Consider the following 57,671-nt stretch of genomic DNA (forward strand, 5'->3'; position numbering starts at 1 on the left):
ATTCAGATATCTACTTCCAATATATTAAAAAGGCTGAGATAACTAACGATATCCCAACCTCAAATCTAAATATATTAAATTATAATTATTTTGATTGTTTAAAGACGTCTCTACCTTTATAAAAATACTCAATACCAGAAAGAATAGTAAAGAATACACCAATATATAATAAAGTAACGCCTAATGGGAAATGAATAAAGTGTACAAGTGGATCACCTAATAATATCCAGATGATTGCAACCATTGTTACAGCAGTTTTAATCTTCCCTAATTGACCTGCAGCACTTACAAATCCTTGTTCAATTTGTAACAAACGTAGTCCTGTCACAGCAAATTCACGTGCAATAATAATGATTGCAACTACTGAGTTTGTAAAACCTAATTGAACCATTACTATCAACGCACTTGCAACAAGTAATTTATCTGCAAGAGGGTCTAAAAATTTCCCCATATTCGTTACAAGTTGCCACTTACGTGCTAAATAACCATCCGCAAAATCACTCAATGAAGCAATAATAAAGATGATCGCACTGATTAAAATTTCAATTCTAATATGATAACCGCCAAGGAAGGAAACTTGTCCAAATCCGAAGTCTACTAACGCAAATAGAATAAAAACGGGTATCAATATAACTCTAAATACCGTAATCTGATTCGGTATATTCATTTTAAATCCTCATTTCTAAAACTTTATTTATTTACAAAATTAATACTGCAAGTATCCAAATAATTAAAGATACAATAACAATCATACCTATTAACATGACAAGTTGAATGGTTTCTTTCGACTTGCTGCGATAAGAAGGTACTTGACCATTAGAAAAAGTTGTCATCAATTGATCCATTTGATGCTGATTGCTAGGTATTTCATCTCGATGTGCTTCAATCAGTTGATTAGGTTCAATATTAACAACATTGGCATATTTTCTAATTAATCCCTCTGTGTAATCTTTTTTGGCTAATAGGTCAAAATCATTATTTTCAATATGTATCAAAGTCTGACGCTTAAGCTGAGTTCGTTGCTCTAATTCATTTAACGTCATACCCAATCTTTCACGTCTACCTTTTAATGCTTCACCAACCGTTTTCACACAAAGTCCTCCTCACACTTATTCAAAGAAACCAAATCCCCCACCGAATGGGTCTCCAAATTCTAAACTATTTTTACTTTGAACCGTTTGTTTCTTCATTTCATCATAATGTATTTCTTGGTTCTCATTTTCTCTCAATTCTATAATATAGTCAAAATCATCCATACTGTAGTTACATGCTTCAACGAATAAATCCGGATGCTCTACGACCTTGATGGATGGCAATGTCATCACTTCTCTAACTAGGTCCTGATGTTTAGGGTTAGACTCACGAGCTGTCACAGCTCCATCAATAATATAGACATGGTTTGACTCATATTCACCCTTGATAAGTGAACTCCTTACCGTCTGTTTAATTAAAGTAGAACTTATGAATAACCATCTTTTATGTGCACAAACGCTTCCTGCTACAATAGATTCTGTTTTACCAACTCGAGGCATGCCTCGAATACCTATTAATTTGTGACCTTCCTCTTTGAAAAGTTCAGCCAAAAAGTCTACAAGTAATCCTAGATCTTCTCTTTCAAATTTAAATGTTTTCTTGTCATCTGCATCTTGCTCTATGTATCTACCATGTCTAACCGCAAGTCGATCTCTAAGTTCAGGAATTCTTAATTTAGTAATATCAATTTCATTGATTTCTTTGACAATCTGTTCAAAACGTTCAACTTTCTCAAGTTTATCGGTTTTGATAAGTAGACCCCTTTTACCTTGATCAACACCATTGATTGTTACAATACTAATTCCTAGCATACCTAGTAAACTTGAAATATCACCGAGTAATCCAGCTCGATTGATAGTAATTTCATATTCTAAGTACCACTCTTTTCTTTCTGCAACTGCCACGATTCGACCACCCCTTGTTTACAATCACGCACTTGAAAGCTATTCAAAGTTTGATTTAATCACATTATAACATCGTTTATGAGAATCGCACTTAATAATTGTATTAATTTTCTTATAAAAATAAACAAGAATGATTAATCAAAGACAATAAATAGAAAGCTTCTATGCCGTAAGAGTAGCTAACTTATAAATACCAACCGCCATTAACTTTTTGAACGGTACCTGTAATGCTTCTAGACATTGGATGGCACAAATACGCACAAACGTGAGCAACTTCGTATGGTTCAATCATTCTGTTTTGAGGCAATTCTGCTACAATAGATTCCATTTCTTCTTTAGACCACGCCTTGCTCATGTTACCAGAGACAAAGCCAGGTGCAATTGCATTTACTGTCACTGAAGTGAGTGCCAATTCTTGGCTAAGTGCTTTAACGAAACCAATCTGAGCACTCTTCATTGCAGAATAAATTGATTCCATACTAGCACCTGTTTCTCCCCATATTGAAGAAATCACAATGATACGTCCATGATTACTTTTTCTTAAAGTATCAACAAAATATCTAGATAAACGAATAAATTGTCTTACATGAAGGGCATAACTATAGTCTATGTCTTCATCACTCATATCTTGCAACATACCATATAAGGCAGTTCCACTCGTATATATGAGGCAGTCTAGATCATTGAGATGCCCGAAATATTCCGATAATGTTATATCTTGAGCTAAATCACATTGGATAAATTCTACATTATTATTTTTATACTTTTCTTTTAATGAAGTTAAATCCGCAGTGTTGTAATGAATAATCACTTCATAACCTTCATCTAATAAGCGGTCTACAATTGCAGTGCCGAGACTACCTGAACCACCAATTACTAGCGCTTTCATTACTCTTTCAGCTCCAAACGACTATCAACAAGATGATCAAAGTCAAGGAATAGCTTAGATGTTTCATTTACACTTTCTAAAGTAATATTTTCAACAATCTCTAACATATCAAAGACACTCACGCCTTCGAAATATAACTTTGCATATTGATTCGCAATATACTCAGGGGAGTTTAAACTAGAAATAAATTCGCCGATAAATTGTTTTTTCAATAAATCAAACGCTTCTTGATCCGCTAAATGTCCTCTGTATTTCTTAAGTTCATTAATTAATAATTCTTTCAACTCGTCGGGGTGTTGTGTCGCACTCGTAATAATAGAAAAACTGTAACTTGGTTCTAATACAAATTGGTAACCAAACGTTTCATCGATAAGATCTTTGTTTAACAAATCTTGATAAAAATCTGTTTCCTCGCCGAAAATCAACTCATAGAAAAATGTCATTTCTAGATCTCTTTGAACGTATTTTTCTGAGCTTTCATTGAGTGGTTGATTTTTAAATCCTAGCATGAGTCGTGGGGATTGTAATTTCATCATTTCAGTTACAGTATGTGTATTGACTTCTTCCGGTTCTTTAATTTGTGCACGCTCTATCTGAGGTTGATTAGTCTTGTTGCGTTGCTTTTCATGATTATCGACTAAATCAACGATACTTTGAGGATCAACATCGCCTACGACGAAGAGAACCATATTGGATGGATGGTAAAACGTTTCGTAACATAAATATAAATCGTCTTTAGTTATGTCATAAATACTGTCTACACTTCCAGCAATATCAACTCGGATAGGATGTTTAGAGTACATAGCTCTTAGTGTATTGAACATCAATTTATAACCAGGTTGCTCTTGATACATCTTAATTTCTTCAGCGATAATGCCTTTTTCTTTATTCACTGTTTCTTCAGTAAAATACGGTGTTTCAACCATGGTTAATAAACGCTTAATATTACTTTCGATGTGATTTGTAGCACTAAATAAGTAACTTGTACGGTCAAAACTAGTGAAAGCATTCGCCTGGGCATTTTCTTCAGCAAATGCTGTAAATAAATCTTCTTCTTCTTTTTCAAAAAGTTTATGTTCTAAAAAATGAGCTACGCCGTCTGGAACCTTTACAAACTCATCACTACCAAGAGGTTTAAAGTGATTATCTAACGAACCAAATTGTGTTGTATAAGTTACAAATGTTTTTTGAAATCCTGGCTTAGGTATAATAAACAGTTTTAGTCCATTATCAAGTTCATGTTCAAAAACCTTTTCATCAATAAGTTCATAATTATGTACTTTCATTATTCCCTTTGACCTCCCTTCGTTAAAACATAAATGGTATCAAGGACAGCTTCGTTAGCTAACTCAATTACATCTTCTTTTGTAACCTGATTAATTGCTTTAATAAAGTCTTCATCAGATTGATATTCGTCTAATAATAGTTGATTATGTAGCAATTCAATCATGCTTTTAGGTCTATCAGTAGATTCATGTCTATGTGAAATAATAATTTTTTTAGCTAATTCTAATTTAGTTTCATCAAATTCACCATTTTTTAATTTATCGAATTCTTCTAAAATAGTATCTTTCGCGCGTTCATATTTATCAGCAGATACGCCACTTAAGACAAATAAGAATCCATTTTTACCATCAATTTGAGAATGGATCGAATAAGCTAAACTTTGCTTTTCACGAACTTCGTTGAACAATACTGAAGAGGGATCTCCACCAAACATCATATTAAACACGACAAACGCATAATAATTTTGTTTACCATAGTAGGTTGGGAATCGATAACCAAGATTAAGTTTTGCTTGGTCCACTTCATCTTCTTCAATAATAACCTTCGGCGAACCAATATGATTTATTTGTGTTAATGGTGAACCCTTTTCTAACTCAAACGGTTTGATTTCAAAGTTATTTTGGATTAAATTTCTCGTTTCTTGTTCGTTAACATTTCCTACTACGTAAATTGCACATTCATCATTATGTATCATGGATTTATATGTATCATACAAGTTTTGAGCAGTCACTTGTGGTATTTGTTCCAATTGACCCGTAGCAATATATTTATAAGGTTCATCTTTAAACATATAATTCATTAATTTTAAAAATGAGTATTGCGCCTTATTATCTGTCATTGCTTCAATTTTCTTAGTAAGGAGAGATTTCTCTTGAGCCACATATTTTTCATTGAATTGTTCATCTTCAATTAAAGGGTTCCATATTAACTCTTTCAGCATTTCTAATCCCTTTTCAAATAGAGGCGTAGAATCCTTCAAGTAACGCTCATTCACAATTTCTAGAGAAATAGTAATGACATGTTTATCTTTAAATTTAGTTACAAAACTATTGATATAAGCCCCATATAAGTTTGACAAATGTCTATTTAACGCTTTGTCGTTAGGCCATTTTTGAGTAGCACGTACTAATACTTTACTTAGAATGGAACGAGATGTAATCGTTTCATAATCTAATGGTGCCATGAATTTAAATGTCACCATCGTTGTTTTAAATTTTTCAGTTGGTAAAACATTGATATGTATATTTGAATGGTCATGGTTCATTGTCTCCAAATGCCATACCTCCCTTTTCTGTAAAAACATTTACTATTTAATTTTTATTAACTTTAAACTTAACTAAACTACTTTTAAGATAGTTTAAAGAGTATAAGATGGGTTGTCCATTTTCATCATAATGTACAACTTTCAATAACATTAAACCTTCGTGTGGCGACGCGTTGAGCACTTCAGAAATGTGTGGTTCGTAACTAATCGCTTCTAAGTCCATTTCAGCATGAGTCACTTCGTGTCCTGTCGCATCTTTAATGGCTCTTAACATTGATCCGTTACTTTTCTGATAATCTAAACAAGTTAAGTATTGTTTCGCAATTTTATCTAAACAATAAACGACAGGTTTATGGTCAGCAGTTCTCAATCTCTCAATGATAGTGACTGGTTGCTTGGTTTCTATTCCTAAATGTTCTGCATCTAAGATTGTTGCTGGTTGTTCATCAAAATTTAGATACTCTATACCTGCTTTATACCCAGCTTCTTCAATCATAGTACTAATACTTATTAATTTGTCTAATGGATAAAAGAAAGGGGGTTGTGCTTTAACGCTTGTCCCCTCTTCAAAATTATCCGTGACTATTTGTTCTGTGATTAATTCACCAATGCCGTCATAAACATCATCAGTTTTAACATTTAATGCACGTGCAATTGATAAATTACTAGGTAACTTACCACCGTTTTCTAGCTCACCATTTTTAATCATATTTAAAATATATTGTTTCACTCTATATATAGCATTCATTTCCGACATTTTTACACCTCATCATTATCTAAATCAACTAGAATTTGTCTAGGCTTGCTCCCTTTTTGTGGGCCTATGACCTGATTACGTTCTAAATCGTCCATTAATCTTGAAGCACGATTATACCCAATTCTAAATTGTCTTTGTAATAAAGATGTACTAGCCTTCTGTTGTTCTATAACAAATAAATAGGCTTCATCGTATAAAGAATCTTCACTTTTCATCTCTGATTTATCGACTGGTGCATCTGGTTCCATTTCTTTCACATAATTCGCTTGTTGTTGTTCTACAACATAATTGACTACGTCTTGAACTTCTTTGTCACTCAAGAAAGCACCTTGAATACGTGTTTGCGTAGACTCTCCGTTACCTATATATAACATGTCACCTTTACCTAGTAATTTTTCAGCACCGCCAGAACCAATAATTGTTCTAGAGTCTGTTTGTGAACTTACCGCAAAGGCAATTCTTGATGGGATATTATTCTTGATAATACCTGTAATGACATCAACTGATGGTCTTTGAGTGGCTACAATTAAATGAATTCCAGCAGCTCGGGCCATTTGAGTAATACGTTGAATCGCATTTTCAACTTCTTTTCCTGCAACCATCATTAAATCTGCTAACTCATCTACAATTACAACAATGTAAGGTAATTCGGATTGTTTCTCTTCAAGTTCTTCATTTTGTTTACGAATATATTGGTTATAACCTTCAATATTACGTGTAGAAGAATGTTGGAAAAGATCGTAACGACGTTCCATTTCAGCAACTACTTTTTCTAGAGCCTGAGATGCTTTATGTGGGTTCGTAACAACTGGTATAAGTAAATGTGGTATACCATTATATACGTTTAATTCTACCATTTTAGGGTCAATTAACATAAGTTTTACTTCATGAGGCTTTGCGTTAAGTAAAATACTTGTGATGATACCGTTAATACAAACTGATTTACCACTACCTGTTGAACCTGCAACAAGTAAGTGTGGCATTTCATTTAATTGGATAGATACAGGTTCACCAGAAATATCTCGGCCTAAGCCGACTTCTAACTTATGTTGTGAAGGGAATTTCTCTTCTAACACTTCTTTTAAAGATACTAATGAAATCTTATCATTTGGTACTTCGATCCCCACTGCAGAACGACCGGGTATAGGCGCTTCAATACGTACATCTTTAGCAGCTAATGCTAAAGCAATGTCGTTGTGTAAGTTAACGATTTTACTTACTTTAACACCTTGGGCTGGTTGGATTTCATATTGAGTTACTGCAGGACCGATTTTAATTTGTGTGACTTTCGCATTGACACCAAAGTTTTTCATCGTTGACTCTAATACTTGACCTTTGCGCTGAACTTCAGCTTTAGAAGTTGATTGTTGTTTCGCAGGTTGATTCAGTAAAGTTAAAGGTGGCACAGTATATTCGACATTAGCCACTTCTCCGGCTTCTGAAATAGAACTTTCCCCGTCGTTGTTATTATTGATTTCCTGTTCTAAATTCGTCGAAACATCTTTTTTATGATTATTTTCTTGTGAATTTGATGTTGTTTCGCTGCTTTTAGCTTCATTGTCAAAGATTCGTTTTTTACGCTTATTCGGTTGACTATTGACTTGACCCTCTTGTTCGTTATGTCCATATATAGGTATATCATTCGTTTGTCCTACTTCTGGTAAATCACTTACATCTTTAACTTGTTCGTGTTGTAATCTCTCTTGATTTTTAGCACGTTTCTTTTCTTCAGCACGTTCAGCTTTTAATTGTGCGCGTTCTTCTTTTTTAGCTTTATTTTGTTCCCTTTTTTCTTTAAAAGACTCTGAAGCATTTTCACTTGAAGACTTCATATTTTCAAATAAATTTTTAGTCACATCTCTATGTCTTAAGTTCATTAAAAGAATAATACTTGATGCCACTAATAAAATCGTAATAATAATAACTCCTACAATAGAGATGAGCGGAATAAACAACTTAAGTAAGTAAAAACCAATGAGTCCTCCACCAAAATTTGGAAAATGCGTATGTTCATATGATCGATATACATATGATAGTACTGGTTCTCTTTCAGATGAGATACCTTTTGTAAAATGATAATAAAGTTGAGCTATAAATAATAAAGCTAATTGTAAGATAATTGCCCCAACACTACGACGCGTTTTAGGAATCTTTTTAGAGTATGTAATAAAAACTGTTGCTAGGATTACTAAAATATATGTTAAAAATCTACTCATTCCAAATAAATAATTAAAGAAACTATCAATCATTCGACCAACTATGCCTAATTGAAAAGCTCCTAAAACGACAAGAATGACAATGGCAATAGCAATTAAATAGCGTAACGGACTTTCATTTTGTTTTCTTCTCTTAGAGTTTTTACGCGTAGCATTACTTTTCTTTCTAGTCGTTGTTTTTTTCTTTGCTTGTGGCAAGATTTTACACCTTCTTTTTTAATCTTTCACAGTTCTCCATTAGGTTTTATGACACCTATTTCTTATGTATATATTTAATAAGATGAAAGAGGCAGGAACAATTTAAATGTTTAAAGTTAATTTTAATCGTCCATATCTTTTGTTTCGATATAAAGTGAACAAAATTAAAATAACCTAAATGTAGAACATCATCATCTTTATGTTACAAAGTGATTGTGTTTTACTAAATTGTCCCAACCTCTTTAAAATATTTTTTATTTGGATTATATCTCAGAAATAACTGGAATAATCATTGGACGTCGTTTCGTACTTTCGAATAATAGTTTACTAATTTGATCTCGCATATTTTGCTTTATTTCAGACCATTCAATACGTTTTTCTTGTAAACCTGCTTCTACAATTGTACGCACTTTTTCTTCCGCTTCATTTAATAATTCTTCGCTTTCTCTAACATAAACAAAGCCTCTTGATTGTATTTCAGGACCTGCTGCAATTCGTCTGTTTTTAGGATCTAACGTTACCACAGCAATGAATATTCCATCTTCTGCTAATAAATGACGGTCTCTTAATACGATGTTACCTACGTCGCCAACACCAATACCATCAATAAGTACATTTCCTGAATTTACTTTTTCATTTAGAATCATATCTTTACCGTCATAATTAATAACGTCGCCTTTTTCTACTAAAAAGATTTTTTCAGGAGCAACACCTGACTCAGCAGCTAATTTAGCGTGTGCAATTTGCATTTTAAATTCACCTTGCACAGGGATAAAGTATTCCGGTTTCATAATATTTAACATCATTTTTAATTCTTCCATACAACCGTGACTTGAAGCATGAATCTTCTTATTGTTTGGAATGATGTGAGCACCGGCACGTACCAATTCATTTAAAGTATCCGCAATGATGACTTCCATATTCGCTGAAGCAGTAATTGCTAAGAAGACAGAATCGCCATCTTCGATATTCATAATTTTATGTTTCTTTTGAGCCATTTGACTTAAAGCTTCGACAGGTTCTCCTTGCATGCCTGTGGCAATGATAATGACTTCATTCTTAGGATAATTATCAACTTCATTAATAGGTATTAATAAGTCTTTAGGTATATCGAAATATCCCATCTTGCGGGCGATATTAAATGAACTTTCAAGTGAACGACCTAAGAATGATACTTTACGATTCAATTGACTCGCAATATTTAATACTTGTTGGATACGTATAAAATTAGACGCATAGCAAGAGACGATAAGTCTTCCTTTTACTTTAGCAAATGCATCGTACATATGGTGTTCGATGACATTTTCAGGTGTATTGTAGCCAGGCTTTTCAGCTTCAGTAGAATCACTGATTAATGCAAACACTCCTTCATAACCAATTTCAGCCATTCGTTTCATATCAGGAGCATACTGACCATGTAAACTTTGATCAAATTTAAATTCACCTGTATATACGATAGAACCATATGATGTGTGAATACAAATGCCTAAGCTATCAGGAATGCTATGTGTAGTATTAAAGAAACTCACATTTACATTTTTAAATCTCATTACTGAATCATGATTAACTGTATAGTAACGCACCTTCTTTTTAATATTACGGGCCTTCATGTTTTCTTTAATAAGTGCGATTGTCAACTTAGAACCATACACTGGTGCATCAATTTGTTCTAACACATAACTCACTGCACCAATCGCGTGTTCATGACCATGAGAAAGGAAAATGCCTTTTAACTTATCTTTATTTTCAATGACATATTGAATGTCAGGAATAACAATATCTACGCCTAGCATTTCATCTTCGGGGAACATTAATCCCGCATCTAACATAAACATTTCATCGTCTACTTCAACGATGTACATATTTTTAGCGATTTCGCCTACACCACCGAGTGGTATGATGCGAATATCTTTATTTTTTTTCTTTATTAAACTCAAAATGTTACCTCCTATAAATAGTGACCCGTCCATATATAAACTCATCATTTATTATAAGTTAAAATAGGCGTGATGTACACTATTAAAGCACGGTTGACCATCTTGAAGATTTAAATTTTATTTTTCTTATACGCTTAATCAACCTTTGTAAATTGGCACGATTCATTTTTAACAGCCCAAAATATGTAAAATAAAAAGATTGAGTACTCCATTAAGAATACTCAATCTTAACCATTCACTTTATTCTTGTGTTAAAGCTTTATGAGAAGCATTTACTCTGCCTTGTTTATCTATTTCAGTAATTTTAACTTCAATCGTATCACCAATATTTAATACATCTTCAACTTTATTGATTCTATCTTTAGAAATTTGAGATATGTGAAGTAACGCATCTTTACCTGGGAATAACTCTACGAAAGCACCATATTTTTCGATACGTTTAACTTTAGCATGATATACTTGGCCAACTTCAGCTTCACGTGTAATTTCTTCGATAATTTCTTTCGCACGATCAATCATTTCTTGGTCTACAGCACCGATAAAGATTGTTCCATCTTGCTCGATATCAAGTTTAACGCCTGTTTCATCAATAATTTCATTGATTTTTTTGCCGCCAGGTCCAATGACATCTCTGATTTTATCAGGTTTGATATGCATTGTAACAACTTTTGGAGCATAAGCACTTAATTCTTTACGCGGTGCATCGATTGTTTGAAGCATGTGCTCCATAATAGCTAAGCGTCCTTGACGAGCTTGTTCAAGTGCTTCTTCAATTACTTCTCTTGTTAAACCATCAATTTTGATATCCATTTGAATAGCAGTAATACCATCTTTAGTACCCGCTACTTTAAAGTCCATGTCACCAAGTGCATCTTCCATACCTTGAATGTCAGTTAAAATTGTATAGCTATCATCACGTGTAACGAGACCCATGGCTATACCTGCTACAGGTGCTTTAATTGGTACACCAGCATCCATTAACGCAAGTGTAGAACCACAAATTGATGCTTGTGAAGAAGAACCGTTTGATTCTAATACTTCACTTACAATACGGATTGTATATGGAAAATCAGCTGTATCAGGGATGATATAGCGTAAAGCTCTTTCACCTAATGCACCGTGACCAATTTCACGACGTCCAGGCGCACGTACAGGGCCTGTTTCCCCAACAGAGAAGTTAGGGAAATTATAATGATGCATAAAGCGTTTTTCTACTTCTGGTCCTAGACCATCGATGAGTTGATAATCTCCTAATGCGCCTAATGTTAAAACAGATAGTGCTTGTGTTTGTCCACGTGTAAATAATCCTGAACCATGAGCTCTCGGTAACAGTCCAACTTCTGAGTCAAGTGGACGTATTTCATCTACTTTACGACCATCCGGACGAATTTTTTCATCAGCAATTAAGCGTCTTACTTCTTCTTTTACGAGATCATTCAAGATTGAGTACACTTCATTGATAAGAGATTCATTGTCTGGATCTTCTTCATCTATAAAATGTTCTACGACTTCTTCTTTAAGTGCATCTAAATTTTCATCACGTTGTTGTTTATCAAATGTTAATACTGTATCTTTTAAACCTTTTTCTTCAGTTAATGCTTTCACTTTTTCAACTAGCGCTTCGTCACGTTCAACAGGAATAAATTCTTGTTTTACTGGTTGAATATGATCAATAATTTCTTGTTGGAATGCAACTAAACGTTTAATTTCTTCATGTCCGAAGAAGATTGCCTCAAGCATTTCGCTTTCAGTGATTTCACTAGCCCCTGCTTCTACCATGTTTACAGCATCTTTATGACCAGCCACTTCTAAGTCTAATCTAGAAACTTCCTTTTCAGAAACTGAAGGGTTGATGACATAATTACCGTCAACATAACCTACATTGACACCTGCAATAGGTCCTTGGAAAGGAATGTCTGACACACTTAAAGCCATTGAAGAACCAATCATTGCAGCCATTTCAGGTGAAGAATCTGGGTCAGCACTTAGAACAATGTTCATAATTTGAACATCATGTCTGTAACCTTTTGGGAATAATGGACGAATAGGTCTGTCGATTAATCGTGCAGTTAGTGTAGCTTCATCTCCAGGACGTCCTTCTCTTTTTTTGAATCCACCAGGAATTTTACCTGCCGCATACATTTTTTCTTCATAATTGACTGTTAATGGGAAAAAGTCACCATCTCTAGGTTCCTTTGAAGCAGTAGCAGTTGATAACACAACTGTATCTCCATAACGTACTAAAACAGCACCATTAGCTTGCTTTGCTAATTGACCTGTCTCAATAGTTAAAGAACGACCAGCCCATTCAGTTTTGAAAACTTTCTTCTCTTGAGACATTATGAATCTCCTCTCTTAATTCTATTATTTACATCATATCATTTATTTACTCAATTTTATATTTTTTATTATGTGTGATAATAAAAAAAGGAAAGTACCATCCAACTGGTGCTTTCCTCTGACTGTAGACAAACCCTTTCACTCTTTGTCGTCTTATGCATGCCTAGCTCATTTACTATTAGTAAAATCCCGTCGTTATGCATTTCGACTCCTCGATTGAAAAGGGCTTTCTATCAGTCATCTTAATTAAATTTATTTTGCCGTAAAATATACAAAAGTACCATCTAACTGGTGCTTTCCTAATTCTATATTAAGATTAACGACGGATACCTAATGATTTAATTAATTCACGGTAACGTTGAATATCTTTACTACGTAAGTAGTTTAATAAGTGTCTACGACGACCTACCATTTTTAATAATCCACGACGAGAATGGTGGTCTTTTTTGTGTTCACGTAAGTGTTCGTTTAACGCAGCGATTTCTGCAGTTAAAACAGCGATTTGTACTTCTGGTGAACCAGTATCTGTTTCGTGTACACGGTATTCTTTAATTAATTCATCTTTACGTTCTTGTGAAATTGCCATAATCAATTTCCTCCTTAAAATTTTTTACTCCTTAATCTGAGTTAGGCGTCGGAGACTCGACCTACTAAGAAAAAGGTATTTTAGAAGTGAGCTCGGGACAAAAGTGTTTAAGGTTTAAGCAGAACCGAACGATGAGCAAAATTGTTTCTCAAATTTTGCCGGGTTGTGAAAGTTACTGCCGAAAATCCTGCTTTTGGGACGCCGTTAATCGGTTTCCCAGAGCATAAACTTTAAATTCCCTACTCTTTTCTTCCTCAACTTTAAATATTATACGATATATCATCACCGAAATCAACAGATAATAAATATTTCGCTTTAGCTTTATCTTCATTCATCTGTTCAACTAATGGATCTATGCCCTCAAATTTAACTTCTGGTCTTAAGAAGTGATGCCAATAAACTGTAACCCTTTCACCATAAATATTTTCATCAAAGTCAAAAATATTTACTTCAATCATTACTTCAGCTTTAGCTGGATCATGGAATGTAGGTTTTACTCCCACATTGGCTACCCCTCTATACAATTTACTCTCTGGACCTATCTCCATACTCACGGCATAGACACCTTTTTTAGGTAGCACGTAATCATCGCTCGGTTGTACATTAGCTGTAGGGAAACCAATCGTTCTGCCACGTTTTTCTCCTTGCACAACTGTGCCTTTAATTCTATATAAGTAACCTAACGCTTCATTTGCTTTTCTTAAATTACCTTCAGTTAATGCCTCTCTAATAGCTGTTGTAGATATCTTTTCAGAACCCATTTCTTGCTTACCTACAATGGTAGTATTGAATTCTTCAGATTCTTGTAAAACAGTCATATTCCCTTTACCAAATTTACCAAAAGTAAAGTCGAAACCTGCAATCACTTCTTTAACATGATTATTAATCACATATTCTTGAATAAATGCTTCGGAAGTTACACTTGCAAATCTTGAAGAAAAGTTAATGACAATACAATAATCAATATCATGTTGCGCAATCATTTCCAATTTATCTGAAAGTGGTGTTAAATATGTTGTACGTTTACGCTCGGGATTTAGCACTACTGATGGATGAGGGTCAAACGTCATTACAGCTTTTTTCAAATTACTTTCTTTGGCTTTATGGTCTAAAGTTTGAAAAACTTTGTCATGACCTCTATGCATACCATCAAAGAAACCAAACGCCATCGCTACATCTTCATTGATTAACTGTTCCTTTTGAATAGGATGGGTTACTTCTATCACTTTCATAAATAAATTGCTCCTTTAGTTAAAAACTTTTTTCGGTTTAATTTCGTGCGCTTTTTCCGGATGAATCATGTATATAGCAAGCGCTTTATTTGTGTGGTTATCGATAAACACAAATTGCTCCTCAAATTCATACTGAAATTCATGACTATTAAATTTCTGACCATTTAAGATTCGCTTCTTGAATTCATCATCACTAACTTCAATGTGTTGTAATCCTTTCAAACCATATTCTATAGAAAACAACTTTTCTTGTAATGAATCATGCTCATGCAATACTTTAATTTGATCAAGTGTTAAACTGGCCTCTTGATTAAAACCGCCTGAAGCGATGCGAGTTAAAAGTGACATATGCGCAGGGAAGCCAAGACTGGCACCAATATCAGTAGCTAAAGTTCTAATATACGTACCCTTACCACATGTAACTTCAATATCGAAATGGCACTGTTCACCTTCGAAGGTTAGTTCAGAAATTCTTTGAATAGATTTGATATAGACGTGCCTGATTGGTCTTTCTACTTCCTCATTATTTCGAGCATATTCGTATAGCTTTTTACCTTTAACTTTCACTGAAGAATACATAGGGGGAATTTGTTTTATAAGTCCTAAAAATTGCTCAAGCGTATGATCTATGTCTTGTTCTGAAACATCTTCTGCTTTAATACGCTTAGTTTCTAATATATCCCCCGTTTGGTCTTCAGTAGTCGTACTCATGCCTAGTGTGACAGTTGCTTTATACGTTTTACCCATATCCATCACGTAATCACTGACCCTCGTAGCATGACCTAAACAAATTGGAAGTACACCATTTACTTCAGGATCAAGTGTACCCGTATGTCCAATTTTCTTCATTTTTAAAATCTTTCTTAGTTTAAAAACAACATCGTGGCTTGTTAAACCTCTTTCTTTAAATACAGGTAATATACCGTTATACATTTTGTCACACCTTTTACTCAACGTTACTTTAACCTTAATTATTATAACATCTCTTAAACTCTATTTGACTGAAAATAATACATAAAAATAGTAGGTAGTCATTCAACAATTTCTTTTGTGAATACGCGTACCTACTTTCATAAATGATTATTTATCTTCTTTGTGTAAATCTTGAATCATACGTTCAATTTTATTACCGTATTCGATTGATTCATCATATTCAAATGTTAAATCAGGAATAATTCTTAAACGCATTCTTGAACCTAACTCGGATTTAATAAAGCCTTTTGCTTTTTCAAGTGCCTTAAATGTATTATCGACTTCTTTTTCGTTTCCTAATACAGTTAAATAAACTTTTGCTTGCGATAGGTCATTCGTTAATTCAACATCTGTAATCGTAAGAAATCCAACTCTAGGATCTTTTACTTTAGTGTTTACAATATCCATAATTTCTTGCTTCATTTGTTCGCCAACACGTTCAGCTCTCATATTACTCATCTTCATTTCACCTCTTTTAATATATTTATTTTTTAAAATTATCCACGCTCAAGTAGATTATATTTTATTAAATAATGCGCTTTTTAGCAATGTGATTGATTCAAAAATCTCCTCCCTATTTGTGTTTCATAGCGAGGAGATTGGAATGATATTCTAATTCATTATCTTTGGATTTCAACCATTTCAAATGCTTCGATAATGTCGCCTTCTTTAAGGTCGTTATATTTTTCGATGGTAATACCACATTCATAACCTTGAGCTACTTCTTTAGCGTCATCTTTGAAACGTTTAAGTGTATCTAACTCACCTTCGAATAAGACAATACCATCTCTTATAACACGTACACCTGCGTTACGTGTGATTTTACCTTCTGTTACATAACTACCTGCAATTGTACCAACTTTAGATACTTTGAATGTTTGACGTACCTCTGCTTGTCCGATAACTTGTTCTTCGTATTCTGGGTCAAGTAAACCTTTCATAGCAGATTCGATTTCTTCGATAACATTATAGATAACACGGTGTAATCTCATATCAACATTTTCCGCTTCAGCAGCACGTTTTGCACCTGCATCTGGACGAACGTTAAATCCGATAATAATACCGTTAGAAGCATTTGCCAATGTCACGTCAGATTCATTGATTGCACCGACAGCTGTATGAATAATGCGTACATTAACGCCTTCAACATCAATTTTCATTAATGAAGCTGCTAATGCTTCTACAGAACCTTGAACGTCACCTTTGATAATTACGTTAAGGTCTTTCATTTCACCTTGTTTCATTTGTTCAAATAAGTTATCTAATGAAACATTTTTACTTTCTTGACGTTGCTGAATTACACTTGCTTCATGACGCGCTTCACCGATACGGCGTGCTTGTTTTTCATCACTAAATACGACGAAACGATCACCCGCAAGTGGCACATCATTGATACCAGTAATCTCGACTGGTGTAGATGGACCAGCTGATTTAATACGTTTACCTAAGTCATTTACCATAGCACGAATACGACCATACGTATTACCGACTACAATTGAATCTCCAACATTTAAAGTACCATTTTGTACTAATAATGATGCAGCAGGCCCACGTGATTTATCAAGTTCTGCTTCAATAACCGTACCGACAGCACGTTTTTCAGGATTTGCTTTTAATTCTTGAACTTCTGCTACTAAGCCAATCATTTCAAGTAAATCTTCAATGCCGTCTCCACTTAAAGCTGAAAGTGGTACGAAAATTGTATCGCCACCCCAGTCTTCAGGGATTAAACCGTATTCAGTTAATTCTTGCATAACACGATCTGGGTTAGCTGTCGGTTTATCAATTTTATTTACCGCAACAATTGTTGGTACTTCTGCTTCTTTCGCGTGATTAATCGCTTCGATAGTTTGTGGCATCACGCCATCATCTGCTGCTACAACTAGAATAGTAATATCAGTGACTTGTGCCCCACGTGCACGCATTGTTGTAAATGCAGCGTGTCCTGGAGTATCTAAGAAAGTAATTTTCTTACCAGCATTTTCAATTTGATAAGCACCGATATGTTGAGTAATACCGCCTGCTTCTCCTTCAGTTACTTTCGTATGACGAATAGAATCTAATAATGTTGTTTTACCGTGGTCAACGTGCCCCATGATTGTAACTACAGCTGGTCTTTCAATTGCATCTGGGTCTTCGCTTTCATCATCGAAATAAATCGATAAATCTTCTTCATCAATGACAACTTCTTGTTCGATTTCTACACCATAGTCTTCAGCAATTAATTCTAATGTTTCTTCATCTAATGATTGGTTAATATTAGCCATGATACCTAGTAAGAATAATTTCTTAATAATGCCTGAAGATTCAACATTTAATTTTTCAGCTAATTCACCAACTGTAATTCCTTCTTGGTAAGTGATTTTAGAAGGCATTTCTTTTGGTTCTGAAGTTTGGTTTTGTTGTTTATTATTTTTGTTGTTCTTATTATTTTTATTGTTTTTATTATTCTTGTTTTGTTGCTTGCCTTTGTTGTTTTGTCCGTTTTTCTTGTTTTGATTAGATTGTTGGTTACCTTTTTGTTGTTGGTTATTTTTGTTTTGTTGTTTGCCTTTATTGTTTTGATTTTGTTTGCTATTAGATTTTTGGTGATTATCTTGAGTATTTTGTTTGTTGTCATTATTTTGTTCTTTTTTGAACTTTTTGTCTAAAGCTTTAATTTGGTCGTCTTCTAAAGCTTGCATATGGTTAGACACTTCAACATTCATACTTTTTAACTCATCTATAATCTCTTTACTCTTTAGATTCAATTCTTTCGCATATTCGTAAATTCTTTTTTTACTCATATAATCACTCCTTACGATATTCATCTATCATTGATAACAATTTTTTTGCAAAACCAATATCGGTTACACCAATATTTACTCTCTCGCCTTTACCAAGTGCTATCCCTAATTCAACTCTCGTTCCAAAGCTTCTTAGTGGAATTTGATTGCTCTCGCTCTTATTTTTCATAACTTTTAATGTGTTATCAGAGGCATCAGTTGCAACAATGACGAGTTTAATTTTATTAGTTTTAATGTCGCTTAGAATTACAGATTCTCCACTTTTTATTTTGCCTGCTCTCATTGCTAAACCAAGAAAATTAAATATTTGATCTTTCGTCATTTAGGAATCTCTTCTCTATAAATTAAACGAATAATTTCTTTATATACTGGTTCAAGTGTTTCTTTAGAAGCATTGAAATATTTTTCAAGCAATTCTTTTTGTTGTGCCTTTTCAACTAAAGGAACATCTTTAGAAACATATGCGCCACGACCTTGTTTCTTACCAGTCGCATCGGCAAATATTTCACCTTCTTTATTGATGACTACACGAATCATATCTTTCTTAGGATGCATTTCGTTAGATATAATACATTTTCTCATTGGAATTTTTTTCTTCTTCATAAGTAGTCACTCCAATCTATTCTTCTGTATTCTTATCTTCTTCTGTTTCTTCATCCGTTTCTGCAGCTAATTCAGCTGTAGTTAAGTTAGATTCTTCTAAATTAACATCATCAAATTCTACATCTTCATCGCCAGTGTTAACAATTTCATCTGCTACTTCTTCTGACTCAATGATTGGGTAAATACCTGCTTCACGTGCATCTGTTTCAGATTTAATATCAATCTTCCAGCCTGTTAACTTAGCAGCTAAACGAGCATTTTGACCACGTTTACCAATTGCTAAAGATAATTGATAATCTGGAACTACAACAACTGTTGATTGATTGTCTTCGTCTACAATCACTTCTAAAACTTGTGATGGACTTAAAGCATTTCTTACGAATACTTTTGGATCTTCATTCCATTGCACAATGTCAATTTTCTCTCCACCAAGTTCTTCTACTACCGCTTCAACACGTGCACCTTTAGAACCTACACATGCGCCTACAGCATCAATGTCAGGATTTTCCGAATAAACACTGATTTTAGAACGGTCACCTGCTTCACGAGCAACAGATTTAACAATCACTGTTCCATCATAAATTTCTGGAACTTCTTGTTCGAATAAACGTTTTAATAAACCTGGATGGCTTCTTGAAACATAAATTTGAGGACCTTTAGTCGTTTGTTCAACTTTGTTTACATAAACTTTAATTCGTTCATTAGGAATATAACTTTCATTAGGGCTTCTTTCCGCTTCTGATAATACCGCTTCAATACGACCTAAGTTTACGTATACATAACGGTGGTCAACACGGTCAATCACACCTGTTAAGATATCTTCCTCTTTATCAATAAATTCATCGTATAAGATTTCTCTTTCAGCATCTCTTAATCTTTGCATCACGGCCTGTTTAGCTGCTTGCGCACCTACACGACCAAAGTCTTTAGGTGTAACATCTTCTTCGTAAATATCTCCAACTTCATAAGCAGGATTTTTTACTAAAGCTGTACTTAAGTCTACTTCTTCTCTATCATCAAAAACTTCTTCTACTACTTCTTTACGTGCAATAACTCTAAATGAACCTTCGTCCATATTTAATTCAACTCTAACATTTCTTGCACTGTCGTAATTTTTCTTATAAGCAGTAATTAATGCTGCTTCAATTGCATCGATAAGTACTTCTCTAGGAATTTTCTTTTCCTTTTCCAAATATTCAGTAGCTAATAATAATTCATTACTTGACACAGTTTTTCCTCCTCATCACGTTAAATCATAACAGCGTGACGTGCTTTTGCTATTTTATTTCTTGGTATTTCAATTTGTTTAGTTTTAGATTTCTCTTTTACTTCCATAACAATATTGTCATCATCAACAGATTGTAAAATGCCTAACCATTCTTTCTCACCTTCAATTGGAGCATAAAGTGAGATAAACACCGGTTGAGTTACCGCATTGTGAAAGTCTTTATCTTTTTTAATAGGTCTTTCTGCTCCTGGAGAAGCCACATCAAGATAATACATTTCAGGGATAGGGTCATTTTCATCCATAGCTTCACTAATTTTTTCAGAAGCTAGCGTACAATCGTTTAAATCCACACCGCCTTCTTTATCAATAGAAATTCTTAGAAAACGGTCTTTACCTTCTTTAACATATTCAATTTCAACAAGTTCAAATTTTAAGTCGTCTAAGATAGGTTGAATGATTGATTCTACTTGTTCAGTAACTTTACTCATACAGGCCTCCTTTTTTGGCAAATAGAAAAGAGCGGGTATATGCCCACTCTTCTGCCTGAGTTTAATCATTTTTTACGCAATTTAAGTATATCATAACTATTGATACTAAACAAATTTCATCAGATGTAGATAGATGTGTTGTGATTTATTTGTATTTGAAAAAATCATTTCCATTAAATCATTACATATCAAAGATTGAAAGTTGTGCTTTATCTGGTAAGTCAGGTAATGAGCCCATTTCATCTAAGTAATCAATAACTTTTTGAGATAAACCGGCCTTCTTATTTAAATCTTCTTTAGATAAGAATGGTCCTTCCTCACGTGCTTCTACAATTCGTTTGGCAACATTTTCACCTAGTCCTGGAACTGCCACGAATGGTGGGATAAGCGTATCTCCTTCAATAATGAAGTCAAATGCCTGACTTTTTTCTAGACTGATGGGTTGCATACGATAACCACGATGTGCCATCTCATTCATTATCTCAAGTACAGTTAACACGTCTTTTTCTTTTTTACCTAAATCCATATATCTTGAATACATGTCTTTAACTGTATTACGAATACTTGTTTTATCTTTAATCATAGTAATGAGATCAAAGTCAGAGGCTCTAATCGTAAAGTATGCTGCATAGTAATATAGTGGATGATGAACTTTGAAATAAGCAATTCTAACCGCCATAAGTACATATGCAGCCGCGTGTGCTTTCGGGAACATGTATTTAATCTTACGACAAGAATCTAAATACCAGTCTGGCACTTCATTTGCCTTCATCGCTTCAACCATTTCATCAGTTAAACCACGACCTTTACGCACAAATTCCATCGTTTTAAATGCCATTGATGGCTCTAAACCAGCATACATAAGATAAACCATGATATCGTCACGACAGCCTATAACGCTTGATAAGTCACAAATACCTTGTCTTATTAACTCTTGCGCATTTCCAAGCCATACGTCAGTACCGTGAGATAATCCTGAAATTTGAACAAGTTCTGAAAATGTCGTTGGCTTTGTATCTTCCAACATTTGTCTAACAAACCCTGTACCAAATTCAGGAACGCCAAATGTTCCTGTCTTACATAAAATTTCATCTTCCGTAACACCTAAACTTTCAGGGCCACTGAAAATTTGCATCGTGTCTTTATCATCAACTGGAATTGTTTTAGGATCTATGCCAGACAAGTCTTGAAGCATACGAATCATCGTTGGATCATCGTGTCCAAGTATGTCGAGTTTAAGTACATTATCATGGATTGAGTGGAAGTCAAAGTGTGTTGTCATCCAAGCCGCACTTTGGTCATCAGCTGGGAATTGAATCGGTGTGAAATCATAAATATCCATGTAATCTGGTACAACGATAATCCCTCCTGGATGCTGACCTGTTGTCCGTTTTACGCCTGTACATCCTTTGACTAATCTATCAATTTCTGCACCACGCTTATGAATGCCTTGATCGTTTAAGTAGCCTTTGACGAATCCGAATGCTGTTTTTTCTGCTACTGTACCTATCGTTCCAGCACGGAATACTTTGTCTTCACCAAATAGTACTTTCGTATAGTTATGTGCATTCGGTTGATATTCACCACTAAAGTTTAAGTCAATATCAGGTACTTTGTCCCCTTTGAATCCTAAGAATGTCTCGAAGGGAATATCCTGTCCTTCCTTAATTAAATCATTTCCACATGTTGGACATTTTTTATCGGGAAGGTCAAACCCTGAACCTACGGAACCATCATCGAAGAACTCACTTGTCTTACAATGAGAACAGATATAGTGCGGTGGCAATGGATTAACCTCAGTGATTTCAGTCATCGTTGCTACGAAACTTGAACCTACGGAACCACGAGAGCCTACTAAATATCCATCATCGAGTGATTTCTTAACCAAACGTTGGGAAATTAAATAGATAACTGAGAATCCGTTACCGATAATACTTGCCAATTCCTTCTCTAATCTATCTATAACAATTTGTGGTAAGTCTTCACCATATAATTTTTTAGCATTAGAATAGCTTAACTCACGAATTTCATCATTCGCGCCTTCCATTCTCGGAGTGAACAATTTATCTTTAATTGGCACGACTCTCTCAATACGATCAGCTAACTCGTTTGTATTTTTTACAACAATCTCGTGCGCTTTTTCCTCTCCTAAAAAGTGAAACTCATCTAACATTTCATCAGTTGTTCTAAAATGAGCTTCTGGTAATGTAGAACGATTCAATGGATTACCTGGTTGAGAAGCGATTAATATTTTTCTCGCTATCGCATCATGTTCATATAAATAATGCGCATTACCTGTTGCAATAACTGGGATGTTGGCACTTTCGCCAGCTTCAATTAATCGCTTATAAATCTCAATCAATGTTTCTTTATCTCTAATCAATTCTCTATCCATTAAATCTTGATAAAGGGCTGGCGGTTGAACTTCGATAAAGTCATAATACTTTGCAATTTTTTCAACTTCTGATTGATCTTTCTGCATTACTGCAGTAAATAACTCACCTTCGTCACATGCGGTTCCCACTAATATTCCTTCTCTATATTCATTTAAAAGAGAACGCGGAATTCGTGGAGTACGATAATAATATTGAACTAAAGAGGCACTAACAATCTTAAATAAGTTTTTAAGTCCTTCTTGGTTTTGAACGATTAATGTGACATGTGATGGTCGAGCTCTTTTATATGCATCTTCATTCGTAAGTTTTTTATTAATTTCGTTATGGTTGTTAACACCTAGCTCCTTCATTTGTTGAACCATTTTAATGAAAATGTAGGCCGTAGCCTCTGTATCATAAATGGCTCTATGGTGTTGTGTGAGTTCGACGCCATACTTTTTAGCAAGGAAATTCAAACCATGTTTACCATACTCTGTATTAATCGTACGAGAAAGTTCGAGTGTATCAATAACACCGTTTGTTGATGGACCGAAACCTAAACGTTCATAACCTGTATCGATGAAGCCCATATCGAATGACGCATTATGCGCTACAAAAATGGCGTCTCCAACCCATTCTTTAAATTCAGTTAATACTTCTTCAATTTCCGGCGCATCTGTCAGCATATCATCAGTAATATGCGTCAAATTAATGATTGTTTCTGACAAACGTTCGTGTGGATTACTAAAACGTTCAAATTTATCAATAATTTCACCATCATGTACTTTAACTGCTGCTAATTCAATAATTTTATCGTACTGATTGGATAGACCCGTTGTTTCAACGTCGAACACAACATACGTCGCATCTTTTAAATGACGATCTGTTGGTTTGTATGCAATAGGAACGCCATCATCAACAAGCATGCCTTCCATACCATAAATCATTTTCAAGCCGTGTTTCTCAGCAGCATTATGCGCATCTGGAAAGGCTTGTACAACATTATGATCCGTGACAGCAATCGCAGAATGTCCCCATTCCGCAGCTTGTTCTACATATGAACTTATATGTGGAATACCATCCATTTGACTCATCGCTGTATGTAAATGAAATTCAACACGTTTTTCGTCTGCTTTATCTCTTTTCGGAGTTTTCTTGATTTCCTCAATGTCAGACATCATCATCACTAAATCACGAACGAATGAATCTTCTTCAATTCGACCTTGAGCTCTTACCCATTTACCTACACTAAGTGCTTTGAAATGATCTAAATCATCTTTATTTTTACGTGTAAACATTTTTAAAACTAGAGAATCCGTATAGTCTGTAACTTTGAGTTCTACAATATGACGTCCGCTTTTTAATTCTTTTAAGTTAATATCGAAGATAACGCCCTCAATGGCTACTTTAAATTCTTCTTCAATGATAGACTCAATTGAACGCAGATTTTCAACTTGGATAGGCTTACCAATTTGACATTTATCAACAGTACTTTCGTTGTTGTCCTGTTGTTTAGCTTTTTCAGCTTTCATTTTTTCTAATTTCTCAGTTGCTTCTCTAGCGCTTTGTTCATCTTCTTGTTGAATATGCGCTTCTAAAGACGCTAAATCGTCATCATGGTTTGACGTATCCGTCTCAAATACAACTTTATCGATATTGAAACCGCATTTTTGGAATGCTTTTACTAAGCTGCCGTTACACGCTTTATCGAAGTGATTACGTTCAATATCATTAGAAACTAAAACTTTGATGACGTTGCCAGACATAATCAACTTCTTCTGTTTAAGTTGACCTTTCACTTTAGGTGATAATCCAGTTTGATCAATACAATGGGCAAAATATTTTAATGCGTGTTCATCTTGGTTATGCGTGTCTTTAATTGAGAAATGTATTGTAACCGTGGCTATTTCTTTGAATTCTTCTTCAATTGCATGAGTAAATAATAGATAATCTTCATGAGAGAGAAAGCGTGGTAATGAAATTTGAAATTCCCATGTTCTGTTTTTGTTGGAAACATCAATGCGAGTCAGCTCTCCTTCTTGAAGAATGTCAGACTCTAATTGATTTGATATTTTAATTTGATCGGCAAGTACTTTGAATTTTTCTTGATTTGTCATTGCCAAAATAATAACCACCTTAAATATTTAATACTTTTACTAAAAATAATTTAACGTATGCTTTGTTTGGAAATATTTCGATTTTTATGCAAAAGTGTTAAAGCAAATTTGATTCATATTATACTACTCATTGAGTTAATTTTCATGAGAAATTGATTGAAATTTAAACAATAAAGAAGAGCAGGTTAGAGTCCTTATTTAAGAATTCGTCATCCTGCCCTATTTAAGTTATTACAATTATTTCCTCATTGCTTATTTTAAGTTTTCATATAAACCTTTTAAATAGTTTTCTAAATCATCAATATGAACGTCTTCACTTTCACCGTTTAAGCGTTGTTTAACTTCCACGATGCCTTCTCCAGCTCTTTTACCGACAACAACACGTAGTGGTAGACCAATTAGATCGGCATCATTGAATTTTACGCCTGCTCTTTCTTGTCTGTCATCATAAAGAACATCATATCGTCCATTCAGTTGAGAATAGAGTTGATCACCTAATTCACGTTGCTCATCCTTTTTAGGATTAATCGTAATAAGGTGTAATTCAAAAGGCGTCACTGATTTAGGCCAAATAATACCATTCTCATCGTTATTTTGTTCAACAATTGCACTAAGTGTTCTAGAGATACCAATACCATAACACCCCATAATTAATGGTTGCGCTTTACCTTGGTTGTCTAAGAAAGTCGCATTCATAGCTTCTGAATATTTTGTTCCTAATTTGAACACTTGCCCTACTTCAATTCCTTCGGCAAATTGAGCTTCTCCAGAACCATCACTTAGCATTTCGCCTTCTAAAATAAATCTAAAATCACCATATTGATCAATGTCAAAATCTCTTCCAACATTCGCATTCACATAATGATAACCGTCTTCATTAGCACCTACGACAAGATTATTTAAGTCTTGAACATAATTGTCTGCATAAATTTTAATTTCTTTATTATGGATAGGGCCAAGAGAGCCTGGGTTTGCGCCTACAAGATTTACAATTTCATCTTGAGTAGCCATTTCTACATGGTCTGTTCCAAAATATGATTTTAATTTAACATCATTTAATTCATGATGGCCTCTAATAAGAACCATGATGAATTCGCCATCCACTTTGAATATCATTGTCTTAACAATTTCATCTAACGGACGATTTAAGAAATCTGCTAATTCTTGTGCAGTTTTAACATGAGGTGTTTCAATTTTTGTTAGTTCTGCTGTTTCGGTATGTTTTTTAGAAGGATGATAAACGACTTCTGCCTTTTCAATATTAGCAGCGTATTCACTTTCATTACTATAAACAATCGTATCTTCACCGATTTCACTTAATGCCATAAATTCATGTGTGTGATTCCCACCAATCGCTCCGGAATCAGCAACGACTGGACGTGCATTAATACCAACACGTTTAAAGATCCTGCTATACGCATTATACATGTCTTGATAAGTCGCATCTAAAGAAGCTTCATCTGCGTGGAAAGAATAAGCATCTTTCATAATGAACTCACGACCTCTAAGCAAACCAAAACGTGGTCTCTTTTCATCACGGAATTTAGATTGGATTTGGAATAATGTAAGAGGTAATCGTTTATAAGATTTTAACTCATCTCTAACTAGAGATGTTACAACTTCTTCATGTGTAGGTCCTAATGCGAATTCTCGTCCATTTCTATCTTTTAAGCGCATCAATTCAGGACCGTATGCTCCCCAACGTCCAGATTCTTCCCATAATTCTGCTTGTTGTAATGCAGGCATTAGTATCTCTACCGCGTCTATACTTTCCATTTCTTCACGCACAATTTTAGAAATATTATTTAAAACGCGTGTTGCAAGTGGTAAATAACTATATATTCCACTTGTACTTTGTTTAATTAACCCTGCTTTAAGCAATAATCTATGGCTTAATGCTTCAGCTTCAGCAGGAACTTCTCTCATCGTTGGTATAAATACTTTAGATTGCTTCATTCTCTATTTTCCTCCCTAATTATAAGAAATACCGTTGTATGTCATTCCACGTCACTATTATCATAATGATAACTACAAATAGTGCACCTGTTGCAATAATTGCAGTTTCAGCTTTTTTATTTATTGGCTTTCTGAAAATGGCCTCATATAATACAAATAAGATTCGACCACCGTCTAACGCTGGTATAGGTAATAAATTCATGATACCTAGGTTTACACTCAATAGAGCTGTATAGCCTATTAAGTTTATAATACCAGACTTAACTACTGAGTCCACGTTATGGTAAATACCTACAGGTCCATTGAGCATGTCGAATGAGAATCCACCTGTAAAGATGCTCGCAATCATACCAACAACCGCTGTAAAAATTAATTTACCTTTATCAAAGAAATTATAAATTCCATAGCTAATTGGCTTGAATATGCTATGTTCCGTCTTAGGTGCAAAACCAATTTGATAGCTCGTTTGACTCTTATTCTTGCTGATTTTTGTATTTACTTTTTTAGGTTCCAGTTGCATTGTTTTTGTATGATGATCTCTTTGAACTTTAATTGTTGTTTTAGATGTTTTGTTTTCATCTAAAACTTTTTTGATTTCACTAAAATCTTTAATTTTATGGCTACCGATTTGAACTATTTTATCACCTTTATGTAGTCCAGCTTCATCGGCAGGTGAATGCTTCACTACTTCTCCAATTGTATTCGTAGGCGTCCCTTGATAATATGCTAAACCTATAAATAGAACCAATGCTAAGATAAAGTTGAATAGCGGTCCTGCAAATAATGTTAAAAACTTAGGGAGTGGTTTCTTATGTGCAAATTGTCTATCTCGTGGTGCAATTTGAATAAGACTACCATTCTCTACGAAATATGCTTTTTTAGCTATAGGATAGTGATGTCTTTCATCGTCGTACGACGTAATTCCTTCTATATATAAATCATCTTTGAAGTCACATTTTTTAACTTCTATTGCTTCGATTTGTTGGAATTTATGTTGGTCATCTAAGATGATATGCGTAATTTCATCATTATCGTTTAATTTTATCTTCACGTTCATACCTGGTTGAACGGGTGGTTCTTCTAGACCATCACCAGCCATTCTGACATAACCACCTACAGGTAATAATCGTATCGTATATAATGTTTCATCTTTTCTAAAACTAAAAATTTTAGGCCCCATGCCGATAGCAAATTCGGGACACATGATACCTGCTCTCTTCGCAAAGAACATATGACCGTATTCGTGTACAGTTACGAGCACGCCAAATACGATGATAAATGCAACTACTGTTATTAAAATGCTCATGCGCTACACCTCTATTGATATTGTGTTTTAATTTTTAAAAATAATCTAAGCATTGTAATAAATTGGCAATATAAAACATTATAATACGCTTAGATTCATTCTCAAATTGATATGTATAGTTGTCGTTTGAAATTTAAAAATGTGGTAGTGATTAAAAGGAGTTAAGAAATATTGATTATGTCTCAATATCTCAATAACTCCTTTATTATAACATCTATTTTATTTTATAGACTGTGCGATTTAAATTTGAATTAATAAAATATTTAACAGTGGTAAAACAAACATGAAACTATCAAATCTGTCTAGAATACCACCATGCCCTGGAAGAATACGACCTGAATCTTTCACACCAAAATGACGTTTAAATCCAGATTCAACTAAATCACCTAATTGGCCAAACATACTCAATATGACTGTGATAAGTAATAAAAGCCAAATATTTAATTGGAAATTAACGAAGAATTGCATAATTAAAGGGACTAGCAAACTACAAATAATTCCTCCGATAAATCCTTCGATTGTTTTGTTCGGACTAATGACTGGCCAAAGTTTATGTTTACCCATTAAACGACCAAAAATATATGCCCCTGTGTCAGTTAACCAAACGATTAAGAATGCAAATAATATGTAATGTAAACCTTCTGAACGAGTTTCATAGAAATACATAAATCCAATACCTACATATGCTACTGACATTAAACAAAATGCTGAATCCATGAAACTAAATCTATTTTTAGATAATACAGTATAACTTAACAGTATAAAACTCATAGCAATTAAACTTTTGAGTTGAATCGTTTGAACCCATTCTCCCGCATCTTGAGGTAACATAATAATAATCAATGCGAGTGCACTGATCAGTCCTGGTATAGATAAGAATTTGATCATATTCATGTTTAATAATTCTTTTAAAGCAATTAATGCTAACAAGTAAGCAAATAGCATTAATACCATGCCACCTTTAAGAAGGATAGGCAAGAATATTAATAAGGCTATAATTGCAGTTAATGTTCTTACTTTCATACTCTACTCCTCACTTAATCCCCCAAAACGTCTTTGGCGTGATTGATAAATTTTTATACATTCTTTCAATTCATTCTCATCGAAATCTGGCCATAACTTCTCATTGAATATAAATTCACTGTATGAAGCTTGCCAAATTAAAAAGTTACTAATTCTCTGCTCACCAGAGGTACGAATTAATAATTCTGGATCAGGATAATTGTGAGTCATTAAATGCTTATTAAATAATTCTTCATCTATAGCATTAGCACTTTGATTATTGGTTTGTAATTCTTCATAAATCTCTTTCATACTCTGAATAATTTCTGCACGTCCACCATAATTTATAGCAAAAACAAGTGTTAGGCCTGTATTATGTTTTGTCTTGTCTTTGGCATAATCAATTGCTTCAATTGTGGATTTAGGCAATCCATTATTAAACCCAATCGTTTCGACTTTAACATTTTTCTCGATTAATTCTGGTAAAAATGTCTTAAGGAAATTAACAGGCAAATTCATAATATAATTAACTTCGCTTTCAGGTCTAGACCAATTCTCAGTAGAGAAAGCATAAAGCGTTAAGTACTTAATACCAATATTACTCGCTTCTCGAGTGATTTTCTTGATTGTTTGCATCCCTTCATAATGGCCTTTAATACGTGGCATTTTACGTTTTTTAGCCCATCGACCATTTCCATCCATAATGATAGCAACATGTTCAGGTATATTATGTAAATCTAAATCATTGTCTAGATTATTCTCAGTTTTATTTTTATTTTTTAGCTTTTTAAACATGGTCTTTCCTCCGAGCCTGATCATCTCTGTTTTATTCTATACGTTAATTAAACAATCATCTATCATTTTATCATACTCATTTATTCCATTGAATAAGCAAATAAAAAAACTGTACCAAAGTCCTACTCGGTACAGTTTAGACTAAAAAGATTATTGGTGTCTAGAGGAATAGTTATAAAAACAACTATACATTTAAATCAATTGATATGATTTTATTATTATGACCATATAAGGTGTCCTATGACATCAATATCTTAAATATTTTATTTTTGAAATTATGTGATTAAACAGACATAATATCTTTTTCTTTGTCATCTACTAATTGGTCAATTTCTTTAATTGAATTATCAGTAGCTTTTTGAACATCATCAGTTTGACTTCTTAAATCATCTTCAGTGATGTCTCCATTTTTCTCTTGTTTTTTAAGATGATCATTGATGTCGCGACGAATGTTTCTAATTGAAACTTTTGCATCCTCACCAATTTTTTTAACATCTTTAACTAATTCTTTACGTCTTTCTTCAGTAAGAGCAGGAACTGAAATACGAATTACTTCGCCATCACTAGTTGGATTTACACCTAAATTTGCAGCGATAATCGCTTTTTCGATGTCATCTACAGAAGTTTTATCGTATGGTGAAATCACTAACAAACGTGCTTCTGGCACACTAATACTTGCTAGTTGTTGAACAGGCGTTGGCGCGCCATAGTAATCAACAGTTACACCGTTTAATAAGTTTGAATTTGCTCTACCTGCACTAATATTAGCTAATTCACGTGATAAGTTGTCGATAGATTTTTGCATTCTAGCTTTTGTATCTTTAATTATGTCACTCATTTTTTACACCTCTAGATTATTTTGTAATCAACGTTCCGATTTTTTCACCCATTACGGCACGTTTAATATTTCCTTCTTCCATAATTGAGAATACATTTAATGGAATATTATTGTCCATACAGAATGATGAAGCTGTTGAATCCATTACTTGTAATCCTTCTTGTAACATTTGAATATGTGTTAAATGTTCATATTTAACGGCATTTTCATCAACTTTAGGATCTGCTGAATATACGCCATCTACATTATTTTTACCCATTAAAATTACATCTGCTTCTACTTCAGCCGCACGTAAAGCTGCTGTTGTATCTGTTGAGAAGTAAGGGTTGCCAATACCAGCTGCAAAGATAACAACGCGTTTTTTCTCTAAGTGTCGAATTGCACGACGACGAATATATGGTTCAGCAACTTGTTTCATTTCAATAGAAGTTAAAACACGTGTATCACAATCTAACTGTTCTAAGCTATCTTGTAAAGCTAAAGCATTCATCACAGTCGCTAACATACCCATATAGTCAGCTGTACCGCGATCCATACCTAAGTCACTACCTGTTTTACCTCTCCAAATATTTCCGCCACCAACGATGACTGCGATTTCACAGTCCATTTTAGCAACTTCAGCAACTTGTTTTGCTACACTTTTAATGATGATTGGATTAATACCAAATCCTTTATCACCTGCTAATGCTTCACCACTCAATTTCAAGACTACACGTTTATATTTAGAAGTTTGAGCCATTTTCTTATCCTCTCTATAGTAAAAATATGTAAAAATATATAAGTAAAGAAGACACGGATGGCTTCTTTCTATAGCTATGCAACTAATAGAAAGGAAACGTAATAGGTGTCTTCTTCCTTGTTAAACTTTATGACAGATTATTTCATTTGTCCTTTAACTTCTTCAGCGAAGTTTTCTTCGCGTTTTTCCATTCCTTCGCCTACTTCATAGCGAACGAAGTCAGCAAGTTGACCACCTTTTGATTTTAAGAATGCTTCAACTGTTTCATCTGGGTTTTTAACGAAGTTTTGATCTACAGCACAAATTTCTTGTAAATATTTACGTAAACGACCTTCAACCATTTTTTCAACGATATTTTCTGGTTTACCTTCGTTTAATGCTTGTTGTTTTAATACTTCTCTTTCGTGGTTGATTTCTTCTTCGCTTACTTGATCAGAAGAAACATATTTAGGGTTGATTGCAGCAATGTGCATAGCTACATCTTTAGCAGCTTCTTCATCAGTAGAACCTTCAACAACAGTTAATACACCGATGCGTCCACCCATGTGTAAGTATGCACCAAATGCATCATTGTCAGTTTTAGTTCTGATAGCAAAACGACGAATGCTTAATTTTTCACCAATTGTAGAGATAGCTTCTTTCATTCTTTCATCAACAGTTTTACCATTAGATAATTTAGTTTCCATTAAAGCATCAACTGTTTCAGCTTTACTATCAAGAATTTGGTTAGCAATTTCTTTAACTAATTCTTGGAAACCTTCATTACGAGCAACGAAGTCAGTTTCAGAGTTGATTTCAACGATTGCTGCTTCGTTTCCTTTAACTTCTACGTGTACAAGACCTTCAGCTGCGATACGGTCAGCTTTTTTAGCTGCTTTAGCAATACCTTTTTCACGTAAGTAGTCGATTGCTTTATCGATGTCTCCATCAGTTTCAGTTAGCGCTTTTTTACAATCCATCATACCTGCGCCTGTTTTTTCACGTAATTCTTTAACAAGTTTTGCTGAAATTGCCATTAATTATTCCTCCAATGTATATAATTGTATTTATTGATATACCCAAATTTTACCATTATTTTAGGTTATATTTCCAATACTCTATAATTATTTATTTTACTTTTAAAAAAAGGTGATAAGCATTAGTATCTTATCACCCATTTAAACTATATCTTAGTTTGATTCAACAGAAGTGTTGTCTTCAGTTGTTTCTGCTTGTTCAGATTCTTCTTTTTCATCTAAATTGATGTTTTGTTCTGCAGCTACTTCTTCATTAGATACACCTTGTTGACCTTCTAAGATAGCATCTGCCATTTTACCAGTTAATAATTTAACGGCACGGATAGCATCATCGTTTGCTGGGATAACGTAATCGATTTCATCTGGATCACAGTTAGTGTCAACAATACCTACGATAGGAATATTTAATTTACGTGCTTCAGCAATAGCGTTGCGCTCTTTACGAGGGTCAACAACGAATAATGCTTGAGGCATTGATTTCATATCACGAATACCGCCTAAGAATTTAATTAAACGGTCATATTCTTTTTTAAGTTCAACAACTTCTTTTTTAGGTAATACTTCGAATAAACCGTCTTCTTCCATTTTCTCGATTTCAGAAATACGTTTAATTCGTTTAGAGATTGTTTTGTAGTTAGTTAAGATTCCACCTAACCATCTTTGGTTAACGTAGAATTGACCAGCACGTTCTGCTTCAGCTTTAACTGATTCTTGTGCTTGTTTTTTAGTACCTACGAATAAGACTTTACCGCCATCTTCAGATACTTGTTTGATGAAGTTATAAGCTTCTTCAACTTTTTTCACTGTTTTTTGTAAATCAATGATATAGATACCATTTCTTTCAGTGAAGATATATTTTTTCATTTTTGGGTTCCAACGGCGTGTTTGGTGACCGAAGTGAACACCGGCTTCTAGTAATTGTTTCATTGAAATTACTGCCATTTTAAAATTCCTCCTATTGGTTATTTACCTCCATAACTAACTCATATAAAGACAAATAGATTTATTTGCACCCTCTATATTTTAATTAATTATGTGTGTATTGGCTTTATAGCCGTCATTTAATATATCATAACTCACCTTGAAACGCAATGACTTTCTAACAAGATCATCACAATGAATTTATGAACAAATTAAAAGAGTATCGCTTTTCAATTGCTGACACTCTTTTAAACTTCTCATATCTAATTCGCTTATTTTGTTCTTTCTAATTCATCAAGGAATTTTTCTTTTTTAACTTTAATGAAAGTACCTTTCATACCTAGTGAGCGTGATTCGATGACGCCGGCACTTTCTAATTTACGTAATGCATTGACAATAACAGATCTAGTGATTCCAACACGATCAGCTACTTTAGATGCAATAAGCAATCCTTCATTTCCACCTAATTCTTCAAAGATATGTTCGATTGCTTCTTTCTCAGAATAAGAAAGCGAATTAATCGCCATTGTGATTGCAGCTTTATCACGAGCTTCTTTTTCAACTTCATTATGTTTCTCACGTAAGATTTCCATACCTATTACAGTTGCAGCGTATTCACCTAAAACTAGGTCGTTCTCATTAAAATCGTCTTGAACGCGACCTAAAACTAATGTTCCAAGTCTTTCTCCCCCACCTAAAATTGGGAAAATCGTTGTTCTACTATTTTCAAATACGTCTCTATTTTCAGGAGGGAAAACAGTTAACACATTATCAATATCAATGTTAGATTGCGTTTGTTTTACGTCCATAAGTTGTTCAGTATATTCAGTTGGAATATGTCTTTCTTCTAACATATTTATGATTCGGTCACTCTTTAATAATTCGTTAAGACTCGACCCTAAAATTTTACCTCTTCTCGAAACGATAAATACATTTGTTACGGTAACACTACTAATAGTTTGGGCAACATCCTTGAAATCTACTGCAATGCCTTTATGTTTTTGTAATAACGTGTTTAATTCTCTAGTTTTAGATAATAAGCTCATAATTTTTCTCCTTCTATTTATATTATAAAATAAATGCACTTAAATCCTTATTCGTTGAGATTGTTTTTAGTTTATCGTCAACATATTGTGGTGTTATGTCTACAACAGCATGTGGCATGTTTGGTGCTTCAAATGATAAATCTTCAAGCATTTTCTCTAAAATTGTGTGTAATCTACGCGCACCGATGTTGTCAGTATCCTGATTGACTTGGTACGCAATTTCAGCTAAGCGTTTAACAGCTTCTTCAGAGAAGTTGACTGTCACTTCTTCTGTTTGAAGCAATGCTTCATACTGCTTGATTAAAGACAATTTAGGTTCAGTTAGAATTCGAACAAAGTCATCAACTGAAAGGCTTTCCAGTTCCACTCTAATTGGGAAACGACCTTGCAATTCTGGAATCAAATCACTAGGTTTTGATACGTGGAATGCACCAGCGCCAATAAATAGCATGTGTTCAGTATTTACAGTACCATACTTCGTTTGTATCATGCTACCTTCAAGAATTGGTAAAATATCACGTTGAACCCCTTGTCTAGAAACATCTTGACCACTATTTTGATTATTTGTCGCAACTTTATCGATTTCATCAATAAAAATGATACCCATTTGTTCTGCAAGCTCTAGTGCCTCTTGATTTGCAGTTTCTTGATCAATAAGTTCGTCAGCATAGTCATCAGCAAGTATTTTTCTAGCAGTTTCAACTGAAACTTCACGTTCTACCTTTTTCTTAGGCATCAATTGGTTCATCATATCTTGCATTTGTTGATTTTGATTCGTGCCTAACATGCCCATAGCTGCTGGATCTTGTTCTACTTTAATTCTTACTTTTTCTTTTTCAAGTTTACCTTCATCTAATTGCTTTTTAATTTCAGAACGTTTAGTTTTAATCTCTTCAGTAGGTGGTTCTTCCTCTTCTTCATTATTTTGTCCGAAGTTTGGAATCGCACCTCCAAAAAGATTCTCTAGAGGGTTATTACCTTGAGAAGCTTTTTTCTTCATGCTTGGAACTAACAATTTAACAAGTTTGTCGTTAGCTTTTGAAATAGCTTCGTCTTTAACTAAAGCTTTCTTCTCCTCTTTAACCAAGCGCACGGCTACGTCTACTAAATCTCTGACCATACTTTCAACATCTCGACCTACATAGCCTACTTCAGTAAATTTAGTGGCTTCAACTTTGATGAATGGTGCACCAACAATTTTCGCCATACGACGAGCAATTTCGGTTTTACCTACACCTGTTGGCCCTATCATCAGAATATTTTTAGGAGCAATTTCTTGTTTAGCTTCTTCGTCTAATAAACTTCTTCTATAACGATTTCTTAACGCAATTGCTACTTTTCTTTTAGCATCATCTTGTCCTACTATATATTCATTTAATTTAGATACGATATCTTTTGGAGTTAATTTAATTCCATTAGTATCCATGTTTTACATTCCTCCATCTTGCTACATTGTATCAGTCATTCATTTCCATTATTTCTTAAAATTAAACTACAACATTAACCGATACTACAACGTTTCAACAATAATGTTATCATTCGTAAACACGCAAATGTCGGCTGCGACTTTTAAACTTTCATAAGCCATTTCCTTAGCAGAAAGTTGTGACGCATGACGTTTAAGTGCACGGCCTGCACTCAACGCATAATTACCTCCTGAACCGATTGCGATTAAGTCATCATCTGGTGCAATCACTTCGCCTGTACCACTTACAACGAGAATAGCGTCTTTATTCATTACGATAAGCATCGCTTCTAATTGACGTAATTGTTTATCTCCACGCCATTCTTGTGCTAATTCAACTGCTGCTCTTTCAAGATTACCGCTAAATTGTTGAAGTTTTGTTTCAAACTTTTCGAAAAGCGTAAATGCATCAGCAACGCTTCCAGCAAAGCCAGCTAACACTTTACCTTCATAAAGGCGTCTCACCTTTCTAGCAGTTTGTTTCATAATAACTTGCTGACCTAATGTGACTTGACCATCACCTGCCATAGCCGCTTCACCATTATGACGGACAGCATATATTGTTGTTGCATGTAAAGAATTACTCATAAATTACTCTCCTTTTTTTGCTCGAGGATGTGCGTTTAAATATACCTTACGAAGTTGTTGGTTTGAAACATGGGTATAACGTCCAGTTGTTGATAAATTTACGTGTCCTAAGAGGGATTGTACTGTTCTTAAATCAGCACCTTGATTTAACAAATGCGTCGCGAATGTGTGTCTAAGCTTATGTGGATGAATATCAGTCACTCCCGCTGTACGTTTGACAACATCGTTGAGTACGTATCTCACACCACGTTCAGTTATCGGTTCGCCTTTCATATTAACAATTAAATATTCATGATCTACCGCTTTTCGTGGCTGAAATTCATCTAAGTATCTTTCAATACTTTGCTTACAAAATTCGCCAAATGGGATAAAACGTTCTTTATTGCCTTTACCTAATACCTTGACACCAGGCAAATTCATATCTATATCTTTAATTTTTATATTAACTAATTCAGACACACGTATTCCTGTTGCATATAACAACTCGATAATAACCCTGTCTCGCATGCCCTTAGTACGATCTTGCTCTACAGTTCGAAATAGTGCTTCCATTTCCTCTTCGTAAAAGAATTGAGGAAGATACTGTTCTTTCTTAGGGTGTACAAGTTGAACAAAGGGGTTTACTACAGATTCATCTTGAGTCATCCAATATTCATAGAAAGTACGTAATGTTGAAATTTTTCTTGAAACAGTAGTCCTTTTTAAATTATTTGAATATAAATAAGACAAATAATTTCTAGCATCTTTATATTCAAAAGTAGTTAACTCTAAATGTTCACTATTTAAAAATTCATTAAACTGAACTAAATCATCATGATATGATTTCAAAGTATATTCAGAAAAATTTCTTTCTACCTTTAACATATATAAAAATGTTTTTTGGATTTCATTCAATATAATTCCCCTCCATCATATTGCATTGTAGCATATGAATGATAGGGCATACAGTAATTTGATAACCAATTCAAAATCTTTAGAGAATTAATGTCAAAAATTTTATAAATCTTTCAAATATACAGTAAAATAGCATTATTTATTTTTTTGATAAAAACCTATGCTTTTTCGACAAAACAACAAAAAAACTAGGTAGCAAATTTAATCTACTACCCAGTCTGTTTATTCTACTTTTAAAGTGTTTGCTTATAGTTGTCGAGATATTCTAAAGCTCTGTTCGCTTGAGCCTCATATCTTTCCTTTTTGTCTTTAATACGTTTTTCTAATGATGGTAATAAACCGAAGTTTGCATTCATTGGTTGGAAGTTTTTCTCATTTTTAGCATGAGAAATATAATAAGCCATACTACCTATCATTGTTTCTCTTGGGAAAATGACTTCACCTTTACCTGCAAGTTTGTGAGCAAGGTTAATCCCAGCAACTAAACCGCTTGCGGCACTCTCTACATAACCTTCTACACCAGTCATTTGACCTGCAAAGTACAAGTTTTCATGTCCTTCAAGTTCGTATTTTTCATTTAATACATCCGGTGAGTTAATAAATGTATTACGATGCATTACACCATATCTAACTATATCCACATTCTCTAATCCCGGGATAAGGCGAATAACTTCTTTTTGAGCTCCCCATTTTAAATGTGTTTGAAAGCCAACAATATTATAAAGTGTGCCAGCTGCATCATCTTGTCTTAATTGTACAACTGCATAAGGACGTTTACCTGTTTTAGGATCTTCTAATCCAACCGGTTTCATTGGACCAAATAACAACGTTTTACGCCCTCTTTCTGCCATAACTTCAAATGGCATACATCCTTCAAAATATTTTTCTTTTTCAAACTCATTGACTGGTGCTACTTCTGCTTCTAAAACAGCATCATAAAATCTATTAAATTCTTCTTCAGTCATAGGACAGTTTAAATATGCCGCTTCACCTTTGTCATAACGAGATTTAAGATACACTTTATTCATATCAATTGTTTCTTTTTCAACAATTGGAGCAGCAGCATCATAAAAATAAAGTTGATCTTTACCAGTAATATCAACAATTTCTTGCGCTAAATGTTCTGTAGTGAGTGGACCCGTAGCAATAATAGTATAACCTTCAGGTATACTATTAACCTCTACATTTAAAACAGTAACATTCGGATGATTTCTGAGTGTATCAGTTATATAACCAGCAAAATCATGTCTATCTACTGCTAAAGCTCCTCCAGCAGGAACACGCGCCTTGTCTGCAGCTTGTATAATTAGAGAGTCTAGACGTCTCATTTCTTCTTTAAGTACACCAACCGCATTTGTAAGAGAATTCCCTCTCAATGAGTTTGAACATACAAGCTCAGCAAATTTATCAGTATGGTGTGCAGGTGTTTGTTTAACTGGTCGCATTTCAATTAAGTTAACTTTTATTCCACGTTGCGCTAATTGATACGCAGCTTCCGAACCAGCTAAACCAGCCCCAACGACATTAACCGTTTGAGTCATCATTTTCCTCCTAATTTTAAATTTATCTATTTTTGAACTTCTTCTTGATAGTCACAATTTGAACATACAACTTGACTACTTCTACCTTTTTTCTTATCAACTAAGTAATGGTTACATTTTGGACAATCTCTGCCAACTGGTTTGTCCCAAGAAATAAAGTCACAATCAGGATATCTGGAACAACCATAAAAGACTCTGTTCTTTTTGGATTTACGTTCTACAACGTCTCCCTCATTACATTTCGGACATTTCACACCTATAGATTTAACAATAGCCTTTGTATTTCGGCAATCAGGGAAATTCGAACAAGCCATAAATTTACCATAGCGCCCCATTTTGATTACCATCGGAGCGCCACATACTTCACAATCTTCTCCAGCAGGCTCATCTTTAATTTCTATTTTCTCCATTTCTTCTTCAGCGCGCTCAACATCTTGTTTGAAACTATTGTAGAAATCACCAACAACCTTACGCCAATTCATGTCGCCTTCCGCAATTTTATCTAGTAATGTTTCCATATTAACTGTAAACTCTACATCAATAATTTCTGGGAAGTATTCTTTCACTTGCTCATAAACGATTTCTCCTAACTCGGTAGGAACAAAACGTTTACTTTCTAATTTAACGTAATTTCGTTTTTGAATGGTATCTATTGTTGGTGCATAAGTAGAAGGTCTACCAATTTTCAACTCTTCTAAAGTTTTAACTAAACGTGCTTCAGTATAACGAGGAGGTGGTTGAGTAAAGTGTTGAGCAGGTTCGATTTGAGTAGCTGTAACTTTATCTCCTTCCTCAAGTTTCGGAAGTTTGTTCTCTTTCTCATTATCTTTGTCATCTTTAGCTTCCACGTACAACGTCATGAAACCTTTAAATTTAATAGTTTGTCCATTAGCTCTGAATTTAATGTCATTCTGAGTGACGTCTAACGCGATAGTATCTAGTATAGCTGGAGCCATTTGACTTGCTACAAATCGTTCCCATATCAATTTATACAAACGATGTTGATCTCTAGTTAAATATGGTTTCATATCATCTGGTGTTCTTAAAGCACTTGTAGGTCTAATTGCTTCGTGAGCATCTTGATCACCTTGTTTACCAGTTGCCTTACGTTTTGAAATATACTCTTTACCGTATTTATCAGTAATATAATTCTTCGCCTCAGCTTTTGCTGAGTCAGAAATACGAGTAGAATCCGTACGCATATAAGTGATTAAACCAATAGTACCTTGACGTTTTAAATCAATACCTTCATATAATTGTTGTGCTAACATCATTGTTTTACGTGCTTTAAAGTTTAATTTACGTGCAGCTTCTTGTTGAAGCGTTGATGTGGTAAATGGATTTGCTGGATTACGTGTTTTTTCTTTCTTATTTACATTCGTAATTTCGAATTGATCTCCATCCAGTGCTGCAGTAATCTTTTCAACATCTTCTTTTTTATTTAATTTATATGGCTTATTTTTATAATGAAGGAATTTGGCATTAAATTTAGATTTTTTATATCTGAATTCGCCTTCAATTGTCCAATATTCTTCAGGTTTGAAATTTCTAATTTCATTTTCTCGATCGATAACCAAACGAAGTGCTACTGATTGGACACGTCCTGCAGATAATCCCTTCTTCACTTTCTTCCATAGAACAGGAGAAATATTATAGCCTACTAATCTATCTAAAATACGACGGGCTTGTTGTGCATCCACGAGTTCCATTTCAATTTCTCTCGGATGTTTAAAACTATCTTTAACCGCATCTTTAGTAATTTCATTAAATACGACTCTGTTTTCTTTTGAATCTTCTAATTCTAAGATTTTTGATAAATGCCAGGCAATCGCTTCACCTTCACGGTCAGGGTCACTTGCAAGAAAAACTTTTTTTGCCTTCTTCGCATGTTTCTTTAAATCTTTGACGACCGGCCCTTTACCGCGAATTGTAATATATTTTGGTTCATAGTTATCTTCAGTGTCCACACCCATTTGACTTCTAGGTAAGTCACGAACGTGTCCCATTGAAGCAATAACTTTATATCTTTTTCCTAAATATTTTTCAATGGTTTTAGCTTTTGCAGGCGATTCAACTATGACTAAATTATCTGCCAAAGTGATTTCCCCCTTGCAAATTGAATTACTAAAGATAAATGATAAACGCTTAATTTTGTGTTTGTCAACGTTTTAATTTTTAATTTCCAATTTTGTTTGAAATATTATTAATTTTGTCACATAAATCTTTAACTAATTTAATACATGTCTACACTGATTAATCGCAAGTAACTCAATGTCTGTTTAGAATGTATAGTCTGATAAAATGCTGCTTTCATCTAATACGACTTGAGCACCTTCTTCTAATCTAAGTAAATTTCCCTTTGTCATTTGATTAAACATAGATCCAGGTAACACATACACATTTCGATTTTGTTCTAAGGCACAATCAACAGTAATTTGACTGCCACTTTTTTCTTCAGCTTCCGTAATAAGTAAGCCACGTGAAAGCCCACTTATCAATCTATTTCTTTCTGGAAATTTATACTTACTAATTGATGAATGAGGAGGATATTCACTTAATACTAATCCACTTTTTTCAATCTTATCTCTTAATTGATATGTGGATTGAGGATAGTGATAATCATGACCGAATCCCAGAACTCCTATGGTTGGCAAATGGTGTTTGAGAGCGACTTGATGCGCTACACTATCTGCACCATATGCTAAACCCGAAATTATAGTCATTTGAATTTGTTGAAAAGAAGAAAAGAGATACTCTAAAGCTTGTGTCGTATATGAAGTAGATTTACGAGAGCCGATTACAGCTAATGTATGAGGTTGATTAAATAATTGTTTGTTTCCTTTATAAAAAATAACATAAGGAAAATGATAGATTTCTTTGAGAAGTAAAGGATAATCTTTGTCAAAGTAAGTCACATATTTTAGTTTTATACGTTTCATATAGTTGTATAAATACTCAGTTTTTAGCATTTTAAATTGATCAAGTTTTCTTTGCAATGCGTGGGAATTTTGTTTTAAAACCCAATCTTTTATAATATCCATTCTTGTTTGTTCATTTTCCAAGGAAAAGTCAGGATAGAAATCAATGATTTGATGTACTTGCGTTGTAGTGAAATTAGCCCAATAAAGTTTTAATAAAGTGTGTTGAATCAATGGCATTACTCCTTTAAGAGTATTATAGCTGATGATTCAAGAACATGTTGTTACTGTTTAAATACATTTAGCTCTTGTTATTTAATGGAATTGTAAAGAGTAATTTTCAAATATGTTAATTTCTAATCAAATGACTTAAATTCTAGATGATAAAACGAGTTTCTACTATTATATATAGTCCTTATAACTTTTAAGATATGCCCATATAACTTAAAAAGCCCGAACCCTAATAAGAGTTCGAGCTATCAATCATAACTTTTTAGTTATTTATCAACTGTTAATAATTCATCATAAATTCCAGCTTTTTTAGCTGCTTCAATTAATGTTGTACCAATTTCTGATGGAGTATCTGCAGTTTCTACACCACAATCATTAAGTGTTTTAATTTTTTCATCTGCAGTACCTTTACCGCCAGAAATAATCGCACCAGCATGACCCATACGTTTACCCGGAGGTGCTGTTTGACCACCGATGAAGCCTACAACTGGTTTATTCATGTTTTCTTTAATCCATTGTGCAGCTTCTTCTTCAGCAGTACCGCCGATTTCACCAATCATAACTACTGCTTTAGTTTCAGGATCTTCATTAAATTCTTTTAATACATCGATAAAGTTAGTACCGTTAACTGGGTCACCACCGATACCAACAGCTGTTGTTTGACCGATACCTTCTTCAGTTAATTGATGTACTGCTTCATAAGTTAATGTACCTGAACGAGATACAACGCCTACGTGACCTTTTTTGTGGATGTAACCAGGCATGATACCGATTTTACATTCATCTGCTGTGATAACACCTGGGCAGTTTGGTCCTACTAGACGTGTTTTACGACCTTGTAAGTAACGTTTAACTTTAACCATGTCTACAACAGGAATATGTTCAGTAATACAAATTACCATATCTAAATCAGCTTCAGCCGCTTCTAAAATAGAGTCAGCAGCGAATGGTGCTGGAACATATACTACAGATACGTTAGCGCCAGTTTCATTTTTAGCTTCTTGAACTGTATTATATACTGGAACACCTTCTACAACTTGTCCACCTTTACCAGGTGTTACCCCTGCGACAATTTGTGTTCCATAATCAAGCATTTGTTTTGTATGGAAAAGGGCAGTAGACCCTGTGATACCTTGTACCATTACTTTCGTATTTTTATCAATAAATACACTCATCTTAGTGCTCCCATCCTTTCCTTACGCTTCTTTGACAAGTTTAACAATTTTTTGTGCGCCTTCAGCCATTGTAGCTGCTGGTTCGATTGCTAAACCTGAATCGTTTAAGATTTCTTTACCACGTTCAACATTTGTTCCTTCTAAACGTACTACTAAAGGTAAAGTTAATTCTACTTCTTTAACTGCTGCTACGATACCTTCTGCGATAACGTCACATTTCATGATTCCACCAAAGATATTTACAAAGATACCTTTAACATTGTCATCACCTAAGATGATTTTAAATGCTTCAGTAACTTTTTCTTTAGTAGCACCGCCACCAACGTCTAAGAAGTTAGCTGGATTTCCACCAAAATGATTAATAGTATCCATTGTTGCCATAGCTAAACCTGCACCGTTAACCATACAACCAATGTCGCCATCTAAAGCGATATATGATAAATCATATTTAGATGCTTCAATTTCTTTTGGATCTTCTTCTTCTAAATCACGTAATTCAACGATATCTTTATGTCTGAATAAAGCGTTGTCGTCGAAGTTTAATTTAGCGTCTAGAGCTAATACTTGTCCATCACCAGTAGTTACTAGTGGGTTAATTTCTACGATAGAGCAATCTTTTTCGATGAACACATTGTATAGTGCAAGTAAGAATTTAGTTGCTTTACCAATAGATTCTTTAGGAATATTAATGTTGAAAGCAATACGACGTGCTTGATAAGGTGATAAACCTACAACTGGGTCGATTGTTTCTTTGAAGATTTTTTCAGGTGTGTTAGCTGCAACCTCTTCGATTTCAGTTCCACCTTCTTCAGATGCCATTAATGTAACTTTGTCTGTTGCACGATCAATTACAAAACCAACGTAATATTCTTTTTGAATATCGCAACCTTGTTCGATATATAAGCGTTTAACTTCTTTACCTTCAGGTCCTGTTTGGTGAGTAACTAATTGTTTCCCTAATAATTCGTTAGCGTAAGTTTCAACTTCAGATAGTGATTTAGCAATTTTTACACCGCCTGCTTTACCTCTACCCCCAGCGTGTATTTGTGCTTTAACCACATATACATCTGAATCTAATTCTTTCGCTTTTTCCACCGCTTCTTCAGCAGTGAATGCTACTCGTCCTTCTGGAACTGCTACGCCCATAGAACGAAATATTTCTTTACCTTGATACTCGTGGATATTCATCTTCCATCCTCCTGTTTCTTAGGTTAAGTTCCTTTTTAATTATAAAAAATGAAAGCGCTATTGTAAACTGAAAGACCATATTTTTTGCAATTAATTCAAAATTCAAATTATTTAAACAAAGATTTGATAGGTTCAAAGGATTTACGATGTTCATTTATTACACCATACGTGTCAATTGCTTCTAAATGTTGTTTTGTACCATAACCTACATTCTTCTCAAATCCATAATCCGGAAAATGGTTAGCCAATGCTTTCATGTAATCATCTCGATATTCTTTAGCCATAATGCTTGCTGCAGCAATTGAAACACTTTTAGCATCACCTTTAATTATTGACGTTTGCGGTATGTCATTATCAAGTTTCATTGCATCAATAAGCAAATGCGTAGGCTGTTCATCTAATTGATTAATTGCACGTTGCATTGCTACTTGAGTTGCTCGATAAATATTTAGTTCGTCAATCTCTTCTGAACTTGCAACCCCATATGCATAGCTTAAAACGCCAGCTTTCAAGTCATTGTTCAAAGCTGCACGTTGTTTTGCTGGCACCTTTTTCGAATCATTTAAACCTAAATAATGATGGTCTTTATTAAGAATTACAGCGCAGGCAACAACGGGACCAGCCAAAGGTCCCCGCCCCACTTCATCAATACCACAAATAAGTGCATTGCTATCATGATTTAAAATATTATTTTCATATTGAGTCATTTTTTTGTAATTTTCTTCAAGAGTTTGTTGTTTAATCAATTGCTTCTTGCGAGAATCTAAAGCTTTTTGTACACCTTTTCGGGAATCTTGATGTGCTGAATGTGCTTCTAATTCTTCTAAAGTATAAACTAAAGCAAGCTGTTCCTTTATTTCTTTAATTGTTTGAGTCATTGTCAACGTCACGCTTCATTTCTTTTAAAATATCGAAACAATAAGTTCCTATTTTAGCATTTCTCGTATCGTTAATAATTAATTCTATGACTGATTCATAGTCTACTTCATTCCCTTTTTGAAGAAGGCCTCTACGACGTCCAATTGCATCGAACCATTCTAATATTTCCGCTTCTTTATCAACGTCAATATTATAATGTTGCTTTAATCCCTCTAAATCATGCTCGATCATAAAATTTAGACCGTAAATCGCAACTTCATCCAAATGAACAATACTATCTTTAATTGCACCCGTTAAACTTAGTTTCTTCCCAACTTCTTCATCTTCAAATTTAGGCCATAATATACCTGGAGTGTCTAAGAGTTGGAGCGATTTACCAACTTTAATCCATTGTTGTTGCTTTGTAACACCAGGCTTATTACCTGTTTGTGCAATACTACGATTTGCCAATTTATTAATAAGTGTTGATTTACCAACGTTTGGAATCCCTACTATCATTGCACGAATTGCACGGGGTTTAAGTCCTTTTTCTTTTTCACGATCAAATTTTTCTTTCGTAGCTTTAATCGCTTCTGCTTCTACATTTTTTAAATTTTTACCGTGTTTAGCGTCTACAGCAACAGGATAAAACCCTTGATCTTTAAAATAACTTTCCCATTTCTCTAATTCTTTCAAGTTAGTCATATCTTTTTTATTTAAAATTACTACTCTCGGTTTTTGTTTTATGACTTCATCAATCATAGGATTTCGTGAACTATATGGTATACGTGCATCTACTAATTCAAATACAACATCTACTTTTTTTAATTGTTCACTTACCTCTCTTTTAGCTTTCGCCATGTGTCCTGGGTACCATTGAATTGCCATGTTTGTCACCTTACTTTCTAATTCTTCTTCAAATATGTAATTCATTTCAACTTAATAATTATACTTTAATTTCAACTCTCGAACCACTTTTAGTGTAACATGCGTTCTTCCCACTTTTTAAAATAAATTGCAATATCAATCAACCAAAATTTAAGGTTATGTTAAAAATGAAGAGTCTAAGATACAATCACTTTCATTCACTCAAACAATAACCTACAATTTAATTGAAGATTAAGAATAAATGTGTATTGGAAACATCGTATTTAGGAGAAAATAATGAAGAGAATTTTAAGCTATAGTATATTATTTATAATTTTATCTATTATTGGACATAGTTACATTATTTTCCGTTTTTATCATGACGGAATATTATCTACTGGACCCAATGATGGCATGGAACAAATGGTACCAATACAAATGTATCTGTTTAATCAATGGAGTCAAGGTAATATATTTTATTCTACTAATTTTGGCTTAGGTGGAGACTTTTTTACGGACTTAAGCTATTATTTTTCAACAAATATTTTATTTATTATTAATGTTTTAGTCATTCTCTTCTTAAAATTATTTATATCCCTTGATACACACCAAATTATGTTTTGGATGAACAATGCACTAATAATATCTGTAATTAAAGGTGCAATCGCTATGTATTGTACTTATCTTTATGGGAAACATATCACTAAACATAAAGTTTTAAGTATCTTTATTGCGTTTATATTTGTCGTTTCACCGCTTTACTTTAGATTCTCAGCCTACTGGCCATTCTTTAGTGATGTATTTATTTGGCTGCCATTATTTTTATACGCTATAGAACGTGTATTACAACAACGTAAACAAGGATTATTAATAGTCACAATTACACTCATCCTCGTTAATAATTTCTATTTCGCTTATTACTTTTTTATTATTGGCACAGTTTATTCGTTTATTCGAATTATCTTTCGACATCCTAATGATATTTCAACGCGCACACAAACTTTTCGGGTGTTACTAATATCTGCACTGCTCGCTTTAGGCAATAGTTTGTTTATATTCTTTCATGGGGTTCAAAGTTTTATGAATAATAGACGCGTCTCTTTTTCAGGTCATGTTCCTTTATTTGAAAAATTAAATATAAACACAAATATATTTTTCGATAATTATCTTATCGTTATACTTTTCATAACAATTCAAGGGATTTTAACATTTAGATTATATAGACATTTCTATTATCGTTTGTTTGCAATTATAACAGTCATCCTTATCATTTTTACATTTATACCTTTTATTGACCAAGTGTTTAATGGTTTTTCAGCACCACAAAAAAGATGGCATTTTATTTTAGCTTTTTCATCGTCCATCTTAGTTGGATTATTTATTAAATACTTTCGAACTGTCAGTATTAAATCATATATTCTAACAAGTTTGATATCTCAGTTTGTCATATATGTGAGCGCCTACTGCTATCATAAATATTTACCATGGTTAATTCTTGTTCCTATTGTTTCAATGATTGGATTGTTAATTTTACTTTTAAAGGAAAGAAAGGTACGCATTCAACTTACATACATTTATATGATTTCTATTATCGCGTTAAGTATGATGGTGAGCTTTGTTTTCATTAAAAATCAAATTTACTTTGAAGACCATCAAAATCGCGCAAATACATTTTATGCAAATTCTAGTCTATATAGTTCTGAATTACAGAGGGCTTTAGTAAAAGAAATGAAAGATAATAAAAAAGAAGATGAACGTATAGATTGGCGCGTAAACGAACAAGATAATACACCTATGTATCAAAATTTCAAAGGGTTGAGCCTTTACTCAAGTATATTTCATCATAATATTTTAGATTATTACTACGATAGTCTAAAAATTAACTTGGCTGAAGAATCGTTAAGTCGCTATCAATCAACGAATGGTAGACAAAATATTGATAGTTTATTCTCTATAAAATATCTTATGTTAAAAAATTACCAAAATAACGTACCTAGTTATTTCAAAAGGATTAAAACGAGTGGACAGTACAACATTTATGAAAATCAACTCAATTTACCAAGTGTAAAAGTGACAAATCGTCTTTATAATAGTAAAAATCTTAAAACGCCTCTTGATCGTGAGCATGCGATGCTTAAAGGTGCAGTCGTTGATTCAAAAGGTGAAAACTTTGAATCTCACACGCCAAATTTACTAAATGATGCACATATAACAACTAAAAATATAACTAAAGTGAGTCGCAACACCATTAAAGTAAATCGTGAGATGGGTTCAATCAATATTCATTTGCCTAAAAAGCTTCGTAAACAATATAAAGATTTCTATTTAACTGCTTATATTAAAAGAGGCAATCCAGATAGTAATTACACAGTAAATGTTAATCAGTACTTGAATAATCGTCTTTATAATGATTCCGTTTATCGAATTGGTGTGGATACTCAACTTTATAGAACGCAACCTGATAAAAACGGTGATATTAATATTCAATTATCTCCTAAAGGGGCATTTAACTTTAAACTGTTAAATCTAACTGGTGAAAATTATAAAACACTCAAAGACATACACCATAAAGCAAATTTCGATATGAATTATAAGGACATTAAAAATGGCATCAAAGTCCAACTCGGCAATCATCCTAAAGGGCTAGCTACGATTAATATTCCATACCGAGATGGTATGCGTGCATATATCAATGGTCACAAAGTAGATGTCAAAAAAGTAAATTATATGATGACTGGTGTTCCAGTAAATAAAAATGATAAAACAATTATCATTAAATACGAGCCACCGTTTTTGAAAATAATGATATTCATTTCATTTATAAGTATCATTTTTAGTATGATATATGTAAGAAAATCGAATTCACCAAAAAGAAAGATGAGGATTCGCCGTGATTAAAAAATTATGGGAAACACCAATAAAACAATTTTGTTCAATATTAATACTCAGTTGTATACTTTCTCTTATACTATACCTACCATTTATTTATGAATATATAACTAAGGGCGTCATATTTAGTGGTAATGGTGATGGCTTTAGACAAATGATGCCCTTTCAAATGTATCTTTATGAACATTTCACTTCTCTTAAAGGCTTTTATGATGCATCTTTTGGTCTAGGTGGAGATTATGTTAAATCACTGGCATATTATTATTCCATGTCACCACTCATGTGGATTAATTTCGGATGTATTTGGGTGCTAGAACATTCATTACACCTTAATCCTCATGACATTAGTTTCTGGCCTACTAACCAACTCGTTATGGCATACATACGCACAGTTGTAGCACTTATTTTTAGTTTTTATTTATTTAATTATTTAAAATTCAAACCCACATCAATGTGTATTGCTACAATTCTATATGGTATGTCCACAGTTATGGCTTATTATAATTTTACATGGTCATTTTACGGCAACTTACTGATTATGTTACCTATGTCAATTTGGGCTATGGAACGTTTCTTTAAAGAACGCAAAATAGGATGGTTTATTTTTGCGATTGCATATACTCTATTTACCAACTTCTATTTTAGTTATTACGAAGCGGTCGTATTAGGATTTTATTTCATTTATCGACTTATTGCAGTACATCCAAAAGATATTGTTAATCGTTGGCAGAAATTTTACATATTAGTTGTAGCTACTGTATTAAGTGTGTTAACAAGTATTTTTGGTTTATATACTGGCGTTTCTTCATTTTTAAATAATGATAGATCTCAGAATCCTAAATTTGGTATTACCTTTCTAACCAATTTATTTGAAAAAAATTACAATATATTTACTGATGGTTTCTACATCACCATTTCAATTATTACTATAATAGCTTTATTCTCATTTAAGTTATATCAACACTATTACTATAAACTCTTTGCAATAGCGACTTGGATCCTTTTAATCGGCTCTTTATCACAATGGTTTGATAGTGCTTTTAATGGCTTTTCATTACCGCAAAGACGATGGGTTTACTTTTTAGCATTATCATCAGGCGCTTTAATTGCACTTTTCATACAACATTTAAGCGAATTATCTATTAAAAAATATTTAATCATAGCCCTACCATTGTTTATTTATAGTTGCATTTACATAATTATTACTGAGCGTTCGGTCAACTGGATGTATATCGCACTAATGATAATGATACTTCTTGGATTATTAATTAAACGAAAATCTTTATTAAGGAGAAAATCTATTTCAATAATATTAGTGCTATTATTTTTAGCACAACAAATTACCATGGTACATGATGCTAAAAAAATAACTATTGAACCTTATCAATCAGAGTTTAAAACAATTAGTGATTCATCATATAGAAGTAAAGTATTGAATCGTAAAATTAATCAAATGACAAAAAGTAGTCATGACCCTTCAAAAAGATTAGATTACTTTTCATATTATGCTTTGAATTCCCCGTTTATTTATCACTACAACGGAACATCTTTATATTCAAGCATATTTGACGGTAGTATTTTAAATTATTACGATAACACGATGCAAATCAATATGCCTGCTGATAAAAACAGTACGTATCGTTATTTAGGTAATCGAGCTAATTTAATGGCATTATGGGACGTACAAGATAGACTTAGACATCCTAATGATTTAAATATGCCTTTTGGCTTTAAAAAGAAAGCGCTTATCAAAGATGGGAAAGATCAATGGATTCATTCAAAGAATACAATTCAATATCCTAGCGCTCACATAACCAATAAAATTTATAATGCTAATGATTTAAAATCACCATTAGACAGAGAACAAGCCATGCTTCAAGGTGTGGTATTCAATAATAATAAGCGCGCAAATACCACGTTTAGTCCTAACAAAAATCTATTAAATGATGCTCAACTACAACTCAAAGATTCCAAATGGGAGAAGAAAAATCAGCTAAACGTAGATAAAAATAATGGTGGCGTTCAACTCATTTTGCCCCAATCCTTAACTAAAAAATATAAAGATATGTATATCGAAATGGATGTTGAACTGCTCACTCCTGATAAAGAACATAGTGTCGGCGTGAATGAATATACACAAAATAGAAATGCACTTTCATATAAATATCGACGCTTCGTCACACCTGTAACAATGCGGGTTAAAGCTTCAGACAAACTTAACATTCATATGTCTAAAGGCATTTACAGATTTAAAGTTAAAGGTATTTATGGTGAAAATTATCAAACGCTTAGAAAGGCCTCACATGATTTAAAACGTGTTAAGGTGAAAAAAGAAAGAAATGGCTATACGATGACTAAAAATAAAAATGATAGTGGATATATCGTTCTTCCGATTGCTTACGCAAAAGGTATGAAAGCGAAAGCAGGAAATCAATCTATAACGGTAAAACAAGCGAACGGTATCATGACTGCTATTCCAGCTAAAGCTGGTCAATCAACAATAAGATTGACTTACACACCGCCACATTTTTATTTATTAATTATCTTAAGCGTAATTGGAATTCTATTAAGTATCATTTTTGCTCGAATAATAAAGAAAGATAAAATTTAATAATTATGATTAACACTGCGTTGACTTTAAAAAGTCGACGTTGTGTTTTATTTATAAAACTTTGTCAGCAATTAACATTCAAACGAAACAAAAAAGCTTTCAAACACCTTTGATTAAGATGTTTGAAAGCTTTATCTTTATTACAAGTTACAGATAACTTGTGTTGAAAATGTCGAGTTTGCTGATTAACGAATTTCTTGGATTCTAGCAGCTTTACCACGTAAACTACGTAAGTAGTATAATTTAGCACGACGTACTTTACCGCGACGTTTAACTTCGATTTTTTCGATTTTTGGAGTGTGTAATGGGAATGTTCTTTCCACACCTACACCTGAAGAAATTTTACGAACTGTGAAAGTTTCAGAAATTCCTCCACCACGGCGTTTAATTACAACACCTTCGAAGACTTGGATACGTTCACGTGAACCCTCTACGATACGAACGTGTACACGTAAAGTGTCACCAGAACGGAAAGTAGGTAAGTCAGTACGTAATTGTGATTTAGTTACTGCTTCGATTAACTTATGATTACTCATTATAAATTCTCTCCTTCAACCTATGTTCTTGCCTAGACAAATGTATAGCAGCGGATCATAGTGATTTTAGTGTTTTTTCACACTTAAATTATGTTAGCATAACGCTAATTGTTTTTCAATTGCTTTTTATATGTTTCTAAAATTTCTTTATCATTATTAGTAAGCTCATATTTTTCTAATAAATCTGGACGTTTCTCATAAGTACGAATTAATTTCTGTTTATGTCGCCACTCCTCAATATGTGCATGATTTCCGGATAATAAGACATCCGGCACTTTCATTTCTTTATATTCTCTTGGTCTTGTATATTGTGGAAATTCTAATAATCCATCTGAAAATGAATCATCTTGATGAGAAGCTTCATTACCTAAAACCCCTGGAATAAGACGAACAATCGCATCAGTCATAGTCATTGCAGGCAATTCTCCACCTGTAAGCACATAATCTCCCATAGAAATTTCATCAGTAACAAGATGCTCTCTGATACGTTCATCGTACCCTTCATAATGACCACAAATAAATACAATATGTTGGGCTTCACTCAACTCCTGCGCGATCTCTTGAGTGAAAGGCCGACCTTGAGGACACATCAATATCACACGTGTATTTTCATCTCTTTTCAAATCTTGCATAGCATTAAAAACAGGTTCAGGTTTTAACACCATTCCTTGACCTCCACCAAATGGATAGTCATCAACCTGATTATGTTTGTTAACTGAATAATCTCGAAAATTAATAGTATTTACGTCAATAATCTCTTTATCTTGAGCTCGCTTTAAAATTGAATGGTTTAAAACGCCCTCAAACATCTCTGGAAACAACGTTAAATAATCGATTTTCATTAATCTAGCAATCCTTCCATAGGCGTAATTCTAATTGATTTCCCTTCCACATCAATGTCTTTTACAACATCTTCAATATAAGGAATGAGATATTCTTTATCACCTTTAACGACCCACACATCATTTGCGCCTGTTTCGAAAATATTAATTACTCGTCCAATTGGCGTGTTGTTATCATCAAAAACTGTGCAACCGATAATATCAGAATAGTAATATTCATGTTCATCTAATTCGATATCCTCATGGTCACGTTCTTGATACAAATAATCCCCTTTTAGATGTTCAATGTCGTTAATATTATTAATTCCTTCAAACTTCAACATGTGAAATCCCTTATGTATACGGTAAGAAGCTATAGTATATTGGATATCGTTATTATTATGTTTAACAATTAAATTTTCGCCAGGTTGAAATCGCGTTGCAGTGAAATCTGAGTTTGATTTTACTTTAACTTCGCCTTTAATACCATGCGTATTTACGATTTGGCCTACTTCTACTTCCATCTAACGCCCCTCCTAGTCGATTGATCTCTAGTTTTTTTCGAAAATGAATCAAATATATTCTAACATGTTAGTGTTGATTTATTAAAAAAGGACGCCATCATTGGCGTCCACAAACATAAGCTAATTATTTAGCATTTTTTTGTTCATCGAATTTTTTCAAAATACCTTCTCTTGATAAGATATTGTGAACTGTATCAGTTGGTTTAGCACCGTCATGTAACCATTTTAAAGCTAACTCTTCATCGATTTTAACTTCTGGTGCATTAACGTGTGCTGGATTATAAGTACCTAATTGCTCGATGATACGACCATCACGTGGTGAACGTGCATCTGCAACTACGATACGATAGAATGGGTTTCTTTTAGAACCTAAACGTGTTAAACGAATTTTAACTGCCATTTAAATTACTCTCCTTTATGTTTTATCATTTTATTTTCTACAAGAATAAATAATAACAGTTACACAAATGTTTGTAAAGACTTTTTTCTTTACCTAAAGCCCCACTTCTAAATTTATTTAGTTAGTGGGATTTACGCATGAACTTTAGTTCAGGTGTTCCTCTGATAGATTTATGAAATAAATCGTAGATTTGGTTATGGGTGCGAGACAGAATTCATAATGAATTCGTCTTCTCGCCCCCGCACAATTGATTAGGGCCTTAAAATTTTTAAGCCCAATCAATCACTGCGCTTTTGAGCCTTAGCTCAGGCGAACATCTAAAAATTTATTTAGTTAGTGGGACTTACGCATGAGCTTTAGCTCAAGCATTCAACACCAAAACAAAGCATCGAACAACCACTACAGCCGTTCGATGCTTTATCAAATAATATTAAAATGGTAAGTTCATACCTTTAAGCATATTTTGCATTTGGTTGCGTTTGGCTTTCTTACCTTTTCCGCCACCAGTAAATTGTTTCATCATTTTCTTCATATCATTAAATTGTTTCATTAAACGATTCACTTCTTGTAATGAACGACCTGAACCTTTAGCAATACGTTTCTTACGAGAAACATTTAATGTTTCAGGATTTGAACGTTCTTTCGGTGTCATTGATTGAATAATAGCTTTAATATGATCGATTTGCTTATCACTCATATTTAGCTTATCCAATCCTTTCATTTTGTTCATTCCAGGAATCATTTTCATAATATCATCTAATGGACCTAAATTTTTAACTTGGTCTAATTGCTCTAAGAAATCATCCAATGTGAATGAAGAGTCACGCATTTTCTTCTCTAAATCTTTAGCTTTCTCTTGGTCTACGTCTTGTTGAGCCTTTTCAATTAAGCTTAAAACGTCACCCATACCAAGGATACGAGAAGCCATACGTTCAGGATGGAATAACTCAAGGCCATCCAATTTCTCACTCATACCGACAAATTTAATCGGTTTCTGAGTTACAGAACGAATAGATAATGCTGCACCACCACGTGTATCACCATCGAGTTTAGTTAGTGTCACGCCTGATACATCTAATTGATCATCGAATGATTGCGCAACGTTCACAGCATCCTGACCAGTCATCGCGTCAACAACTAACATGATTTCATCAGGTTTAGAGATTTCTTTAACCTCTTGTAATTCGTTCATCAACGCTTCATCAATGTGTAGACGACCAGCAGTATCGATAATAACAAAATCTAAATGTTCTTCTTTAGCATGTTTTAATGCATTTTCAACAATTTGTTGAGGTGGTACTTGGTCACCTTCACTATAAACAGGTATGTCTATTTGTTTACCAACTGTTTGTAACTGATCAATCGCTGCTGGACGATAAATATCTCCTGCAACTAACATCGGCTTTTTGTTATATTTTTTACGCATTAATAAAGCTAATTTACCTGCAGTTGTTGTTTTACCTGCACCTTGTAAACCAACCATCATTACAACAGTTGGCGGTTTATTAGCCATTTTGATTGATGTATTTTCGCCACCCATCAAACTTGTAAGTTCTTCTTGTACAATTTTGATGACTTGTTGGCCAGGAGTTAAAGATTGCATTACATCAGAACCTAATGCACGATCTGACACTGTTTTCACAAATTCTTTAACTACTTTGAAGTTAACATCGGCTTCTAATAATGCAAGTCTTACTTCTCGCATCATTGTTTTGATATCCGCTTCAGTGACTTTCCCTTTACCACGCATCTTTTGCATCGTGGATTGCAAGCGTTCGGATAATCCTTCAAATGCCATAACTATTGCCCTCCTTTTTGAAAAATAATGACTACTCTAACTCTTCTAATTGTTTAATATATTGTTTAAGCAAATCAGGTTGATTAAGCGATTGTTTCATTAAGTTATAAATTTCTTGACGTTTTTCAAATCGTCGATATAAGCCTAATTTAGATTCATAGTCTTCTACTAAATCGCCAGTTCTTCTTATATTATCATAAACTGCCTGTCTACTCACTTCAAATGTATCAGCAATTTCACTTAGTGAATAATCTTGTAAATAGAATAATTCTAAGTAGTTTCTTTGCTTTTGAGTTAATAATGATTGATAAAAATCAAACAAATAATTCATTCTAAGTGTTTTAACTAAATCATTTTGGCCCATCTTGTGTACCTTCTTCAGTTTCGTTAGATGATTCCACTAATTCATCTGGAATATCTTCATTTTGTTCAATCATATCGGCAAATAAGCCATAAACGTAACTTTCAGGATTAAATGGTTGTAAGTCGTCTAATTTTTCTCCTAAACCAACGTATTTAACAGGAATGTGTAATTCGTTTCGAATGGCAAGAACGATACCACCTTTAGCAGTACCATCTAATTTAGTTAATACAATACCCGATACATTTGTAACTTCTTTAAATGAACGTGCTTGTGATAATGCGTTTTGTCCAGTAGTCGCATCTAAGCATAATAATGCCTCGTGAGGTGCATCTGGAATGGCTCTGCTAATCACACGTTTCATTTTATCTAACTCTTGCATTAAGTTAGATTTATTTTGTAAACGGCCAGCAGTATCACAAATTAAGATGTCTACACCTTTATTCTTCGCAGCATTAATAGCGTCATAAACGACAGCAGCAGGGTCAGAACCTTCGCTTTGACTCACAACTTCTACGCCTACACGTTCTCCCCAAACTTGTAACTGTTGAATTGCACCAGCTCTAAATGTATCACCAGCAGCTAACATAACTTTCTTACCTTCTTGTTGGTAACGATATGCTAATTTACCAATCGTCGTTGTTTTACCTACACCATTGACGCCTACCATTAAGATAACGTTTAACCTGCCATCTTCAATATTCATCGCTTCAGAATGTTCATCTTCTTGATGATAAATTTCTACGATTTTTTCAACAATAACTTCACGTAAGTCTTCAGTTTCTTGAATATTACGTCTTTGAGCTTCAGTACGTAATTCATCTGTTAATTTCATTACAGTATTAAATCCAACGTCTGCAGTAATTAACATTTCCTCTAGTGCTTCGAAGAAATCTTCATCGACCTTTCTGTAACGCGCAATTAAATTGTTTAATTGTTCTTGGAAATTTTGTCGAGATTTTTCTAAACCAGCTTTGAACTTGGCACCAATTTTTTGTGCTTCTATTTCTTCAAAGTCTTCAATAGATATTAAGCCATCTTCATCGAAATCTGCTTCACTCAGCTTTTTCGGCTTTTTCTTAGGTTTAGAATCTTCAGCTGTTTCATTCAAATTCAAGTCATCTGACTCAGTGGATGTATCAGAGTCACTAGATGCGTCTGATTCCACATCTTCG

General features: G+C 33.7%; 47 protein-coding genes and 2 pseudogenes (1 of these 49 running past the window's edge). 2 read left to right on the plus strand and 47 right to left on the minus strand.

Annotation, left to right across the window (positions count from 1 at the left end; genetic code table 11):
* Window positions 1-85: 85 nt before the first annotated feature.
* The 40 genes and pseudogenes from pgsA to ylqF form a co-directional block, all read right to left on the minus strand.
* A complete protein-coding gene (gene pgsA, locus CD155_RS03025; RefSeq protein WP_002442602.1) occupies window positions 86-667 on the minus strand; it encodes a CDP-diacylglycerol--glycerol-3-phosphate 3-phosphatidyltransferase in 582 nt (193 codons plus the stop codon).
* Window positions 668-698: 31 nt separating this feature from the next.
* The gene (locus tag CD155_RS03030; RefSeq protein ID WP_103212482.1) at window positions 699-1,091 is read right to left on the minus strand and encodes a helix-turn-helix domain-containing protein; all 393 of its coding nucleotides are present in this window, start codon (window positions 1,089-1,091) and stop codon (window positions 699-701) included.
* Between the two features lie 18 nt (window positions 1,092-1,109).
* Window positions 1,110-1,937: a YmfK family protein gene (locus tag CD155_RS03035; RefSeq protein WP_103212483.1), complete on the minus strand. Its 828-nt coding sequence runs from the start codon at window positions 1,935-1,937 to the stop codon at window positions 1,110-1,112.
* A gap of 184 nt (window positions 1,938-2,121) precedes the next feature.
* A complete protein-coding gene (gene ymfI, locus CD155_RS03040; protein WP_103212484.1) occupies window positions 2,122-2,826 on the minus strand; it encodes an elongation factor P 5-aminopentanone reductase in 705 nt (234 codons plus the stop codon).
* On the minus strand, window positions 2,826-4,112 hold the full coding sequence (yfmH, locus tag CD155_RS03045; protein WP_103212485.1) for an EF-P 5-aminopentanol modification-associated protein YfmH: 1,287 nt from the start codon (window positions 4,110-4,112) through the stop codon (window positions 2,826-2,828). The genes ymfI and yfmH overlap by 1 nt, the downstream gene beginning before the upstream one ends.
* Window positions 4,112-5,377, minus strand: coding sequence for an EF-P 5-aminopentanol modification-associated protein YfmF (gene yfmF, locus CD155_RS03050; RefSeq protein ID WP_370444554.1), 1,266 nt, complete (start codon window positions 5,375-5,377; stop codon window positions 4,112-4,114). Before yfmF ends, yfmH begins: the two co-directional genes overlap by 1 nt.
* 46 nt (window positions 5,378-5,423) lie before the next feature.
* Complete coding sequence (locus CD155_RS03055) at window positions 5,424-6,134, minus strand: GntR family transcriptional regulator (RefSeq protein WP_002442591.1); 711 nt, start codon at window positions 6,132-6,134, stop codon at window positions 5,424-5,426.
* A gap of 2 nt (window positions 6,135-6,136) precedes the next feature.
* Window positions 6,137-7,588: pseudogene (locus CD155_RS13225) on the minus strand (DNA translocase FtsK); the annotation flags it as partial.
* Window positions 7,589-7,686: 98 nt separating this feature from the next.
* Window positions 7,687-8,548: pseudogene (locus CD155_RS13230) on the minus strand (DNA translocase FtsK 4TM domain-containing protein); the annotation flags it as partial.
* Window positions 8,549-8,811: 263 nt separating this feature from the next.
* Entirely contained in the window at window positions 8,812-10,485 is a 1,674-nt protein-coding gene (gene rnjB / locus CD155_RS03065; RefSeq protein ID WP_103212487.1) for a ribonuclease J2, read from the minus strand.
* 240 nt (window positions 10,486-10,725) lie between these two features.
* Complete coding sequence (gene pnp, locus CD155_RS03075; RefSeq protein ID WP_103212488.1) at window positions 10,726-12,825, minus strand: polyribonucleotide nucleotidyltransferase; 2,100 nt, start codon at window positions 12,823-12,825, stop codon at window positions 10,726-10,728.
* Window positions 12,826-13,141: 316 nt separating this feature from the next.
* The gene (gene rpsO, locus CD155_RS03080) at window positions 13,142-13,411 is read right to left on the minus strand and encodes a 30S ribosomal protein S15 (RefSeq protein ID WP_002442583.1); all 270 of its coding nucleotides are present in this window, start codon (window positions 13,409-13,411) and stop codon (window positions 13,142-13,144) included.
* A gap of 260 nt (window positions 13,412-13,671) precedes the next feature.
* On the minus strand, window positions 13,672-14,643 hold the full coding sequence (gene ribF, locus CD155_RS03085; protein ID WP_103212489.1) for a riboflavin biosynthesis protein RibF: 972 nt from the start codon (window positions 14,641-14,643) through the stop codon (window positions 13,672-13,674).
* A gap of 15 nt (window positions 14,644-14,658) precedes the next feature.
* Window positions 14,659-15,576, minus strand: a complete 918-nt coding sequence (truB, locus tag CD155_RS03090) for a tRNA pseudouridine(55) synthase TruB (protein WP_103212490.1) — start codon at window positions 15,574-15,576, stop codon at window positions 14,659-14,661.
* A gap of 147 nt (window positions 15,577-15,723) precedes the next feature.
* Entirely contained in the window at window positions 15,724-16,074 is a 351-nt protein-coding gene (gene rbfA / locus CD155_RS03095; RefSeq protein WP_037541413.1) for a 30S ribosome-binding factor RbfA, read from the minus strand.
* A 161-nt stretch (window positions 16,075-16,235) separates the two neighbouring features.
* Window positions 16,236-18,401, minus strand: a complete 2,166-nt coding sequence (infB, locus tag CD155_RS03100; RefSeq protein ID WP_044466282.1) for a translation initiation factor IF-2 — start codon at window positions 18,399-18,401, stop codon at window positions 16,236-16,238.
* 4 nt (window positions 18,402-18,405) lie between these two features.
* Window positions 18,406-18,723, minus strand: a complete 318-nt coding sequence (locus CD155_RS03105; protein WP_103212491.1) for a L7Ae/L30e/S12e/Gadd45 family ribosomal protein — start codon at window positions 18,721-18,723, stop codon at window positions 18,406-18,408.
* Window positions 18,720-19,004, minus strand: coding sequence for an RNase P modulator RnpM (gene rnpM / locus CD155_RS03110; RefSeq protein WP_002442571.1), 285 nt, complete (start codon window positions 19,002-19,004; stop codon window positions 18,720-18,722). Before rnpM ends, CD155_RS03105 begins: the two co-directional genes overlap by 4 nt.
* Window positions 19,005-19,020: 16 nt before the next feature.
* The gene (gene nusA / locus CD155_RS03115) at window positions 19,021-20,232 is read right to left on the minus strand and encodes a transcription termination factor NusA (RefSeq protein WP_002442570.1); all 1,212 of its coding nucleotides are present in this window, start codon (window positions 20,230-20,232) and stop codon (window positions 19,021-19,023) included.
* Between the two features lie 20 nt (window positions 20,233-20,252).
* Window positions 20,253-20,720 (minus strand): ribosome maturation factor RimP, encoded by a 468-nt coding sequence (gene rimP / locus CD155_RS03120; RefSeq protein ID WP_037541410.1) that lies wholly within the window; start codon window positions 20,718-20,720, stop codon window positions 20,253-20,255.
* A gap of 181 nt (window positions 20,721-20,901) precedes the next feature.
* Window positions 20,902-25,212 carry a PolC-type DNA polymerase III gene (locus CD155_RS03125; protein ID WP_103212527.1) on the minus strand — a complete coding sequence of 1,437 codons (4,311 nt, stop codon included), beginning with the start codon at window positions 25,210-25,212 and terminating at the stop codon, window positions 20,902-20,904.
* A 252-nt stretch (window positions 25,213-25,464) separates the two neighbouring features.
* Window positions 25,465-27,168, minus strand: coding sequence for a proline--tRNA ligase (locus CD155_RS03130; protein WP_103212492.1), 1,704 nt, complete (start codon window positions 27,166-27,168; stop codon window positions 25,465-25,467).
* 19 nt (window positions 27,169-27,187) lie between these two features.
* A complete protein-coding gene (gene rseP, locus CD155_RS03135; protein ID WP_103212493.1) occupies window positions 27,188-28,474 on the minus strand; it encodes an RIP metalloprotease RseP in 1,287 nt (428 codons plus the stop codon).
* Between the two features lie 240 nt (window positions 28,475-28,714).
* Window positions 28,715-29,497, minus strand: coding sequence for a phosphatidate cytidylyltransferase (locus tag CD155_RS03140; RefSeq protein WP_103212494.1), 783 nt, complete (start codon window positions 29,495-29,497; stop codon window positions 28,715-28,717).
* 3 nt (window positions 29,498-29,500) lie between these two features.
* Window positions 29,501-30,271 (minus strand): undecaprenyl pyrophosphate synthase, encoded by a 771-nt coding sequence (gene uppS, locus CD155_RS03145; RefSeq protein ID WP_037541408.1) that lies wholly within the window; start codon window positions 30,269-30,271, stop codon window positions 29,501-29,503.
* Between the two features lie 283 nt (window positions 30,272-30,554).
* Window positions 30,555-31,109, minus strand: coding sequence for a ribosome recycling factor (frr, locus tag CD155_RS03150; protein ID WP_002442559.1), 555 nt, complete (start codon window positions 31,107-31,109; stop codon window positions 30,555-30,557).
* 16 nt (window positions 31,110-31,125) lie between these two features.
* The gene (gene pyrH, locus CD155_RS03155; protein WP_002436299.1) at window positions 31,126-31,848 is read right to left on the minus strand and encodes a UMP kinase; all 723 of its coding nucleotides are present in this window, start codon (window positions 31,846-31,848) and stop codon (window positions 31,126-31,128) included.
* Between the two features lie 137 nt (window positions 31,849-31,985).
* Window positions 31,986-32,864 (minus strand): translation elongation factor Ts, encoded by an 879-nt coding sequence (gene tsf / locus CD155_RS03160; protein WP_002442557.1) that lies wholly within the window; start codon window positions 32,862-32,864, stop codon window positions 31,986-31,988.
* A 153-nt stretch (window positions 32,865-33,017) separates the two neighbouring features.
* The gene (gene rpsB, locus CD155_RS03165) at window positions 33,018-33,806 is read right to left on the minus strand and encodes a 30S ribosomal protein S2 (RefSeq protein WP_002442555.1); all 789 of its coding nucleotides are present in this window, start codon (window positions 33,804-33,806) and stop codon (window positions 33,018-33,020) included.
* 251 nt (window positions 33,807-34,057) lie between these two features.
* Complete coding sequence (gene codY / locus CD155_RS03170; RefSeq protein ID WP_037541406.1) at window positions 34,058-34,831, minus strand: GTP-sensing pleiotropic transcriptional regulator CodY; 774 nt, start codon at window positions 34,829-34,831, stop codon at window positions 34,058-34,060.
* 22 nt (window positions 34,832-34,853) lie between these two features.
* Window positions 34,854-36,257, minus strand: a complete 1,404-nt coding sequence (gene hslU, locus CD155_RS03175) for an ATP-dependent protease ATPase subunit HslU (protein WP_002442550.1) — start codon at window positions 36,255-36,257, stop codon at window positions 34,854-34,856.
* A gap of 84 nt (window positions 36,258-36,341) precedes the next feature.
* Complete coding sequence (gene hslV / locus CD155_RS03180) at window positions 36,342-36,884, minus strand: ATP-dependent protease subunit HslV (protein ID WP_002442548.1); 543 nt, start codon at window positions 36,882-36,884, stop codon at window positions 36,342-36,344.
* A gap of 3 nt (window positions 36,885-36,887) precedes the next feature.
* On the minus strand, window positions 36,888-37,778 hold the full coding sequence (gene xerC, locus CD155_RS03185) for a tyrosine recombinase XerC (protein WP_037541405.1): 891 nt from the start codon (window positions 37,776-37,778) through the stop codon (window positions 36,888-36,890).
* 233 nt (window positions 37,779-38,011) lie between these two features.
* Window positions 38,012-39,319, minus strand: a complete 1,308-nt coding sequence (trmFO, locus tag CD155_RS03190; protein WP_103212495.1) for an FADH(2)-oxidizing methylenetetrahydrofolate--tRNA-(uracil(54)-C(5))-methyltransferase TrmFO — start codon at window positions 39,317-39,319, stop codon at window positions 38,012-38,014.
* A gap of 26 nt (window positions 39,320-39,345) precedes the next feature.
* Window positions 39,346-41,421, minus strand: a complete 2,076-nt coding sequence (topA, locus tag CD155_RS03195; protein WP_167495587.1) for a type I DNA topoisomerase — start codon at window positions 41,419-41,421, stop codon at window positions 39,346-39,348.
* Window positions 41,422-41,598: 177 nt separating this feature from the next.
* Window positions 41,599-42,471: a DNA-processing protein DprA gene (gene dprA, locus CD155_RS03200; RefSeq protein WP_103212496.1), complete on the minus strand. Its 873-nt coding sequence runs from the start codon at window positions 42,469-42,471 to the stop codon at window positions 41,599-41,601.
* Window positions 42,472-42,734: 263 nt separating this feature from the next.
* A complete protein-coding gene (sucD, locus tag CD155_RS03205; RefSeq protein WP_002442537.1) occupies window positions 42,735-43,643 on the minus strand; it encodes a succinate--CoA ligase subunit alpha in 909 nt (302 codons plus the stop codon).
* Window positions 43,644-43,664: 21 nt separating this feature from the next.
* The gene (gene sucC / locus CD155_RS03210) at window positions 43,665-44,831 is read right to left on the minus strand and encodes an ADP-forming succinate--CoA ligase subunit beta (RefSeq protein ID WP_002442536.1); all 1,167 of its coding nucleotides are present in this window, start codon (window positions 44,829-44,831) and stop codon (window positions 43,665-43,667) included.
* A gap of 107 nt (window positions 44,832-44,938) precedes the next feature.
* Entirely contained in the window at window positions 44,939-45,709 is a 771-nt protein-coding gene (gene rnhB / locus CD155_RS03215) for a ribonuclease HII (protein WP_103212497.1), read from the minus strand.
* Complete coding sequence (ylqF, locus tag CD155_RS03220) at window positions 45,693-46,577, minus strand: ribosome biogenesis GTPase YlqF (protein ID WP_103212498.1); 885 nt, start codon at window positions 46,575-46,577, stop codon at window positions 45,693-45,695. Before ylqF ends, rnhB begins: the two co-directional genes overlap by 17 nt.
* Before the next feature lie 276 nt (window positions 46,578-46,853).
* Between ylqF and CD155_RS03225 the strand changes: the two genes are divergently transcribed.
* Entirely contained in the window at window positions 46,854-49,454 is a 2,601-nt protein-coding gene (locus CD155_RS03225) for a YfhO family protein (RefSeq protein ID WP_103212499.1), read from the plus strand.
* On the plus strand, window positions 49,447-52,056 hold the full coding sequence (locus CD155_RS03230) for a YfhO family protein (protein WP_103212500.1): 2,610 nt from the start codon (window positions 49,447-49,449) through the stop codon (window positions 52,054-52,056). Before CD155_RS03225 ends, CD155_RS03230 begins: the two co-directional genes overlap by 8 nt.
* A 185-nt stretch (window positions 52,057-52,241) precedes the next feature.
* Here CD155_RS03230 and rplS read toward each other — a convergent pair whose 3' ends face one another.
* The 7 genes from rplS to ftsY form a co-directional block, all read right to left on the minus strand.
* Window positions 52,242-52,592: a 50S ribosomal protein L19 gene (gene rplS, locus CD155_RS03235; protein ID WP_002436293.1), complete on the minus strand. Its 351-nt coding sequence runs from the start codon at window positions 52,590-52,592 to the stop codon at window positions 52,242-52,244.
* Window positions 52,593-52,696: 104 nt separating this feature from the next.
* Window positions 52,697-53,434: a tRNA (guanosine(37)-N1)-methyltransferase TrmD gene (trmD, locus tag CD155_RS03240; RefSeq protein ID WP_103212501.1), complete on the minus strand. Its 738-nt coding sequence runs from the start codon at window positions 53,432-53,434 to the stop codon at window positions 52,697-52,699.
* Entirely contained in the window at window positions 53,434-53,937 is a 504-nt protein-coding gene (rimM, locus tag CD155_RS03245) for a ribosome maturation factor RimM (protein ID WP_002442524.1), read from the minus strand. Before rimM ends, trmD begins: the two co-directional genes overlap by 1 nt.
* A 124-nt stretch (window positions 53,938-54,061) precedes the next feature.
* Window positions 54,062-54,337 (minus strand): 30S ribosomal protein S16, encoded by a 276-nt coding sequence (gene rpsP / locus CD155_RS03250; RefSeq protein ID WP_002439483.1) that lies wholly within the window; start codon window positions 54,335-54,337, stop codon window positions 54,062-54,064.
* A 430-nt stretch (window positions 54,338-54,767) separates the two neighbouring features.
* The gene (gene ffh, locus CD155_RS03255) at window positions 54,768-56,135 is read right to left on the minus strand and encodes a signal recognition particle protein (protein ID WP_002442522.1); all 1,368 of its coding nucleotides are present in this window, start codon (window positions 56,133-56,135) and stop codon (window positions 54,768-54,770) included.
* A 31-nt stretch (window positions 56,136-56,166) separates the two neighbouring features.
* On the minus strand, window positions 56,167-56,499 hold the full coding sequence (locus CD155_RS03260; protein WP_002442519.1) for a putative DNA-binding protein: 333 nt from the start codon (window positions 56,497-56,499) through the stop codon (window positions 56,167-56,169).
* On the minus strand, window positions 56,486-57,671 hold the 3' portion of the coding sequence (ftsY, locus tag CD155_RS03265; RefSeq protein ID WP_103212502.1) for a signal recognition particle-docking protein FtsY. The gene runs 71 nt beyond the window's last position; 1,186 of the gene's 1,257 nt are visible here — the last part of the coding sequence; its start codon lies off the right edge, out of view — the gene reads right to left on this strand; it ends in the stop codon at window positions 56,486-56,488. The genes CD155_RS03260 and ftsY overlap by 14 nt, the downstream gene beginning before the upstream one ends.

The sequence above is a fragment of the Staphylococcus caprae genome (assembly GCF_002902725.1).
GTDB lineage: Bacteria > Bacillota > Bacilli > Staphylococcales > Staphylococcaceae > Staphylococcus > Staphylococcus caprae.

Excerpts from the sequence above, each read along its gene's own strand:
- ffh (WP_002442522.1), bottom strand. The coding sequence starts at position 56,135 with ATGGCATTTGAAGGATTATCCGAACGCTTGCAATCCACGATGCAAAAG.
- CD155_RS03260 (WP_002442519.1), bottom strand. The coding sequence starts at position 56,499 with ATGGGCCAAAATGATTTAGTTAAAACACTTAGAATGAATTATTTGTTT.
- rimP (WP_037541410.1), bottom strand. The coding sequence starts at position 20,720 with ATGAGTAAAGTTACTGAACAAGTAGAATCAATCATTCAACCTATCTTA.
- yfmF (WP_370444554.1), bottom strand. The coding sequence starts at position 5,377 with ATGAACCATGACCATTCAAATATACATATCAATGTTTTACCAACTGAA.
- rplS (WP_002436293.1), bottom strand. The coding sequence starts at position 52,592 with ATGAGTAATCATAAGTTAATCGAAGCAGTAACTAAATCACAATTACGT.
- CD155_RS03140 (WP_103212494.1), bottom strand. The coding sequence starts at position 29,497 with ATGAAAGTAAGAACATTAACTGCAATTATAGCCTTATTAATATTCTTG.
- rpsP (WP_002439483.1), bottom strand. The coding sequence starts at position 54,337 with ATGGCAGTTAAAATTCGTTTAACACGTTTAGGTTCTAAAAGAAACCCA.
- trmD (WP_103212501.1), bottom strand. The coding sequence starts at position 53,434 with ATGAAAATCGATTATTTAACGTTGTTTCCAGAGATGTTTGAGGGCGTT.
- hslU (WP_002442550.1), bottom strand. The coding sequence starts at position 36,257 with ATGGATACTAATGGAATTAAATTAACTCCAAAAGATATCGTATCTAAA.
- rbfA (WP_037541413.1), bottom strand. The coding sequence starts at position 16,074 with ATGAGTAATATGAGAGCTGAACGTGTTGGCGAACAAATGAAGCAAGAA.
- rpsO (WP_002442583.1), bottom strand. The coding sequence starts at position 13,411 with ATGGCAATTTCACAAGAACGTAAAGATGAATTAATTAAAGAATACCGT.
- rseP (WP_103212493.1), bottom strand. The coding sequence starts at position 28,474 with ATGAGCATTTTAATAACAGTAGTTGCATTTATCATCGTATTTGGCGTG.
- pgsA (WP_002442602.1), bottom strand. The coding sequence starts at position 667 with ATGAATATACCGAATCAGATTACGGTATTTAGAGTTATATTGATACCC.
- rnhB (WP_103212497.1), bottom strand. The coding sequence starts at position 45,709 with ATGACTCAAACAATTAAAGAAATAAAGGAACAGCTTGCTTTAGTTTAT.
- uppS (WP_037541408.1), bottom strand. The coding sequence starts at position 30,271 with ATGTTTAAAAAGCTAAAAAATAAAAATAAAACTGAGAATAATCTAGAC.
- tsf (WP_002442557.1), bottom strand. The coding sequence starts at position 32,864 with ATGGCAATTTCAGCAAAACTTGTTAAAGAATTACGTGAAAAAACAGGC.
- truB (WP_103212490.1), bottom strand. The coding sequence starts at position 15,576 with ATGTATAACGGTATATTACCTGTATTTAAAGAAAGAGGTTTAACAAGC.
- rimM (WP_002442524.1), bottom strand. The coding sequence starts at position 53,937 with ATGGAAGTAGAAGTAGGCCAAATCGTAAATACGCATGGTATTAAAGGC.
- pyrH (WP_002436299.1), bottom strand. The coding sequence starts at position 31,848 with ATGGCTCAAACTTCTAAATATAAACGTGTAGTCTTGAAATTGAGTGGT.
- rnpM (WP_002442571.1), bottom strand. The coding sequence starts at position 19,004 with ATGAAGAAGAAAAAAATTCCAATGAGAAAATGTATTATATCTAACGAA.
- yfmH (WP_103212485.1), bottom strand. The coding sequence starts at position 4,112 with ATGAAAGTACATAATTATGAACTTATTGATGAAAAGGTTTTTGAACAT.
- infB (WP_044466282.1), bottom strand. The coding sequence starts at position 18,401 with ATGAGTAAAAAAAGAATTTACGAATATGCGAAAGAATTGAATCTAAAG.
- codY (WP_037541406.1), bottom strand. The coding sequence starts at position 34,831 with ATGAGCTTATTATCTAAAACTAGAGAATTAAACACGTTATTACAAAAA.
- pnp (WP_103212488.1), bottom strand. The coding sequence starts at position 12,825 with ATGTCTCAAGAGAAGAAAGTTTTCAAAACTGAATGGGCTGGTCGTTCT.
- frr (WP_002442559.1), bottom strand. The coding sequence starts at position 31,109 with ATGAGTGACATAATTAAAGATACAAAAGCTAGAATGCAAAAATCTATC.
- CD155_RS03130 (WP_103212492.1), bottom strand. The coding sequence starts at position 27,168 with ATGAAGCAATCTAAAGTATTTATACCAACGATGAGAGAAGTTCCTGCT.
- CD155_RS03225 (WP_103212499.1), top strand. The coding sequence starts at position 46,854 with ATGAAGAGAATTTTAAGCTATAGTATATTATTTATAATTTTATCTATT.
- sucC (WP_002442536.1), bottom strand. The coding sequence starts at position 44,831 with ATGAATATCCACGAGTATCAAGGTAAAGAAATATTTCGTTCTATGGGC.
- CD155_RS03055 (WP_002442591.1), bottom strand. The coding sequence starts at position 6,134 with ATGTCGGAAATGAATGCTATATATAGAGTGAAACAATATATTTTAAAT.
- hslV (WP_002442548.1), bottom strand. The coding sequence starts at position 36,884 with ATGAGTAATTCTTTACATGCAACAACAATATATGCTGTCCGTCATAAT.
- ribF (WP_103212489.1), bottom strand. The coding sequence starts at position 14,643 with ATGAAAGTGATAGAAGTAACCCATCCTATTCAAAAGGAACAGTTAATC.
- ymfI (WP_103212484.1), bottom strand. The coding sequence starts at position 2,826 with ATGAAAGCGCTAGTAATTGGTGGTTCAGGTAGTCTCGGCACTGCAATT.
- CD155_RS03105 (WP_103212491.1), bottom strand. The coding sequence starts at position 18,723 with ATGACGAAAGATCAAATATTTAATTTTCTTGGTTTAGCAATGAGAGCA.
- sucD (WP_002442537.1), bottom strand. The coding sequence starts at position 43,643 with ATGAGTGTATTTATTGATAAAAATACGAAAGTAATGGTACAAGGTATC.
- CD155_RS03125 (WP_103212527.1), bottom strand. The coding sequence starts at position 25,212 with ATGACAAATCAAGAAAAATTCAAAGTACTTGCCGATCAAATTAAAATA.
- trmFO (WP_103212495.1), bottom strand. The coding sequence starts at position 39,319 with ATGACTCAAACGGTTAATGTCGTTGGGGCTGGTTTAGCTGGTTCGGAA.
- ylqF (WP_103212498.1), bottom strand. The coding sequence starts at position 46,577 with ATGGCAATTCAATGGTACCCAGGACACATGGCGAAAGCTAAAAGAGAG.
- rpsB (WP_002442555.1), bottom strand. The coding sequence starts at position 33,806 with ATGGCAGTAATTTCAATGAAACAATTACTAGAAGCCGGTGTTCACTTC.